This window comes from Rufibacter sp. XAAS-G3-1 (assembly GCF_013623775.1).
Lineage (GTDB): Bacteria > Bacteroidota > Bacteroidia > Cytophagales > Hymenobacteraceae > Nibribacter.
Map to the genome: position 1 here is coordinate 403,701 of NZ_JABFAM010000006.1, position 57,671 is coordinate 461,371.

46 protein-coding genes, 3 tRNA genes and 1 riboswitch (1 of these 50 only partly in view) are annotated in these 57,671 nt (G+C 49.6%); of the genes, 28 read left to right on the forward strand and 21 right to left on the reverse strand.

Going from position 1 to position 57,671, the window contains the following annotated elements:
• From HHO50_RS08325 to HHO50_RS08340, 4 genes are all read right to left on the reverse strand, one after another.
• Window positions 1-3 (reverse strand) — tRNA-Arg (locus HHO50_RS08325) (it extends 71 nt beyond the left edge of the window).
• A gap of 61 nt (window positions 4-64) precedes the next feature.
• Window positions 65-138, reverse strand: a tRNA-Pro gene (locus HHO50_RS08330).
• Between the two features lie 111 nt (window positions 139-249).
• Window positions 250-337: transfer RNA gene (locus tag HHO50_RS08335), tRNA-Ser, on the reverse strand.
• Between the two features lie 16 nt (window positions 338-353).
• A complete protein-coding gene (locus HHO50_RS08340; RefSeq protein ID WP_181305538.1) occupies window positions 354-566 on the reverse strand; it encodes a hypothetical protein in 213 nt (70 codons plus the stop codon).
• A 53-nt stretch (window positions 567-619) separates the two neighbouring features.
• On the opposite strand from HHO50_RS08340, the gene HHO50_RS08345 reads away from it, so the two are divergent.
• The 12 genes from HHO50_RS08345 to lysA all read left to right on the forward strand — a co-directional run bounded on the left by HHO50_RS08345 (window position 620) and on the right by lysA (window position 18,231).
• Window positions 620-1,588, forward strand: a complete 969-nt coding sequence (locus HHO50_RS08345; protein ID WP_181305539.1) for a VWA domain-containing protein — start codon at window positions 620-622, stop codon at window positions 1,586-1,588.
• The gene (locus tag HHO50_RS08350; RefSeq protein ID WP_181305540.1) at window positions 1,585-2,496 is read left to right on the forward strand and encodes a lipopolysaccharide assembly protein LapB; all 912 of its coding nucleotides are present in this window, start codon (window positions 1,585-1,587) and stop codon (window positions 2,494-2,496) included. The genes HHO50_RS08345 and HHO50_RS08350 overlap by 4 nt, the downstream gene beginning before the upstream one ends.
• Window positions 2,497-3,081: 585 nt before the next feature.
• The gene (locus HHO50_RS08355; protein WP_219921483.1) at window positions 3,082-4,284 is read left to right on the forward strand and encodes an acetyl-CoA C-acyltransferase; all 1,203 of its coding nucleotides are present in this window, start codon (window positions 3,082-3,084) and stop codon (window positions 4,282-4,284) included.
• Between the two features lie 71 nt (window positions 4,285-4,355).
• The gene (locus tag HHO50_RS08360) at window positions 4,356-5,672 is read left to right on the forward strand and encodes a toxin-antitoxin system YwqK family antitoxin (protein WP_181305541.1); all 1,317 of its coding nucleotides are present in this window, start codon (window positions 4,356-4,358) and stop codon (window positions 5,670-5,672) included.
• Between the two features lie 257 nt (window positions 5,673-5,929).
• Window positions 5,930-6,967, forward strand: a complete 1,038-nt coding sequence (gene bioB / locus HHO50_RS08365) for a biotin synthase BioB (RefSeq protein ID WP_181305542.1) — start codon at window positions 5,930-5,932, stop codon at window positions 6,965-6,967.
• Between the two features lie 9 nt (window positions 6,968-6,976).
• Entirely contained in the window at window positions 6,977-8,140 is a 1,164-nt protein-coding gene (locus tag HHO50_RS08370; RefSeq protein WP_181305543.1) for an 8-amino-7-oxononanoate synthase, read from the forward strand.
• Window positions 8,089-8,742: a dethiobiotin synthase gene (bioD, locus tag HHO50_RS08375; RefSeq protein WP_181305544.1), complete on the forward strand. Its 654-nt coding sequence runs from the start codon at window positions 8,089-8,091 to the stop codon at window positions 8,740-8,742. The genes HHO50_RS08370 and bioD overlap by 52 nt, the downstream gene beginning before the upstream one ends.
• The gene (bioA, locus tag HHO50_RS08380; protein WP_181305545.1) at window positions 8,732-10,018 is read left to right on the forward strand and encodes an adenosylmethionine--8-amino-7-oxononanoate transaminase; all 1,287 of its coding nucleotides are present in this window, start codon (window positions 8,732-8,734) and stop codon (window positions 10,016-10,018) included. The genes bioD and bioA overlap by 11 nt, the downstream gene beginning before the upstream one ends.
• Before the next feature lie 31 nt (window positions 10,019-10,049).
• Window positions 10,050-11,252: a beta-ketoacyl synthase N-terminal-like domain-containing protein gene (locus HHO50_RS08385; protein ID WP_181305546.1), complete on the forward strand. Its 1,203-nt coding sequence runs from the start codon at window positions 10,050-10,052 to the stop codon at window positions 11,250-11,252.
• A gap of 850 nt (window positions 11,253-12,102) precedes the next feature.
• Entirely contained in the window at window positions 12,103-15,630 is a 3,528-nt protein-coding gene (locus HHO50_RS08390; RefSeq protein ID WP_181305547.1) for a discoidin domain-containing protein, read from the forward strand.
• Window positions 15,631-15,758: 128 nt separating this feature from the next.
• Complete coding sequence (locus tag HHO50_RS08395; RefSeq protein ID WP_181305548.1) at window positions 15,759-17,093, forward strand: aspartate kinase; 1,335 nt, start codon at window positions 15,759-15,761, stop codon at window positions 17,091-17,093.
• Window positions 17,086-18,231 carry a diaminopimelate decarboxylase gene (gene lysA / locus HHO50_RS08400; RefSeq protein ID WP_181305549.1) on the forward strand — a complete coding sequence of 382 codons (1,146 nt, stop codon included), beginning with the start codon at window positions 17,086-17,088 and terminating at the stop codon, window positions 18,229-18,231. The genes HHO50_RS08395 and lysA overlap by 8 nt, the downstream gene beginning before the upstream one ends.
• A gap of 268 nt (window positions 18,232-18,499) precedes the next feature.
• Here lysA and HHO50_RS08405 read toward each other — a convergent pair whose 3' ends face one another.
• Genes HHO50_RS08405 through HHO50_RS08415 form a run of 3 tightly spaced genes read right to left on the reverse strand, consistent with a single transcriptional unit; the run spans window position 18,500 to window position 22,126 of the window.
• Window positions 18,500-19,747 carry a homoserine dehydrogenase gene (locus tag HHO50_RS08405; RefSeq protein ID WP_181305550.1) on the reverse strand — a complete coding sequence of 416 codons (1,248 nt, stop codon included), beginning with the start codon at window positions 19,745-19,747 and terminating at the stop codon, window positions 18,500-18,502.
• Window positions 19,726-20,781 carry a homoserine O-acetyltransferase gene (gene metX, locus HHO50_RS08410; protein ID WP_181305551.1) on the reverse strand — a complete coding sequence of 352 codons (1,056 nt, stop codon included), beginning with the start codon at window positions 20,779-20,781 and terminating at the stop codon, window positions 19,726-19,728. Before metX ends, HHO50_RS08405 begins: the two co-directional genes overlap by 22 nt.
• Before the next feature lie 13 nt (window positions 20,782-20,794).
• On the reverse strand, window positions 20,795-22,126 hold the full coding sequence (locus HHO50_RS08415; RefSeq protein ID WP_181305552.1) for an O-acetylhomoserine aminocarboxypropyltransferase/cysteine synthase family protein: 1,332 nt from the start codon (window positions 22,124-22,126) through the stop codon (window positions 20,795-20,797).
• Between the two features lie 281 nt (window positions 22,127-22,407).
• A riboswitch (SAM riboswitch) is annotated at window positions 22,408-22,522 on the reverse strand.
• Between the two features lie 391 nt (window positions 22,523-22,913).
• Here HHO50_RS08415 and HHO50_RS08420 point away from each other — a divergent pair.
• From HHO50_RS08420 to trpS, 6 genes are all read left to right on the forward strand, one after another.
• A complete protein-coding gene (locus HHO50_RS08420) occupies window positions 22,914-23,849 on the forward strand; it encodes a phosphoribosylaminoimidazolesuccinocarboxamide synthase (RefSeq protein ID WP_181305553.1) in 936 nt (311 codons plus the stop codon).
• Between the two features lie 68 nt (window positions 23,850-23,917).
• The gene (locus tag HHO50_RS08425; RefSeq protein WP_062545662.1) at window positions 23,918-24,295 is read left to right on the forward strand and encodes an STAS domain-containing protein; all 378 of its coding nucleotides are present in this window, start codon (window positions 23,918-23,920) and stop codon (window positions 24,293-24,295) included.
• 19 nt (window positions 24,296-24,314) lie between these two features.
• Window positions 24,315-25,232: a ribonuclease Z gene (locus HHO50_RS08430; protein WP_181305554.1), complete on the forward strand. Its 918-nt coding sequence runs from the start codon at window positions 24,315-24,317 to the stop codon at window positions 25,230-25,232.
• Window positions 25,233-25,875: 643 nt separating this feature from the next.
• Window positions 25,876-26,667 carry a queuosine precursor transporter gene (locus HHO50_RS08435; protein ID WP_181305555.1) on the forward strand — a complete coding sequence of 264 codons (792 nt, stop codon included), beginning with the start codon at window positions 25,876-25,878 and terminating at the stop codon, window positions 26,665-26,667.
• 29 nt (window positions 26,668-26,696) lie between these two features.
• Window positions 26,697-27,350 carry an alpha/beta fold hydrolase gene (locus HHO50_RS08440; protein WP_181305556.1) on the forward strand — a complete coding sequence of 218 codons (654 nt, stop codon included), beginning with the start codon at window positions 26,697-26,699 and terminating at the stop codon, window positions 27,348-27,350.
• 97 nt (window positions 27,351-27,447) lie between these two features.
• Entirely contained in the window at window positions 27,448-28,422 is a 975-nt protein-coding gene (gene trpS / locus HHO50_RS08445) for a tryptophan--tRNA ligase (RefSeq protein ID WP_181305557.1), read from the forward strand.
• 207 nt (window positions 28,423-28,629) lie between these two features.
• Here the strand turns inward: trpS and HHO50_RS08450 are convergent, their stop codons facing one another.
• Window positions 28,630-29,025 (reverse strand): hypothetical protein, encoded by a 396-nt coding sequence (locus tag HHO50_RS08450; RefSeq protein WP_181305558.1) that lies wholly within the window; start codon window positions 29,023-29,025, stop codon window positions 28,630-28,632.
• Window positions 29,026-29,180: 155 nt separating this feature from the next.
• Between HHO50_RS08450 and hppD the strand changes: the two genes are divergently transcribed.
• From hppD to HHO50_RS08470, 4 genes are all read left to right on the forward strand, one after another.
• Window positions 29,181-30,281, forward strand: coding sequence for a 4-hydroxyphenylpyruvate dioxygenase (hppD, locus tag HHO50_RS08455; protein ID WP_181305559.1), 1,101 nt, complete (start codon window positions 29,181-29,183; stop codon window positions 30,279-30,281).
• Between the two features lie 72 nt (window positions 30,282-30,353).
• Entirely contained in the window at window positions 30,354-32,102 is a 1,749-nt protein-coding gene (locus tag HHO50_RS08460) for a phospho-sugar mutase (protein ID WP_181305560.1), read from the forward strand.
• Between the two features lie 680 nt (window positions 32,103-32,782).
• On the forward strand, window positions 32,783-35,401 hold the full coding sequence (locus HHO50_RS08465; protein WP_181305561.1) for a gliding motility-associated C-terminal domain-containing protein: 2,619 nt from the start codon (window positions 32,783-32,785) through the stop codon (window positions 35,399-35,401).
• Window positions 35,402-35,405: 4 nt separating this feature from the next.
• The gene (locus tag HHO50_RS08470; RefSeq protein WP_181305562.1) at window positions 35,406-36,413 is read left to right on the forward strand and encodes a type IX secretion system membrane protein PorP/SprF; all 1,008 of its coding nucleotides are present in this window, start codon (window positions 35,406-35,408) and stop codon (window positions 36,411-36,413) included.
• Between the two features lie 464 nt (window positions 36,414-36,877).
• Here the strand turns inward: HHO50_RS08470 and HHO50_RS08475 are convergent, their stop codons facing one another.
• From HHO50_RS08475 to HHO50_RS08490, 4 genes are all read right to left on the reverse strand, one after another.
• Window positions 36,878-37,498 carry a recombinase family protein gene (locus HHO50_RS08475; RefSeq protein ID WP_181305563.1) on the reverse strand — a complete coding sequence of 207 codons (621 nt, stop codon included), beginning with the start codon at window positions 37,496-37,498 and terminating at the stop codon, window positions 36,878-36,880.
• 705 nt (window positions 37,499-38,203) lie between these two features.
• On the reverse strand, window positions 38,204-39,169 hold the full coding sequence (locus tag HHO50_RS08480; protein ID WP_181305564.1) for a replication initiation factor domain-containing protein: 966 nt from the start codon (window positions 39,167-39,169) through the stop codon (window positions 38,204-38,206).
• 616 nt (window positions 39,170-39,785) lie between these two features.
• Entirely contained in the window at window positions 39,786-41,249 is a 1,464-nt protein-coding gene (locus HHO50_RS08485; protein WP_181305565.1) for a hypothetical protein, read from the reverse strand.
• 176 nt (window positions 41,250-41,425) lie between these two features.
• On the reverse strand, window positions 41,426-42,559 hold the full coding sequence (locus HHO50_RS08490) for a glycoside hydrolase family 43 protein (RefSeq protein WP_181305566.1): 1,134 nt from the start codon (window positions 42,557-42,559) through the stop codon (window positions 41,426-41,428).
• A 481-nt stretch (window positions 42,560-43,040) separates the two neighbouring features.
• Here HHO50_RS08490 and HHO50_RS08495 point away from each other — a divergent pair, with 481 nt between their 5' ends.
• Entirely contained in the window at window positions 43,041-44,981 is a 1,941-nt protein-coding gene (locus HHO50_RS08495; protein ID WP_181305567.1) for a glycoside hydrolase family 2 protein, read from the forward strand.
• Between the two features lie 171 nt (window positions 44,982-45,152).
• Entirely contained in the window at window positions 45,153-45,911 is a 759-nt protein-coding gene (locus tag HHO50_RS08500; RefSeq protein WP_181305568.1) for an MBL fold metallo-hydrolase, read from the forward strand.
• A gap of 171 nt (window positions 45,912-46,082) precedes the next feature.
• Here the strand turns inward: HHO50_RS08500 and HHO50_RS08505 are convergent, their stop codons facing one another.
• The gene (locus HHO50_RS08505; protein WP_181305569.1) at window positions 46,083-46,463 is read right to left on the reverse strand and encodes a hypothetical protein; all 381 of its coding nucleotides are present in this window, start codon (window positions 46,461-46,463) and stop codon (window positions 46,083-46,085) included.
• Between the two features lie 154 nt (window positions 46,464-46,617).
• Entirely contained in the window at window positions 46,618-46,926 is a 309-nt protein-coding gene (locus HHO50_RS08510; RefSeq protein ID WP_181305612.1) for a hypothetical protein, read from the reverse strand.
• Between the two features lie 176 nt (window positions 46,927-47,102).
• Between HHO50_RS08510 and HHO50_RS08515 the strand changes: the two genes are divergently transcribed.
• The 3 genes from HHO50_RS08515 to HHO50_RS08525 all read left to right on the forward strand — a co-directional run bounded on the left by HHO50_RS08515 (window position 47,103) and on the right by HHO50_RS08525 (window position 51,294).
• Entirely contained in the window at window positions 47,103-48,299 is a 1,197-nt protein-coding gene (locus HHO50_RS08515) for a transglutaminase domain-containing protein (RefSeq protein WP_181305570.1), read from the forward strand.
• 230 nt (window positions 48,300-48,529) lie between these two features.
• Entirely contained in the window at window positions 48,530-48,718 is a 189-nt protein-coding gene (locus tag HHO50_RS08520; protein WP_181305571.1) for a hypothetical protein, read from the forward strand.
• A gap of 107 nt (window positions 48,719-48,825) precedes the next feature.
• On the forward strand, window positions 48,826-51,294 hold the full coding sequence (locus HHO50_RS08525; protein WP_181305572.1) for a prolyl oligopeptidase family serine peptidase: 2,469 nt from the start codon (window positions 48,826-48,828) through the stop codon (window positions 51,292-51,294).
• 195 nt (window positions 51,295-51,489) lie between these two features.
• On the opposite strand, the gene HHO50_RS08530 is transcribed toward HHO50_RS08525, so the two are convergent.
• The 4 genes from HHO50_RS08530 to HHO50_RS08545 all read right to left on the reverse strand — a co-directional run bounded on the left by HHO50_RS08530 (window position 51,490) and on the right by HHO50_RS08545 (window position 54,730).
• A complete protein-coding gene (locus HHO50_RS08530; protein WP_181305573.1) occupies window positions 51,490-51,894 on the reverse strand; it encodes a type II toxin-antitoxin system VapC family toxin in 405 nt (134 codons plus the stop codon).
• Between the two features lie 20 nt (window positions 51,895-51,914).
• Window positions 51,915-52,241, reverse strand: coding sequence for a hypothetical protein (locus HHO50_RS08535; RefSeq protein ID WP_181305574.1), 327 nt, complete (start codon window positions 52,239-52,241; stop codon window positions 51,915-51,917).
• An 823-nt stretch (window positions 52,242-53,064) separates the two neighbouring features.
• Window positions 53,065-54,108 (reverse strand): ferredoxin--NADP reductase, encoded by a 1,044-nt coding sequence (locus tag HHO50_RS08540; protein ID WP_181305575.1) that lies wholly within the window; start codon window positions 54,106-54,108, stop codon window positions 53,065-53,067.
• A 349-nt stretch (window positions 54,109-54,457) separates the two neighbouring features.
• Complete coding sequence (locus HHO50_RS08545; RefSeq protein ID WP_181305576.1) at window positions 54,458-54,730, reverse strand: hypothetical protein; 273 nt, start codon at window positions 54,728-54,730, stop codon at window positions 54,458-54,460.
• A gap of 840 nt (window positions 54,731-55,570) precedes the next feature.
• Here HHO50_RS08545 and msrA point away from each other — a divergent pair.
• A complete protein-coding gene (gene msrA / locus HHO50_RS08550) occupies window positions 55,571-56,257 on the forward strand; it encodes a peptide-methionine (S)-S-oxide reductase MsrA (protein ID WP_181305577.1) in 687 nt (228 codons plus the stop codon).
• A gap of 85 nt (window positions 56,258-56,342) precedes the next feature.
• Here the strand turns inward: msrA and HHO50_RS08555 are convergent, their stop codons facing one another.
• Genes HHO50_RS08555 through HHO50_RS08565 form a run of 3 tightly spaced genes read right to left on the reverse strand, consistent with a single transcriptional unit; the run spans window position 56,343 to window position 57,512 of the window.
• Window positions 56,343-56,666, reverse strand: a complete 324-nt coding sequence (locus tag HHO50_RS08555; RefSeq protein ID WP_181305578.1) for a peptide-methionine (R)-S-oxide reductase — start codon at window positions 56,664-56,666, stop codon at window positions 56,343-56,345.
• A complete protein-coding gene (locus HHO50_RS08560) occupies window positions 56,659-57,114 on the reverse strand; it encodes an AAA family ATPase (RefSeq protein WP_181305579.1) in 456 nt (151 codons plus the stop codon). The genes HHO50_RS08555 and HHO50_RS08560 overlap by 8 nt, the downstream gene beginning before the upstream one ends.
• 14 nt (window positions 57,115-57,128) lie before the next feature.
• Entirely contained in the window at window positions 57,129-57,512 is a 384-nt protein-coding gene (locus HHO50_RS08565; RefSeq protein ID WP_181305580.1) for a methionine-R-sulfoxide reductase, read from the reverse strand.
• Between the last annotated feature and the right edge of the window lie 159 nt (window positions 57,513-57,671).

Consider the following 57,671-nt stretch of genomic DNA (forward strand, 5'->3'; position numbering starts at 1 on the left):
ACCATCGAAACAAAAATGAGTAATGGAGAATGTCTGTACATCCAACATTACTCATCTTTTTTCGTCGGGGTGGCAGGATTCGAACCTACGACCTCCACATCCCAAATGTGGCGCGATACCGGGCTACGCTACACCCCGAGTCTTGCAATTACAAAGTGGCCAACTTCACAAACTTCCGTTCTCCGTAATCGCGGTGCAAAGATATGAATTGAAATCTTCTTTCAAAATTTAATTTTCAAGAATATTTCGCGGAGAGAGGGGGATTCGAACCCCCGGTACCCTTTAGAGGTACGGCAGTTTAGCAAACTGCTGGTTTCAGCCACTCACCCATCTCTCCGGGCTAGCTCTTTCGGTTAAAGAGTGTGCAAATATAGCCGCATTAAAATGAGATTACCAAAGCTCCCGCTAAAAATATTTACCGGCCTTCTCCCTTCCGGCATCATCGGCTTAGCTGCCAGCAGCTTAGAAATAGGCTGTCTTTGAAATTTATTTTCTGCCAAAGCGTTTACCAGAACAGCCAAACGCCTTTCCAGCCGTTTTCGGCAGGTTGTAGAAGGCAGTCGCATTTGTTTCTTTCTTTATAACTTGCCGCCGCACTCAAAAGCGCTCTCTATACCCCATGACCTGGTACCTGCCGTTTACCTCTGTAGAGTTTTTCTTTTTCCTCCTGTTTGGGGTGCTCTACGGCGGCTATCTGTACCGGATTAAGCGGTTGGCCCAGCAATTCAAACAAAAGGCGAATGCCATCTGGATCAAAGCCATTATCCGGAGCATTTACATGGTGCTCCTGATTGTGGCTTTGCTGGGGCCCTCTTTTGGGGCCATGACCAAAGAGATAAGAACCAACGGCAAAGATGTGTTCTTGGCGGTAGACCTTTCCCAGTCCATGAAAGCGCAGGACGTGCCGCCTTCGCGGTTAGAAAAGGTGAAGCTGGAACTGCAGGAATTTATCCAGAACTCCAACGCCGACCGGGTGGGGCTCATCGGTTTTTCGTCTGAAGCGTTCGTGCTGAGCCCCCTCACCTATGACCAAAGTGCCCTGGAACTCTTCGTGCAGTCGCTCAGTACCGCGCTGGCTCCGCCGGAAGCGGCCCAGATACAACCCGTTTTGGAACTGGTTCAGCAAAAATTCAGGGAAAGTGAAACCAGCCGGGAAACGGAACGCTCCAAAATAGTGGTCATCTTCTCAGATGGCGAGACCTTCGGGGAGAATGTGCAGGCGGCGGTCAGGTCTCTGGTAAACCAGGGCATACGCGTGTACTGCGTGGGCATTGGCACGTACGCGGGCGGCAAAATTCCAGAGGGGCGCAGCTTTAAGAAAAACAGCCGGGGCGAAACGGTGCTCACCAGGTTAGAGGCCGATGTTCTGAAAGAGGTAGCCCAGCGTACCAAAGGCGCTTACTTTGAGATAAACCAGAACATAAGTGAAACGCCCAGACTGCTAAGCGCCGTCAACTCGGTCAAAAGTGAGCTGCGCCAGACCAAAGTGGTGGAGGTAGCCGCCAACAAATACCTGTATCCGTTACTGGCGGCCCTACTGCTGATTGCGCTGGACGTATTATGGACTATACAGGTACTGAAGATATGAGATATTGGTGGCTCCTCCTCTTGCTCGCCTCCTCGCCGCTGGATGGTCTCCAGCGCATCGCGCTCCGGAACCAGTATGCCCAGCAGGCCCAGGCAGCCTACAAACAAAAGGAGTATCAACAGGCAGCGGCCTTGTACGAAAAGGTGCGCGGAACCGAACGCGGAGGCTCCCATTCTTCGGTGGTGTTGAATTTGGCGCACTCGTATTTCCATCTGCATGAGTACACCAAGGCCTCCCCGTTGTACCGTTCGCTGTTGAAAACCACAGACAATGAACTTCTTTCCACGGTTACCAGCCAGTTAGCCATCATTGAAGCCGAGGAAGGAAATTACCCCAAAGCCCTCACCTACTGCAAACAGGCCCTCAAAGCCGATGAGACCAACCAAGCAGCCCGCTACAATTATGAGTTGCTCCAGAAGTACATCCTGCTGCACCCAGAGCAACGGCAAACTCCACCCCCTCCGCCAAAACGGACTCCCCAGAATGGAACCGGCAGCGCCCAACAGCCCAATGCCGCCGGTAGTTCCAGCGCGGGAGGTTCTGCCGGAGTTGCGGCTACTGGCGCAGGGACTTCGGCCAACGGCGGCGGAGAATCAGGTACCCAGCTCGGTCAGGGTAACGCAAACCAACTACAGAACTTCGGCAATACCCCGGGTTTGAACCGGGGCTTGAGCGACCGGGGCACCCAAGACAGCAACGGGAACGGAGGCAATCAAAGAAACAGAGAAACGGGCCAGGCCGATGATGCTTTGCTCCAAACCCGTTTCGAGCGGTTGAAGAAACTGCAACTCAGCCCCGAGAAGGCTCGCCAGTTGCTGGACGCCATGCGCCAGGAGGAAGCCCAATACCTGCAACAGGTACCGCGCAGTAAAACAAAGCAAGCCGATAAAAACGCGCCTGACTGGTAGTAGATTTGCTGTTGTTTTGAGGCTGTTTTCCTGAAAACAGCCTCAAAACAACAGCAAAGAGTTCTTCACATTCTGTGTTGAAGTTTGACTACCGCACCTGTTTTCAGCCCGTTTTTCATAAAACAGGCTGAAAACCACACCACACCTTGACGCGTTTATTCCCCATGGAAGAGAGTTTTCCAGCGTAAACGCATGTTCCTGCGTTTATATGAATTACTCAGAACTCATTCAACCTAACAAGCGTTTGGTTATTTACGACAGAAAAAGTAACTTCAACCCGACAATCTAAAAAACACTACTGATAGGCAGATATTAGAAATCTGTGTCAGTCTTTATTTTGACCAAAAAGCTGTTTAGGGTTTTATGCCTGTTTTTATAAAAGTAGCCTAAAAAAGAGGTATGGGCGGATGCTTGCGGCAGCGTATAAGTAAACCTCTTGTTTTTGGCTTGTTTCATATAAATAGCCAAAAGCTCTGGTGCAAACGGAAGCTTGCACCAGAGTTCTTGCCCTAACTGCCTATTAATGAAGAACTCTAAACAGGTTCCAATTTTGATTTTTTATCATACCATAAGCATTGATACGCAATGGAAAGCACAAGCAGCAATAGAATAAAAGAAGTGTACGTAATCTCGGCCGTGAGAACTCCCATCGGGAGTTTTGGCGGGGCTTTGGCAAGTTTAACCGCGCCGCAGTTGGGCGCTATTGCCATCAAAGGTGCTTTGGAAAAAGCCGGGGTTGACAAAAGTCTGGTACAAGAAGTGATCATGGGCAACGTATTGTCGGCGAACGTGGGGCAGGCTCCCGCGCGGCAGGCAGCCATTGGCGCCGGATTAGGATACGAAGTGGAATGCACCACCATCAACAAAGTGTGCGCCTCGGGCTCCAAAGCCATCATGTTCGCCTCCCAGGCCATCATGCTGGGCCACAAAGACATCATTGTGGCGGGCGGCATGGAAAGCATGTCTAACGTGCCGTACTATCTGGACAAAGCCCGTTTCGGGGCGAAGATGGGCCACGGACAGATGATTGACGGCTTGGTGAAAGACGGCCTTTGGGATGTCTACAATGACTACCACATGGGCAGCGCCGCCGAAAACACCGCCCGTGAGCTAGGTATCACCCGCGAGATGCAGGATGAATACGCCATCAGCTCGTACCGCAAATCGGCGGAGGCCGCCAAAGCCGGTTTCCTGAAAGACGAGATTGTGCCCGTGGAGATTCCGCAGCGCGGCAAAGACTCCATCTTCATCACCGATGACGAGGAATACAGCAAAGTGAACTTCGAGAAAATTCCCGGTTTACGGCCTGTTTTTGAAAAAGAAGGCACCGTGACGGCCGCCAACGCTTCTACTTTGAACGACGGGGCTGCCGCCCTGTTGCTCATGAGCAGAGAGAAAGCCGAGGAACTGGGCCTCAAACCCATCGCCAAAATCCTGGGCTTCGCCGATGCCGAGCAGGAGCCGAAATGGTTTACCACCACGCCGGCTTTAGCCATTCCGAAGGCGTTGAAAGTATCTGGCGTGTCGCCGTCTGAGGTTGATTTCTACGAGATAAACGAAGCGTTCTCGGTGGTTTCGCTGGCCAACAACCAAAAATTGGGCTTGGAAGGCGGCAACGTGAACGTGTACGGCGGCGCCGTGTCGTTGGGCCACCCGCTGGGGGCCTCCGGGGCCCGTATTGTCACCACGCTCATCAACGTACTGCACAAGAAAAACGGCAAAATCGGTGTAACCGGCATCTGCAACGGCGGCGGCGGGGCCTCGGCCATTGTGCTGGAGCGCATGTAATCCTTTTTGAACTATACTAATTCTAAAAAGCCTTACGTTAGAAGTAAGGCTTTTTTTATTGTTTTGCATCCATGAAAAGGATTCTGTTTCTAGTTGCGTTTCTGTTGTTGAACCTAGGGCTTCGGTTGGAGGCACAGGCCCAAATGCGCGTAGTCACCTATCATGACTCCCTGCAATCGGCGGTCAAAGAAGTGTACTTTATCAAAGCCAACCCAGACACCGTCATGCACGGCTATTACCGCAAGTACTATCCTACCGGCCAACTGGAAGCGATGGTAAAAGTAGTCGAGGGCAAACGCGACAGTCTCTACACCGAGTTCTTTGCGGATGGCAAACCCAAACTGACCGTCCCTTATAAAGACGGTAAAAAGAATGGCCCTTTCTCTGCCAACTACCCCAACGGCCACAAACTACAGGAAGGCCAATACGCGAACGACCTGCAAAACGGCCCTTTCAGAAGCTACCATGAAAACGGCCAACTGAAACAAGAAGCCACCTTTGTAGACGGTTTCCCCGAAGGCTCCGTGAAAGAATATTTCCCCAACGGCAAGCTGAAGTCAGAAATCACCTACACGCGCAAAGCACAGAGCGGCGTAGCCCGCACCTTTCACCCCAACGGCGAAAAGGAATCTGAGGCCAATTACCGCAACGGCATGCTTGCAGGCGGCTACCACACCTTCTATGACAACGGCCAACTGGAAACCGAAACCATCAGCGACGACCCCAGCAAACCAGCACAGCTTAAAACCTATTACCGCTCAGGCAAACTCATGACCGAAGGCAGCGTAGTGGCGGGCAAGCCCGATGGCCCTTCGGTCTCCTACTATGAAAACGGACAGCGCCGCGGCACCCTCACCTACAGCAAAGGCGTCCGCGTAGGGTTGGCCCAGGCCTTTGACGAGAACGGAAAACTTCAGCAGGAAATCCGTTACAGCAACAACGAGCGTGACCGCAAAATCACCCGCTTCTATCCGTCCGGGGCCATCGCCGCCCAGGAGGAATTCAAGGATAACAAACCCGTAGGCACCTGGCAGGAATTCTACGAGAACAAGCAACTGAAAACCACTGAACCTTACAAAAACGGCAGAATCACCGGCGAGCGCCTCACTTACCACGACAACGGCCAGGTTGCATCCAAAGCCACGTACCTGAACGGGAAGGTTGTGAGTACGCTTATCACCTATTTCCCCTCGGGCAAAGTAAAATCAGAGACCCTATACAAAGACGGCCTCCGCTACGGCACCTTCAAACAGCTCTACGAGAACGGCAAAACCGAAATGGCCGGCACCTATAGAAACAACCGCGAGACCGGCACCTGGACGTACTTTGACGAGAACGGCAAACAGCTGAAAAAAGTAGAATACCGCAACGGACAGGTGGTGAAGTAGTTGTTAGTTGTTAGTTGTTAGTGGTTAGTTGTTGATTTGTAGGGGCAATCCCTTGTGGTTGCCCTTGGCTAGACGCACCGTTTAGGGCAACCACAAGGGATTGCCCCTACACCCTGCAATTCAACCTCACCCTTTTCCATCTGATTTTCAGAAAACAAGCCAAAAACAGCCGAACAACCGTTAGGAACACGCACAAAAAATTTCGCCTATTCCGTTTTACGCCGTACTTTAGGCGTCTAAACTAGACTACTCAGACTATGACGGACGCTCTGAACACCGCCCCTCTCCGCACGGATTGGAACATGGATGAAATTCGCGCCATCTACTATACACCGGTGTTGGAACTCATTGTAGCAGCCTCACAGGTACACCAACAATTTCAGGCAACCGGCGAAGTGCAGGTTTGCACCTTGCTTTCAGTGAAAACCGGGGGCTGCCCCGAAGATTGCGCGTACTGCCCACAGGCGGCCCGTTACCACACCGGCGTTCAGGCGCACAAGCTTCTGAGCAACGAGGTAGTGCTGGACGCGGCCCGCCAAGCCAAAGAAGGCGGTTCTACCCGTTTCTGCATGGGCGCTGCCTGGCGAGAGGTGCGCGACAACCGTGACTTTGACCGCGTACTGGAAATGGTGGAAGGCGTAAATGAGATGGGTCTGGAAGTTTGCTGCACCCTAGGAATGGTCAACGAGTACCAGGCCGAACGTCTGAAACAGGCCGGTCTCTACGCCTACAACCACAACCTGGACACTTCAGAGGAAAACTACAGCAACATCATCACCACCCGTACCTACGGCGACCGTCTGGGCACCCTTGAGAACGTGCGCAAAGCCGGTATCTCGGTGTGTAGCGGTGGTATCATTGGTTTGGGCGAAACCGACGAAGACCGTATTGCCATGCTGCACGTGCTCAGCAACCTGCCGCAGCACCCAGAAAGCGTGCCGGTGAATGCGCTGGTACCGGTAGAAGGAACCCCTTTAGCCGAGCAACCACGCGTGAGCGTTTGGGAAATGGTGCGCATGATTGCCACGGCCCGTATTCTCATGCCCAAGACCATGGTTCGTTTATCGGCGGGAAGACAGGAAATGCCGGTGAGCGAGCAGGCGCTTTGCTTTTTGGCGGGAGCTAACTCCATCTTCTCCGGTGATAAACTCTTGACTACGCCTAACCCCGGCTTTGCCGATGATAAAGCCATGTTTGAGTTGCTGGGGTTGAATCCGCGTAAATCTTTCAAGGCCGAGACTTCCTGCGGCGGAACGGTGAGTGTTCCCGCGGAAGCTGCACTTGCAGCCGAATAAGCCGCAGCCATGAAGGTGCCGGAACGTCTGTTGCGCCAATTAGAGGCCAGGAGCCAGAAGGGCATTCTGCGGAGTTTAACTTCCCCGGCTCCCGGCCTGGTAGATTTCAGTTCGAATGACTACCTGGGCTTGGCGGCCTCTGAGGTTCTGGCCCAACGCATCACGGAAGAGATTGGTCACACGCCTGCCCACGGAGCTACCGGCTCGAGGCTATTGAGCGGCAACACGCATTATGCGCAGGAACTGGAAGAAGAACTCGCTCTTTTCCATGGTGCCGAGGCGGCCCTGCTGTTTAATTCCGGGTACGCGGCCAATTGCGGTTTCTTTTCGGCGGTTCCGCAGCGCGGCGATACCCTCTTTTATGACGAGGCCAGCCACGCCTCCATGAAAGAGGGAATCCGGCTCAGTTTCGCGCAGAGTTTTCCGTTTCGCCATAACGATGTGGAAGATTTGCAGAGGAAAGTGAAGCGGGCCCAGGGCGATGTGTACGTGGCCGTAGAGTCGCTCTACTCCATGGACGGTGACTTTGCGCCTCTCCTGGAATTGGTCACGTTGTGCCAGGAACAGGGCTTGTTTCTGGTGGTGGACGAGGCGCATTCCAACGGAATGTACGGCCAAAATGGTGAAGGCTTGGTTTCGGCCCTGAAACTGGAAGAACAGGTGTTTGCCCGGGTCATGACCTTTGGGAAAGCAATGGGTTGCCACGGGGCGGCGGTCATTGGCCCCAGGCAACTGCAACAATTCCTATTGAATTTCAGCCGGCCTTTTATCTACACCACTGCCCTGCCGCTGGCTTCATTGGTGGCAATCAGGCAAGCGTACAGGTTACTGCCAGAACTCTCAACAGAACGGAGCCGGGTGCAGGAACTGTCAAATTATTACCAGTCGCTCACTCCAGACCTAAGCGTTTGGGCCCCGTTTTCCGGAAAACAGGCTCAAAACGGAAGTCCCATTCAGGCGTGGCAACTACCTAACCCGGTGGCTTTGCGGAATTTGGCCCAACGTATCCAAGCCTCGGGTTTTGACGTGCGGCCGGTCTTCAGCCCCACGGTTCGGGCGGGCAAAGAACGCCTGAGGCTGGTGCTGCACGCCTACAACACCCCCACGCAAGTACTAGAACTATGCAACCTCCTTCACCAGCACACCCCCAAAGATATTTCATTACGGGCATAGGCACCGATGTGGGTAAAACCATTGCGGCCGCCATCTTTACCGAAGCCCTGCGAGCCGATTACTGGAAACCGGTGCAAGCCGGGAATCTGGAAGATTCGGATACGCACACCGTCCGCAGTCTAATCTCCAATACTCAAACTGTTTTCCACCCAGAGGCTTACCGCCTGCAGATGCCTGCTTCTCCGCACACGGCCGCCGCGGCTGAGGGAATCCGGCTGTCTCTGGAGAAGATAGGTTTGCCATCCACCCAAAACAACCTGATTGTGGAGGGAGCCGGTGGCCTGATGGTGCCCTTGAACGAACGTGATTTGGTGCTGGACTTGATTCAGAAACTGCCTTTGGAAGTAGTACTGGTTTCCCGAAATTACCTAGGCAGCATCAATCATACGCTCATGGCGGTAGAGGTTCTGAAAAGCCGGAACATTCCAGTAGCAGGCATCCTCTTCAACGGAGAGCCAAATGCTTCGTCAGAGGAATTTATTTTAAACTACTCCCAACTCCCGGCTTTCCCGCGCATTCGGCACGAAGAAAATATTGATCAGAATACGGTTTCGCGTTATGCGCAGGGCCTTAGAGACTACTTTGAAAACCATGGACAATAGCCTTTCTAACCGCGACCAGTTGGTGAACTGGCACCCGTACACCCAAATGCAGACCGCTCCGCCTCCCATCGGGATTGCGCGCGGCCAAGGGGCGGTTCTTTACGCCGAGGATGGCAAAGAATACATTGACGCCGTTTCTTCGTGGTGGGTGAATATTCACGGGCACGCGCACCCGCACATCGCGGCGCGGGTGAGTGAGCAGTTGAGCACGCTGGAGCACGTCATTTTCGCGGGCTTTACCCATGCCCCGGCGGTGGAACTCTCTGAACGCCTTCTCCGGCTTCTGCCGCAAAACCAATCTAGGGTCTTTTACTCTGATAATGGCTCTACGGCCGTAGAGGTAGCCCTCAAGATGGCGCTCCAATACTGGTTCAACCAAGGAAAGGATAAAACCAAGATCATCGCTTTGGAAGGAAGTTACCACGGCGATACCTTCGGGGCCATGTCAGTGAGTGAGCGGTCTGTGTTTACCCGCCCGTTTCAGCAGTACCTGTTCGACGTGGAGTTTCTGCCCGTTCCGGTGCCCGGAAATGAGGAAGCAAGCTATGAGCACTTAGAAACGCTGCTTACCCGCCAAGACATCGCCGCCTTTGTGTTTGAGCCTTTGGTACTGGGAACGGCCGGAATGGTGATGTACTCCCCCGCCGTGTTAGATAAACTGATGGAACTCTGCCGCAAAAACGGGGTACTCATCATCGCCGATGAAGTCATGACGGGGTTTGGCAGAACCGGCAAACGCTTCGCCTGTGATTACTTAACCCAGCAACCCGATCTGATGTGCTTTTCCAAAGGGCTTACCGGCGGCACCATGGCTTTGGGCGTGACTACTTGTTCGCAGGAAATCTTTGCTTCGTTCCTGAGCGAAGACAAAACCAGGGCTTTCTTCCACGGCCATTCCTATACGGCCAATCCGGTCGCCTGCGCCGCTTCCCTGGCCAGCTTGGACTTGGTCGAAAATGACCTGTTTTTAGAAAATCTGGACAGAATCAGTGGCTCCCATGCGGTCTTTGCCCAAAGCCTTTCAGGAAAACCAGGCATCAAGGCTTGCCGCCAAACGGGTACTATATTGGCTATTGAGTTTGAGGTAGGGCAAACCACGTATTTCCATTCCTTACGGGATCAATTGTATACGTTAGCGCTGGAAAACGGCGTGCTGCTTCGGCCTCTGGGGAATATTGTGTATGTGCTGCCGCCTTACTGCATTACTCAAACCCAACTGGAAAAAGTATACCAGGTGATGGAACAAATGCGCCAGTTGGTAGCGGGGTCGTTTTAGCCTTGTTTTTAGAAAATTAGCCCAGAAACAGATGGACAGAGAGCAGGAATGGATTGTGGTACGAGGCGTAGGATCTGTCTCTGGGCTGGGCGGATCGCCGGAGGAGGTTCGGGCCTCTTACGCCAGCGGCAGAACCGCATTCTCCACCCTGCCAAGTCTTGGTTCTGATACCCCCGTATCCCCCCTCTCTCCCTCTGCCGAAGCTCTCTTACAAGCTTTGCTCCTGCAAAACCCAACTTATGCTTCTCTGGATAGGTCTGTGCAATTGGCGATTCTGGCCTCCCGGCAAGCTGTCGCCCAAGCTGGCTGGAAAATGGGGGAAGGAGATTCCGTAGGGATTAATATTGGTTCTTCCAGAGGAGCTACCGGTCTGTATGAACAGTTTCATGCTGATTTTCTGCAAAACCCCGAAAAACGGCTTTCGCCCGGCGTCTCCCCCAGCACTACCCTGGGAAACGTAGCCAGTTGGGTAGCGAACGACCTGCAAGCCGATGGCCCGCTCATCAGTCACTCCGTCACCTGTAGTACTGCTTTGCAGGCTTTTGCGAACGGGGTAGCCTGGCTTAAAGCAGGCATGGCAAAGCGCTTTCTGGTGGGCGGAGCAGAGGCGCCGCTCACGCCCTTTACCCTCGCTCAGATGAAAGCCATAGGCATTTACTCCAGGTTTGCGGCCCATGATCACCCATGCCGCCCCCTCAACCTGGAGCGCAATACCTTTGTGCTAGGCGAAGGAGCCGCCGTGTTTGCCCTGGAAAGAATGACCCAAGCCCAAATTGAGAACTTACATCTGGCGAATGCAATAGCGGTAGAAGCAGTAGGAATGGGCTATGAACGCAGTCCATCCAAAACGGGTATCTCAGCAGATGGGCAGCATTTCCAACGGGCCATGCGAGAAGCGTTGGCCCAAGCATCGCTTATGCCCAGAGACATTGATGCTATTGTCTTGCATGCTCCTGGTACCAAAGCCGGTGACGCCGCCGAAGTTCAGGCTATTGAAAGCATATTTGGGGCTGCATCGCCGGCCTACTTTTCAAACAAAAACCTTATTGGCCATTCCTTGGGAGCCTCCGGGGCTTTGTCTACCGAAATGGCTTTGTATGTGCTTTGCCAAACAAACATACCTTCTATATTTTCAAGTACGCTAGCTAGGGCGCCCCGGAGAATCCTCATTAACGCAGCGGGCTTTGGTGGTAATGCCGTTAGTGTGCTGTTGACCAAGCTTCCTACCCAATAGCCAGTTCATATCTGCACAAACTTCGCTTTTTGCCCACCCCAAAGAGATTTTGTGGCCGTTTAGGGAAGAAGAGTACCTTCACTTCCCCATTAACTGTTTAAAAGTGCCCACCCCTGTGTTGTAGCCCCAGAAATAACATACCCGTACGGTCTTCCTTGATTCACTTCCTGAACTCTCTTCATTTTGACACTTTTTGTACCCATTTTCTTCTACTAAAGAATATTGCTACACAAACCTACCATAATAGACAAATTATAATATATACTTATAAAATCACATGTTGATCTATTTAAATTGTAATAATTTCATAAATTGTATTTATTATAGTAAGCTTGTAACGTAAAATAAAGCCTATCCAGAGATATTCTCAAAAATATCATTCATCCTTTGTATGGAGGGGTTAATCGCCACTTACTTCCTCTTCATCGATAAAGTCTTTCTACTATCTGATTTATTTAAAAATTGCACACAAATCATAAAGGCTTATAACCAAGCTAAAGCATTATCTCACTTTCTTACTTTAACTAAAGGAAACAATTATATACTCTCTATTCCTCCCTAGGAATGGAACACAATCAGAGCCAGGGTTCTTGGCTGCATAAATTTCAAGTACATGCAACAGTTTATTAACAGCGGTGCGACGGGAATAAAAGTGGAGCCCTCCAATTTTACTCTTATAGTGACATCACACAACAACAACATCACACTTACAAAATTACGGAGAGAGCTGCGCCTCATACGCTCAGGAAGGGATAGGACAATATTGGAAAATTTAAATACCATAACCCTAGCCTATGGTAGCTTTCTACAAAAAATGGTAAAAAGCAGGAGTAAAACCTGCCTTGTCATCATGTTAGTTGTTTCCGCAATATGGGGGGTTGAGGAAGCTCAGGCGCAGAATTTAGCGTTGAATAAACCAGCAGTAGCATCTTCAATTGAAAATACTACTTATCCGGCTGCCAGAGCCTTTGATGCCAATACGGGTACTCGGTGGGCGAGTGAATATAATGTTGACCCTCAGTGGATTTATGTTGATTTGGGGGCCGTTTATAACATTACCCAAATAAAACTCCTTTGGGAAGCAGCCAGCGGCAGAGACTACCAACTACAGGTTTCCAATGATGCCTCTAACTGGACAACCATCCGAACAGTTACGGGAAATAATACTTCTTCTCCTACCACTTTAACTTATGATGGATTAACTGGCAGCGGAAGATATGTACGAATGATTGGTACGGCCCGAAACTTAACATATGGATATTCTTTGTGGGAGTTTGAAGTCTACGGCACCCCTAATACGGCACCAACCATAACCTCCAATGGTGGTGGAACCACCGCTTCCATATCTATCCCGGAAAACACTACTGCCGTAACTACCGTGACTTCTTCAGATGTAGATGCCGGTTCCACCAGAAGCTACAGCATTTCAGGTGGGGCAGATGCTGCTAAGTTCAGCATTGATGCTACGTCTGGTGCCTTACGGTTTGTAACTGCCCCTAATTTTGAGAGCCCTACTGATTCTGATAAGAACAACACCTATCTGGTAACGGTAAGAGCAACAGACAATGGCGGCTCAACCGATGACCAAGCTATCACTGTATCTGTCACCAATGTGAATGAGGCTCCGGTAGCCAGTAACATCACTTTCTCTCCTTCAATACCCAATACCGCTGTCAAAAAGAGCATCAATAACTTAGTTGCTTCTGATCCGGATGCGGGTAACACCATTAGGTTCAAAATAAACTCCTTGCCTACTTCCGGCACCTTATACATCAACAACACAGCGATTACGAGCGGAAACTTGGCAACCACGTATGGGGCCACCAATAACCAATTAAGTGCGCTCACCTTTTCACCTGCTGCCGGGTCTACTGGCAATGTGACCTTTACTTACACCGCTATTGATAACAATACGGCTAGTTCTGCCCCTGCCACGTATACCATCCCGGTCACCGCAGATAATCCGGCCACCTATACCTATCTGCAGCAGGGCTATTCTAAATACGCCCTTAAGAATAGTCTATCCATAGCTACGGCCACAGATCCCAATGGAGCCATAACCAACGCGGCAGTAACTGGAACTGCCTTGCCAAATTTCTTAACCCTAAATCCCACTACTGGCAATATCACAGTAAATACTAATGAAATTACCGCGGGGACTTTCAGCAATTCTATCACGCTCACAGATGACAAAGGAGGGATCTCCACTGTTCCGCTTACGCTCACTGTCACCAATGACTTTTACCAGGCGAATGCCAATGCCTTTAAAACTGGCGAGAATTGTTACCAACTCACAGCAGATGTAACCAACCAAAGAGGACAAGTCTGGGCTACTACCCCTATTTCTTTAAGCAAATCATTTGAAATCAGCTTCAACGCCTTTTTAGGAAACAAAGATGCTGGTGCCGATGGAATTGCTTTCGGGTTTCAGCGTTCCTCCAATCCTATGTTCGCGGTGGGCGCTCCCGGTGAGGGAATTGGCTTTGGCCACGGCAACAGTACCACAAACCCCAGAACAGGAGGGATTACCCCTTCCGTAGCAATTGAATTTGACACATACCAGAATACACCCACTTCTGAGATTGCAGCAGACCATATCGCCATCTTCAAAAATGGGGATGAGCGATTACCCGTTAAAACACCCGTGCAAATGAGCAGTACGTCTGCCAACACAGAAGACAATAAATCCCACAAGGTACAGGTGATCTGGCAAGCAGGCACTAACACGCTGTTCGTGTATTTTGACGGGGTGCTGCGGGAGCGGTATTCTGAGGATTTTGTCTCCACTGTTTTCGGGAATGACCCACTTGTCTATTTCGGATACACGGCCAGTACGGGTGGTTCTACCAATCAGCAGAGCATCTGTGAAATCAACTTCAACCCCTTAGATAATGACGGCGATGGGGTTGCCGATGTAAGTGATGTGGACGATGACAATGACGGTATTTCTGATATATTGGAATCTAACGGCGTAAATCCGTCAGCAGATGCAGATGATGATGGTTTGCCAAACTACAAAGACCCAGACTTTGGTGCATTAAACAGCAAAGGAGTGGTCGCCAGTTTGGACAAAGACGCAGACGGCCTTATCAACGCCTTCGACCTGGACTCAGACCATGATGGTATCTCAGATGCCATGGAGCAGATAAGTGGAACGATGCCCGCCAGCTACAATGCCTTGTCCGGACGTTTTGGTACTATCACCACCAATGGCTCTCCCAGCTACACTTTCTCTACCCTGGTAGACATGGATGCAGACGGCATCCCAAACTGCCAGGACATTGATGCCGATGGCGACGGTCTGCTGGACTATCTGGAAGCCCAAGCCAAAGACGCTGTTTTGACCATGTCTGGGGAAGACACCAATAAAGACGGTATTGATGATGCCTTCAAGTCATCTACTTCTATTTCTCTTATCCCGGTCAATTCAGACACTGACAGAATGCCGGACTACCTTGACCTTGATAGCGATGATGACATGATGCAGGACTTCATTGAGGCCTTTGACGTAAACAAAGACGGAAAATCAAGTGATGACCTGGCAAAATTAGGAGCTGACTTTACCACAAAAGCCCAAGGCACTACTGCTGCCGGATACTATCCAGCCACTATTTCCAGCGGAAGCAAAGTTCAGGAATGGTTGAAATACGCTTCTGATACCCGTTTCAACTATCTCAGCAAAAACAACTCGTTCTACAAAGACACAGATGCTGACGGCTTGGTGGATTTGCTGGATACCAATGATTATGGAAGTGGACTTTCTGCCTCTAACATAAACTATGCTTTCAGAGCAAGTTCTACGGTGGTAACCCTTCCGGTCAAACTAATCTCCTTCATCGCAAAACCCAACGGCACCTCCGTTCAACTAAACTGGGCCACGGCCTCTGAGAAAGACAATGACTACTTCCAGGTAGAACGCAGCCAAAACGGCATGACCTTCACCGCCATAGGCAGAGTAAAGGGCAACGGGAACAGCAGCATTGTGCAGAACTATGCTTTTTTGGATTCCTCTGCCCCTACCGGTACCAGCTACTACCGCCTGAAACAGGTAGACTTTGACAAAAAATCTGAGTACAGCAAAACCATCACCGCCAAAATAATTAATGTTGATGGTAGGCTGGCGCAGGTAGCAGTGGCACCTAACCCTTTCAGCCAGGAGCTTTCCTTTTCGGTAACTTGTAGCCAGGCACACACCCTGCAGGTAGAGCTCTATGACCTGAACGGCAAACTGGTAATGCAAGAAACGATACCTGTACCAGCCGGAACCACGGTTCTGCAAAGAGAACTTCGTACGGTAGCGGTAGCGGTGGGGGTCTACTTGCTGCGGGTGAAAGGTGAGGCCATCAATGAAATGGTCAGGGTAGTGAAAACAAACTAAGCCCCACAGTCAAAATCCAGGTCTAAGCCTCTAAACCTAATTAATGTAAAAATTAGCGGGTTTAGAGGCTTTTCTTTTAAGGTATCTACGCATTGTTTGCGTAAATTCGCAGGTTTTATTTAAGATCTATGAAAATCATGAAATTTGGGGGTACCTCCGTAGGCTCTGCCGAACGGATGGGTGCCGTCTCTCAACTGCTTCCCACGCAGGAACCCGTGATTGTCGTGCTTTCTGCCATGTCAGGAACCACCAACCACCTGGTGCAGATTGGGCAGCAACTGGCGCAGGGCGACATGGCCCAGGCCGAATCTCTCACAAACCAGCTGGAGCAACACTATAAACAGGTGCTTGCCGATCTATATAAACAGGATACATCTAAGGACAAGGGCAAACAGGTAGTACAAACGGTATTCTCTGACATACGGGCGTGCTTTGACCATGCCTTCTCCCCGGCATTAGAGAAAATCATTCTGGCGCAGGGCGAGTTGCTGTCCACCCAGCTTTTCCAGATTTTTCAGGAAGAGAACGGCATTCCGTCGGTCTTGCTTCCGGCTCTGGAGTTTATGAAAATTACCGCAGAGGAAGAGCCAGACCAAGCCTTTATCCGGGAGAACATCAGAAAGCAATTAGACCAACACCCAGATACTCAGTTGTTCATCACGCAGGGGTACATCTGCCGCAACGCCCACAACGAGATTGATAACCTGAAGCGCGGAGGCAGCGACTACACCGCCTCCATCATCGGCGCAGCCGTGAAGGCGTCTGAGATCCAGATCTGGACAGATATCAACGGCATGCACAACAATGATCCACGCATTGTGAAGAACACCTACCCTATTGCGGAATTGTCCTTTGACGAAGCGGCGGAGTTGGCGTACTTCGGGGCGAAGATTCTGCACCCGTCCAGCATTCTGCCGGCGCAGCAGCACAACATTCCGGTGCGTCTGTTGAACACCATGCAACCAGAGGCGCATGGCACTACCATTTCCTCTAAGAAAACGGGCAATAAGATCAAAGCGGTAGCCGCCAAAGACGGCATCATCGCCATCAAAATCAAGTCCAGCCGCATGTTGCTGGCCTATGGTTTCCTGCGCAGCGTGTTTGAGGTCTTTGAGCGGTTCAAAACGCCTATTGACATGATTACCACGTCTGAGGTGGCCGTTTCGCTCACCATTGACAACCAGACGTACCTGCCCGAAATCACCGAGGCGCTGCAGCGTTTCGGCACCGTGGAGATTGACACCGATTTAACCATTGTCTGCGTGGTAGGCGACTTCATGGAAGACAAACCGGGTGCGGCTTTGCGCGTGGTGCAGTCCCTGGGCCATATACCGTTGCGCATGATCTCTTACGGTGGAAGCAAGAACAACATCAGTTTCCTGGTGAATACCGTGTACAAAGAAAACGCACTGGTTTCCATAAACGAGGGTGTTTTTCAGGAAAGAGAGGGAAACCATGCGTAAAGAACAACTGCAGGCGTTCGCCCAGCAGCCAACCCCTTTCTATGCGTATGACCTTGCATTGTTGCGCCAAACCTTAGCCGTGGCCCAGGCCGAAGCCGGGAAATACGGGTACCACATCCATTACGCCCTAAAGGCGAATGCCAACGCCCCTATCCTGGCCGAAATCCTGGAAAAAGGCTTCGGGGCCGATTGCGTGAGCGGAAACGAGGTGCGCCGGGCGCTGGAAGCGGGTTTCCCGCCAGAGCAGATCGTGTTTGCGGGCGTAGGCAAGTCTGACGCTGAAATCAACTTCGCCCTGGACACGGACATCTTCTGCTTCAACTCAGAATCGGGGCAGGAGTTGGAGGTAATTCAGGAACTGGCGGCGGCCAAGGGGAAAACGGCGCAGGTCGCCTTGCGCATCAACCCCAACGTAGACGCGTACACCCACAAGCACATCACCACCGGGCTGGAGGAAAACAAATTTGGGATTAACCTGTGGGAACTGGAGGAACTGGTGCCCAGGTTTGCGGAGTGGCCGAACCTGAAACTGATAGGCCTGCACTTCCACATCGGTTCCCAAATAACCGACTTACGGGCGTTTGAAAACCTGTGCGGGCGCGTAAACGAAATCCAGCGCTGGTTTGAGGAACGCGGCCGCACCTTCCCGCACCTGAACGTGGGCGGCGGCTTGGGCGTAGATTACCACACCCCGGAAGAAAACCCCATCGCTGATTTTGCCGCGTATTTCTCCATCTTCAATAGATTGCTGGAGAAACGCAACGGCCAGATAGTGCATTTTGAGTTAGGCAGGGCTTTGGTGGCCCCCAGCGGAAATCTCATTTCCAGGGTACTTTACCTAAAACACGGCCAAAAGACCAACTTCGTGATATTGGACGCAGGCATGACCGAACTCATGCGCCCCGCCCTGTACCAGGCGTACCACAAGATAGAGAACCTGACCAGCGACTTGCCGACCCAAAGCTATGACGTGGTAGGCCCCATCTGCGAATCAACGGACTGTTTCGCCAAAGGCATCCAACTCCCCGAAACCAAACGCGGCGATGTAGTGGCCATCAGAACCGCCGGGGCCTACGGCGAAGTCATGGTCTCTGAATACAACCTGCGCGACCGGGTGAAAGCCGTTTATCTTTCCTAAGTTTCCTTCTGAAATTAGCAAAAGTTTGAACCTTCGTTTTGGGGCTGTTTTCTATAAAACAGCCCCAAAACGAAGGTTCTTTTTTTTTCACTCGAATTCAGGCAAGATCTGTGTTTTCGTTTTGAGGCTACTTTCCATAAAACGGGCTTAAAACGAAAACACCCGGCTAGAGCCAGGTGCCTTGGTCATTGAACGAACTAAATAAACAAGCTAACTTTTTCGGTTTACACCGATGGAATTTTTATAAAATCACGGGACACAGACTGCCTTAAGACAATTCGGCTTTTTCTTTCTCCTTTTTGGCATAGGCACCCGCAAAATCTGAGGACAGGGCCATGATGTACGCGCCTGCGCTTCTGATCTGCTCCTGTGCTTTAATGAGGTTGCCCAGGGAAACAGTCCCGATGACGCTGAACGTGTCATTCTCCCGCTGCACGTTTTGCAGGTTGGCGAGGCCCAAGGTGACTACCAAATCTGGTTCACTGCTGCGCAGGTACACCTCGAATTCAAAGTCCAGGGCGAGGGCCGGGGCATTGGTGGTTCTGTGCAGCTTTTTATAGCCGTAAGAATAACCTTGGCTGATGGAGACAATGTCTGATAACACGGCGGCTCCGGTAGGGTGTCCGCCGGCGCCGCGGCCTTTGAACAGTTGGGGCCCCGAGTAAGTGCCCTGTACCACCACCCCGTTAAATTCCTGCTCCACCACAAACAAATCATCTGAGGCGTTTACCAGGCTTGGCAACACCACCGGCACCAACTCTCCATCTGCGGTAAGATGCGAAGAGGCGACCATTTTGATGACCGCATCATTCTGTTTGGCGTATGCCACGTCCTGGTCACCCAGATAATCAATCCCGAAGAAAGCGACATCCTCTGGGGCAATGGTTTTGCCAAACGCGTGGGCGGTTAAGATGCACAGCTTGTGGCGGGCATCGGCCCCGGCTACGTCCAGCCAAGGGTCTAATTCGGCGAAGCCTTTGTCCTGGGCTTCCTTTAGGGCTTCGGCGTAGCCTTTCTGCAGTTTGAAAATCTGGCTCAGGATGTAATTGGAAGAACCGTTCAGGATGCCATGTACCCGCTCCAGCGGCTCGTTGGAGAAATATTCTTCTACGGTTCTGATGATGGGAATTCCGCCGGCGACGGCTGCCTCATATAATAAGACCCCGCCGAACTCTTGCTGCAGGGCCAGGAGTTCGGGCAAGTGGTAGGCAACCAGCTTTTTGTTCGCGGTGACCACCTTTTTACCTTTGCGCAGGGCTTCGGCCACAATGGTGTAGGCTTCGGCGGCATCACTAATGGCTTCCACCAGAATATCCAAGCTTTCGTCCTGCAGCACTTCCTGCGGGTCATAGGTGAAGCTTTCTGCCGGCAGCGGACGCAGTTTGTTTGGGGTTTTCACGCAGATGCGCTCTACTTTGTAGGGGAGCGACTCTTCGCGGGAGAGGATGTCATACAAGCCCTGGCCTACGCAGCCAAACCCAAATAAACCTATTTTTAGAAGACGGTGGGAATCCATGTTTTTCGCGGTTGTTTTTTCTTTAAAAAAGTATCTAGTATGTGACGCAACTGGTCAGTCTCTAATAAAAAACCATCATGCCCGGCTTCAGAATGAATAACCTGGAAAGAGGCGTGAGGGATGTGCCTGGAAACAAAGCGTTGCTCGTTGAGGGGGAACAACTGGTCTGTGTCTATCCCAATCACCAAGGTTTCTGCCTGTACCTGCCGCAGGGCTTCTTCCAGGGTGCCCCGGTTACGTCCTACGTGGTGGCTGTCCATCATCTTGGTGAAGTGCCAGTACGAGAAAGCGTTGAAGCGTTTCGCTAGTTTTTCGCCCTGGTACCGCTGGTAGGTGGCCGCCCGGTAAATGTCCTTCAATTTAGAAGAGCTTTCCTTTTGCGATTGGTTATAGGTGTTGTAATTGCGGTAAGACAACAAGGCGATAGAACGGGCGGTTTTCATGCCTTCCAGTCCGGCGGTATCGGTTGCTAACTGCCAGGTTACATCCTGCTCAATGGCCATGCGCTGGCTTTCATTTAACGCAATGGCCCACGGGGTTTGCCGCGCGTTGGCAGCCACCTGCACCAGACGTTTGGCAACTGTGGGGTTTTCAACCGCCCACTCCAGCGCCTGCTGCCCGCCAATGGAACCGCCAATCAGCACCTCCATCTGTTCAATCTCTAAGTGGGCACGCAAGGCGTCAAACGCCCGCACGACATCCAGGTTGGTGACGGTAGGGAACGCGTGGTAATAAGGTCTGCCAGTGTCTGGGTTCAAACTTAGTGGGCCCGTGGAGCCGTAGCAGCTACCCAGGGAATTCGCGCAGACAATAAAATGCTGGGCTGGGTCAAAAGTCTTCCCTTCGCCGAATAAATCGCCCCACCAGTCCTTCACAAAAGCATTGCCGGTAAAGGCGTGGCAAACCCAGACCACGTTGCTGCGGTCTTCATTCAGGGTGCCCCAGGTGGTGTAGAAGAGTTGGAAGCCGGGCAACGTTCGCCCGGACTCCAATATGAATTCATTTGTATAGTCAAAAACGCGTCCTTTCAACATGGCTGTTACTTCCTTATAAAGAGGCCTCCAACTTCGGTGCCCGTACTTTCACTTTGGCAAATGCCTGTTCAAAATCGGCTTTGATGTCCTCTAAATGCTCAATCCCCGCTGAAACCCGCAGCAGTGTAGGATTCACGCCCGCCGATAGTTGCTCTTCTTCGTTCAGCTGCTGGTGCGTGGTGGAAGCCGGGTGGATAATCAGGGTTTTGGCATCGCCCACGTTGGCCAGATGGCTCACCAGTTCCAGGCTGTTCACAAACACTTCGGCCTCTTCTTTGCCCCCTTTCAGGTTGAAGCTCAACACGCCCCCAAAACCACGTTTCAGGTATTTTTTGGCGAGTTCGTGGTAAGGGCTGGAAGCCAGACCCGGATAATTCACACTCTCTACCAACGGATGCTGTTCCAGCCACTCGGCCAGCGCTTGGGCGTTCTGCACCGTGCGGTCTACCCGCAGCGAAAGCGTTTCTAACCCTTGAATTAATTGGAATGAGTTAAAAGGACTCAAGGCCGGGCCGAAATCCCGCAGACCTTCCACCCGCGCCCTGATGGCGAAGGCAATATTCCCGAACGGTCCACCGGCCCCAAATACTTCCCAGAAGTTAAGGCCATGATAGCCTTCAGACGGCTCACTGAACTGCGGGAATTTGCCGTTGCCCCAGTTGAAGTTACCGCCGTCTACAATCACGCCGCCTACGCTGGTGCCGTGTCCGCCAATCCATTTGGTGGCGGAAGCTACTACCACGTTGGCTCCATGCTCTAACGGGCGGAACAAATAGCCACCGGCCCCGAAGGTGTTATCCACTACCAGCGGCAAATTGTGCCCAGCGGCCACGGCCGCAATAGATTCAAAATCAGGAATATTGAAACGGGGATTCCCAATGGTCTCTAAATAAAGCGCTTTGGTGTTTTCGTCAATCAAAGAAGCGTAGGTAGCGGGCTCATCATTCTTAGCGAAACGAACCTCAATGCCCAGACGCTTGAACGCTACTTTGAACTGGTTGTAAGAACCGCCATACAAGTTGCTAGAGGCAATAAAATTGTCACCGGCCTGCAAGATGTTGTTTAAGGCGATGAACTGCGCCGCCTGTCCAGAACCTACGGCCACAGCTGCCACTCCCCCTTCCAAGGCGGCGATGCGTTTCTCGAACACATCGGTAGTGGGGTTCATGATGCGGGTATAGATATTGCCGAATTGCTTTAAAGCAAACAGGTTGGCGCCATGCTCGGCATTCTCAAAAACGTAGGAAGTGGTTTGGTAGATAGGCACCGCCCGTGAACGAGTGGTGGGGTCTATTTCTTGGCCAGCGTGTAGCTGAAGGGTTTCAAAACGATAGGCATTAGACATGGTAATAGCCGGTTACAATTAGAAAATTGAACAAAAACAAGAGCCAGAAAACGGACAGATAACAGGTTTCCTCCTGCCGCTGTGCGTCAGGCCCCTAAAAGCAAAAAATTAAACTTTGAGCGTGGGGTTTAGCGACAACAGCAACAAATGTCTGCGATAGACATACTGCACATTCGCATAAGGAAAGGGAAACTAATGGATGTGTAACCATTTGCCGTCCTGGTCAGGCGCGGCGCTGCATTGTCAGAAGTGGCGTTGAATTGCTTTTCCATCTTCGTATCAATTTATATTCCCCAGGTGGCAATATGTCCCCTGAGATCAGGAATTAGCACCTTACACGGTTGGTAGGTTGCTAGAGCTTCATTGAGCCTGTCTCTCCGCTCTTCTTTATAAATCAACTACCGGAATAATTGACTTGATGCTGCAAATCTATTAACGAAATCCTTAGCACCAAATAAATATCGAAATATTTTGTAAAAAGTTTTAAAATCCCAACAAATGTTAGTAAATGGAGGAGGCTCAAAAATCATGTTCTGAAATCAAAAAATCAGCTTAAAATTCATGCACTGGGTTGAAAATCAACCTGCCCCTACCGCTCTCCAGAGAGGGCTTTCTGAAAGTGAAGCTGGGAAAAACTTGGTGCATTTTTTTGCAGTATTTAGTAATCCCCTCCACAAAAAGTTAAAGGTGGGTATCCTTTATTCAGTTCAAGTAAAGCGCAACTTGAGTTAAATATTCTTGCCCCGTCTCTATCCTTTTCTAACTTTGCCACTGTTAGTCAATTGCTATGCAAGCCTTAAAAGAAACCAATTTCCATTTTCCAGAGCAGACCGGCTTTTACCGGGGCAAGGTTCGGGACGTATATTATTTCAAAGACAAATTAGCCTTGGTGGCCACTGACCGCATCTCGGCGTTTGACGTGGTCTTGCCGCGGGCTATTCCCTACAAGGGCCAGGTTCTGAACCAGATTGCGGCCTCCTTCCTGGAGGCTACCGCTACCGTGGTGCCTAACTGGGTACTTCGCCAACCGGCCCCCAATGTGACCATTGGCCGACAGTGCGAAACGTATAAAGTGGAGATGGTGATTAGAGGCTATTTGGCGGGCCACGCCTGGCGCGAGTACAGTGCCGGTAAGCGGATGCTGTGCGGCGTTTCCCTCCCCGAAGGTTTACGGGAAAATGATCCGTTTCCAGAGCCCATCATCACCCCTACCACCAAAGCCTCTGAAGGCCATGACGAAGACATCTCCCGGGAAGAAATCCTGGCCCAGGGCATTGTTCCGGAAGAAGAATATCTACAGCTGGAGGCGTACACCAGAGCCTTGTTCCAACGCGGCACAGAACTGGCCGCCGAGCGCGGCCTACTGTTGGTGGACACGAAATATGAGTTTGGGAAAGCAGATGGCATCATTTATGTAATAGATGAAATACACACGCCTGATTCCTCAAGGTTCTTTTATTCAGAAGGTTACGCAGAAAGGCAAAACGCTGGAGAGCCCCAACGGCAACTTTCAAAGGAGTTTGTTCGTCAATGGCTCATTGAGAACGGCTTTCAAGGAAAAGAGGGGCAGCAGATACCAGAAATGACAGACGCAAAAATAACCGAGATTTCGCAGCGGTACATAGAATTGTACGAGCAGTTGTTAGGCAGAAAGTTTGTTCCGCAAGATTATGCAAGCCAACCACATACGCTGCAGGAAAGTATTGCGGCCAACATTTTTTAGATTACTTTGTTACAGATATTCCACCAAAAATTGGTAGATTCGCACTCCAAACCTTTTTGCTGTTACTTATGAAGTACACAATCGATAAAAAAGAAAATTACACGATCATCACCATAGATGAAAAAAAACTGGACACGACAATCGCTCCTGATTTGAAGTCTGAGTTTGTGAAGTTGAATGCAGAAGGTATCACCAACCTGATCCTGGATCTTACCAACGTAAAATATACCGATTCTTCCGGCCTTTCCTCTATCCTGATCGCCAATCGTCTTTGCAACTCATCTGGAGGGGTTTTGATTTTGACCGGCTTGCAAGAGCACGTGACCAAGCTGATCACCATCTCTAAACTGGAGTCTGTGCTCAACATTCTGCCTACAGTGGAAGAAGGCATTGACCGCGTTTTCCTGCACGAGATTGAGAGCGATCTCACCAAAAAAGAAGAATAGTTTCTAATCGGGCCGCAGTTTGGATTTTGAGCTGAAAATACTTGGGAGTTCCTCTGCCACCCCGTCTTTTGAACGAAACCATACCGCCCAACTACTCACGGTTGGCAACCAGATCAATCTGATTGATTGCGGCGAAGGTACACAAATGCAGCTGATGCGGTACAAAGTAAAGCATCAGCGCATTTGTAACATCTTCATCTCGCACCTGCACGGTGACCATTACTTCGGTTTGGCCGGGCTGCTGTCCACCATGCACCTACAGCAGCGCACCGGTCCCCTAAACCTCTTCGGCCCCAAAGGTTTAGCTGAAATCCTTACCCTTCAATTTAAATACGGCGGCACCCAACTCCCCTACCACATCAATTTTGTGGAGGTAGACACCACCGTTTGCAAAAAGATCTTTGAGGACAAGCACCTCACGGTGCATACGCTGCCCATGCAGCACCGCGTGCCTTGCTGTGGCTATCTGTTCAAAGAAAAACCCAAACCCCGCCACTTACTCAAAGGCAAACTCCCCGAGTTCCTGACTCCTCCCCAGTTAGTCCGCCTGAAATGGGGCGAAGACATCCGCAATGAACACGGCGAAGTGCTGGTGCGCAACCAGGACGTAACCACCGATCCTAAACGCAGCCGCAGCTACGCCTACTGTTCAGACACCAAATACAAGGAAGACATTCTACCCTATGTCACCGGAGTAGATCTACTGTACCATGAGGCTACTTTTCTGAGCGATCTGGAGCATAGGGCCACCCACACCTTCCATAGTACTGCAGCCCAAGCCGCCACCTTTGCTCAAAAAGCGCAGGTAAAACGCTTGCTCATCGGTCATTTTTCGGCCCGCTATAAAGATCTCTCGCCCTTGCTGGCCGAGGCCCAGGCGATTTTCCCGAATACGGCTTTGGCGGCGGAGGGGAAAACGATTAGTGTGTTGGAGTAGACATTCACTTGTTTTTTGATGTGGGCGGATGATGCTTTGAAAGTGAATGCCTTTTGTTGATGCCTTGGCTTGGCGGCTTTTCTCGTTGGTTCATGTACTTTCTTGTTTCATCTTTCTGGTAAGCGCTCACGGCCGCGAGGCCGCGCCTTCCGCCCTCGCGCGGTGAGTTCCGCTTCCTTCGGCTGAAGCCTCGGATGCCGGGCTCCGCCCGACACCGCAGATCTCAAGGCGCTCACCCGAAAGGCTGGAAATGGGAATGCGCGGGCTGGACAGTGGAAATGCGTTTGGAGGCGGAAGAAGTGTTATGCGTTTCTCCACTTGTATCTTTTTAGGGTGATTTTCAGAAAGTAGCCCATAAACAAAAATACTGGCGCAAGTCTGCGACTTGTGTCTACTAGGCCGGGTAGTCTCCTGACTACCTTCGCTACAAAGCAGCGAAAGGCACATTGCTGAAATTTCATTCAACCTCAAACCTGGATTTTACCTTTCAGAAACCTCAAAAATTATTCTACTAATTTAGAAGGCATTCTTCATTTCTAGCTTGTTTTTCAGGAAACAGACTAAAAACGACGGGGTTTGGCTTTATTGAATATTTGGCGCTTTCTCCCATCTTTACAGTTCCATCTTTTACTTCGCGCGCGCAATGCAGCAATCTTCTTCTCCTTCTAGCATGGGCTTCAAGAAACGGCAGCTCTTTATGGTGCTCTGCGGCATTTTCCTGACCAATGCGCTGCTAGCCGAACTGATTGGGGTGAAGATTTTCTCGGGCGAGGGCCTTTTGGGCGTGAGTGGCGCGCAGATTCCGGTGCTGGGCACCAAGCTGGATTTCAACCTGACGGCGGGCGTCATTATCTGGCCGGTGGTCTTCATCACCACCGATATCATTAATGAGTATTTTGGAAAAGAAGGCGTTAAACGAATCAGCTTTTTAACCGCGGCCCTCATTGCGTACGCTTTTCTGGTGATTGTGGTGGCCACGAACTTGCCTCCCGCCCAGTTCTGGCAGGACGTGAACAGTCAGGGGCCGAACGGCTCCACCTTTGACATCAATTTTGCCTTTCACAAAGTATTCGGGCAAGGGCTGGGAATTATAGTGGGGTCTTTGGTGGCTTTCCTGCTGGGACAATTACTGGATGCCCACGTGTTCCATTGGCTGAAGCATCTGACAGGGAGCCGTAAAATCTGGCTCAGGGCCACGGGTTCTACGTTGGTGTCACAGTTAGTAGATACCGTGGTAGTGCTGTTTATCGCGTTTTACCTTTTTGGCGATTGGGATTTGAAAACCGTGCTTTCTGTTTCGGTTATTAATTATCTCTATAAATTCACCGTGGCGGTGGTACTTACGCCCCTTCTCTACCTAGCCCATTCGGTGATTGACCGTTACCTAGCCGGAGACAGAAATGTACCCATGGAGACGTTTATCGCGAAAGAATGAGTTTATGCTGTTTTACGTAAGTTTCTGACATGCCCCAACCTCCGCTGTATCTCCTGAGTGGCCTCTGCGCCGATGAACGCTTGTTTCAGTTCCTGCAGTTAGCGCACCCAAACCCCAATGTCATCCAGTGGATTATCCCCGAGCCTCAGGACAATCTGGCTACTTACGCCACCAAACTCATCCGGCAGATAGAGCCTAATCAGGAGCCGCCCATTCTGATAGGACTGAGTTTCGGGGGCATGGTCATCCAGGAAATCGCGAAGCAGATTCCGGTCACGCGGCTGATTCTACTTTCCAGCCTGGCTAATACCCGTGAGTTGCCCTTGCATTACAGAGCTGCCGGATTCCTGCAATTGCAAAAATGGCTTCCTTTGGGTTGGTTCAAACACTGGATGGCGCCCGCCAACTGGATTTTTGGTGCGCACACGACACAGGAAAAGCGCATTTTGCAGGATATCATTCAAGATACAGATATTCCCTTTTTGCGCTGGTCTTTGCACCAAATCCTGCATTGGCAGCATCAGGCTTCCACGGAAGGCGTGGTGGTCATTCACGGCGACGCCGATAAAATTTTGCCCGTTCCGCAGCACCCCAATTTGCAGGTGATAAAAGGGGGAGAGCACCTTATAGTCTTGAGCCGGGCAATAGAAGTGAGCGCCTTGATTAACCAACACCTGCATTAAAGCGTTTTTGGGCTATTTCCTGAAAAACAGCCCAAAAACAGAAAGGCTTTCGCGTTTGCCGGGCAATCGCTTACTTTGCACAAACTTTACCTAGAACATGGCACGAATTCTCACCGGCATCCAAAGCAGTGGCCGTCCGCACCTGGGCAACCTGTTGGGCGCCATTCTCCCCGCAATAGAGCTTTCCAAAAAATCGGAGAACGATTCGCTTTATTTCATCGCAGATTTGCATTCGCTTACGTCTATTAGGGATGCGCAGGAACGCCGACACAACACGTATGCGGTAGCCGCGGCCTGGCTCGCCTTCGGGTTTGACACTGATAGAAACATTTTCTACCGCCAGTCTGACGTGCCTGAGGTAACCGAGTTGACGTGGTATCTGAGCTGTTTCGCGCCGTATCCCATGCTGGCGAACGCCCATTCGTTTAAAGATAAATCGGCGCGCCGCGGTTTGGCTGACGTGAATGCCGGTCTGTTCACCTACCCTATCTTGATGGCCGCCGACATTCTGCTCTACGATGCGCAGTTGGTGCCCGTGGGGAAAGACCAAATCCAGCACCTGGAGATTACCCGTGATGTAGCCAGTTCTTTCAACCACATTTACGGCGAAACGTTTGTGATTCCGGAGGTGAAGGTGGACGAAACGGTGATGACGGTGCCCGGCATTGACGGCGAGAAGATGAGCAAATCGTACGGCAACACCATTGACATCTTCCTGCCTGATAAGGAGCTTCTCAAGCGTATCAAGAGCATTGTATCAGACAGCAAAGGCCTGGACGAACCCAAAGATCCGGCCACGGATAATACCTTCAAGTTGTATTCATTGCTGGCCTCGGAAGAACAGATTGACACCATGCGCCAAAACTATTTAGCGGGCGGCTACGGCTACGGCCACGCCAAACAGGCGCTCTATGACCTTATTCTCAACAAGTATGAAGAGCCGCGCGAGCGTTTCCACTACTACATGAACAACCTGCATGAGATTGACGCGAAACTAGCCGAAGGTGCCGCCAAAGCCCGCGCCCTTGGAGGCCCGGTTCTGAAGCGCGTTCGGGAGAAATTAGGCTTCTAGATTTTTGTACGTTTTAGACCTGAATTTTTAAAACCAGGGCCAAAACAAACGCGCCGAAGAAGTGTTTCTTCGGCGCGTTTGCCGTTTAGGAAACCTCCAAGTAGCGTTTTTACCCTGTTTCCCGTAAAACTGCCCAAAAGCAGAAAGGCTCCTGCGCGGTTTAACCCGGCGCAGGAGCCTTTCTGCTTTTGGGCATGTGCTTGCGTTCTACACTTCGGTGCTCCAAACTTCTTCGCGCACGTTTTTGCCTACGCTTAAGATAAGGCGGGTAGGGCTGGGTACCAGTACCAGACGCGCTTCTTTGTTGGGGTACGCATCGGCTTCTACCCAAACGCCTTGCTTGCCGTTCAGTTCCTCGGCGTTGAGGGTTTCGGGCAGGTAAGCGGTAGGGAGAAGGACATCGGTATCTGGGCAGACTTTCATGTGCACATCGCCTAAGACTTCCTCCAGGTATTCCCCGAAGTTGTCGTTGAACTCGTCTTCCAAATCATGCAGCTCTTCTTCCACGTCATCGTAGCGGTTATCGTTATAGGAGAGTTTGCTAAGCTCCTGCTTTTTCTGGATGATGGTTACCAGCGCAGTATTCAGTTCCTGGATATTCATGCGTTCTTATTTTTTACAAATTTTATAACATCTGAGACTATATGCAAGCGGCCACGCCAAATACCCGCTCTAAATACCTATTTTCTTTCCTGCTCAATTATTCTATTTTTACAGAAATGTCCTTGTAAACAGACCTATCTTAAAAATTCTCTCCTATGGCCGAACCCATCGATTTTCTTCCCCTCAACGGTACAGATTACATTGAATTCTACGTGGGCAACGCCAAACAGAGCGCCTACTTCTATCAAAGTGCGTTCGGGTATGAGTTGGTGGCGTATGCCGGGCCCGAGACCGGTGTACGGGACAGGGCCTCTTATGTGTTGCAGCAGGGCAAAATTAGGCTCATGCTCACCACCTCGCTCCTGCCCGACTCGCCCATCTCTGAGCACGTGCGCCTACACGGCGACGGCGTGAAAGTGATGGCCCTGTGGGTAGACGATGCGTTCATGTCCTATGAAGAAACGGTAAGCCGGGGCGCAAAATCGGCGGGCGAGCCGCAGACCCTGACCGATGAGTTTGGCGAAGTGCGGGTGGCTTCTATCTACACCTATGGCGAAACCATCCATACGTTTGTGGAGCGCAAGAACTACACCGGGGCTTTCATGCCGGGCTACGTAGCGCGCAAAAGCACCTTTCCCGTGGTGCCGGTGGGCCTGAAACACGTAGACCATTGCGTGGGCAACGTGGGTTGGGGCGAAATGAACACCTGGGTTGACTTTTATGCCAAGGTGATGGGCTTCCAACTGCTGCTCACCTTTGACGACGAAGACATCTCCACCGAATACTCGGCGCTCATGTCAAAGGTGATGAGCAACGGCAACGGCTATGTGAAATTCCCCATCAATGAACCCGCCGAAGGCAAGAAGAAATCGCAGATTGAAGAGTACTTAGACTATTACCACAGCCCGGGCGTGCAGCACATCGCCATTGCCACCGATGATATTGTGGCCACCGTAGGTGAGCTGCGCCGGAGAGGCGTGGAATTCCTGAGCGTACCGGCCTCGTACTACATTGATTTAGCCGAGCGTGTGGGGGCCATTGAGGAAGACATGAAGCCCATCCAAGATCTCAACATTCTGGTAGACCGTGACAATGAAGGCTATCTGCTGCAAATCTTCACCAAACCAGCGCAAGACCGACCTACGGTTTTCTATGAAATCATTCAACGCAAAGGCGCCAAATCCTTCGGGAAGGGGAACTTCAAGGCGCTTTTTGAATCAATTGAGCGTGAACAAGCCCTGCGGGGTAACTTATAACCTTATATAGCCGTTTTGAGACTGTTTTCCCTAAATCAGCCTCAAAACGCATTCGTCCTTTTCTATAAAACTATGCAAAACAATTTATCACTGGAGCCAGCCGTATTAAACAAAGTAAATACCTGGTTAGAGGGTGCTTATGACCAAGACACCAAAACCGAACTGCAACGCTTGATTGACAGCCAGGATGCAGATACGTTGACCGATTCGTTCTACAAAGACCTGGAGTTTGGCACCGGCGGCTTGCGCGGCATCATGGGCGTGGGCAGCAACCGCATGAACCGCTACACCGTGGGCATGGCTACCCAGGGCCTGAGCAATTACCTGCTTAAATCCTTCCCCGGCCAGTCCATCAGTGTGGCTATTGCGCATGACAGCCGTAACAACAGCCCCTACTTTGCCAACGTGGTAGCTGATGTGTTCAGTGCCAACGGCATTAAAGTGTACTTCTTTAGTGAGCTTCGGCCTACGCCCGAGTTGTCCTTCGCTATTCGTCATTTAGGTTGCCAGAGCGGCGTGGTCTTGACGGCTTCGCACAACCCCAAAGAATACAACGGCTACAAAGCCTACTGGAACGACGGTGGCCAGGTAACGGCTCCGCACGACAAAAACATCATTGCTGAGGTAAACAAAATCACCTCTTTGGATCAGGTGAAGTTTGAGCGCAACGAAGCCAACGTGGAATTCATTCTGGACGAGGTAGACCAGGCCTATCTGGATAAAGTGGCTACCTTAAGCGTAGACCCGGCCATGATTCAGCGCCAGAAGGATCTGAGCATCGTGTTCACGCCTATCCACGGAACCGGTATCACATTAGTACCACGCGCGCTGGAGCGTTTCGGGTTTACGAACGTGCACGTATTGGAGGCTCAGGCTACGCCCGACGGAAACTTCCCTACCGTGGTGTATCCCAACCCCGAGGAAAAAGACGCCATGAACCTGGCCATGCAGAAAGCCGAAGAGCTGAACGCCGAGCTGGTATTGGCCACCGACCCAGACGCGGACCGCGTGGGCATTGCCGTACGTGACCTGAAAGGCCAGTTCGTGCTGCTCAACGGAAACCAGACCGCCGCCCTGCTTACCTATTACATTCTACAGGCCTGGCAAAAAGCGGGCAAACTCACCGGCAAAGAATACGTGGTGAACACCATTGTAACCACCGACCTCATCAACCGCGTGGCCGAAGGTTTCGGCGTGGATTGCTATGAGACCTTGACCGGCTTCAAGTACATTGCCACCATCATGCGCGAGAAAGAAGGCCAGGCTCAGTACATCTGCGGCGGCGAGGAAAGCTACGGTTTCTTAGTGGGTGATTTCGTGCGCGACAAAGACGCGGTTTCTGCCTGCGCCATGATTGCCGAAATGGCGGCCGCTGCCAAAGACCAGGGCAAGAGCCTCTTCGAGCTCATGATTCAGATGTACCAGGAGTACGGCTATTACAAAGAAGACCTCATCTCTTTGACCAAAAAAGGCCACCGCGGGGCGCAGGAAATCCAGGAGATGATGCAGGAACTGCGCGAGAATCCACCCCAAACCATTGCGGGCTCGGCCGTGACCGAGCTGATTGACTACAAAACCGGCTTCCGCCGGAACCTGCGTACTGGCGAAGAAAGCGCCACCGGCCTGGAAAGCGCCAACGTACTCCAGTTCCTCACCGAAGACGGCACCAAAGTATCGGCCAGACCATCGGGCACCGAGCCGAAGATCAAGTTCTACTTCAGCGTACGCGAGCCTTTGGCTTCTGCCGCTGATTTCGAGAAAACAGGCCAGAAACTGAACGACAAGATTCAGGCGATCATCTCAGACCTACACCTGAAATAAGCGCAATGAATTTTAAAACAGAAAGCCCTTCCTGCCTGTTACAGGAAGGGCTTTCTGTTTTAAGGCTCCTTTGGTGAAAACAGGCCTTAAACTGGTTAAATGTCAGAAGCGATATCTTTCTGGCAAGTTTAATGGGTTGGCATGAATTGAACTTAACCATGAACTTACAGACTTGAACAAGCAAGAGCCTAAAATAGCGTCCTGAATAAAGTCTATTTTTATCCTAATTTTTGAAAACTATAGCCTATTAATAGAGTATTCTTGGTTGGAAGGATTTCAAAAGTTTTGCCGTAACCGTTCTGCATAGCTGCGTGGCTACGTCTTAAAAGATTTAGGCAGTGCCTAATTGTGCATCTGATTTTAATCCCGTATTTTTAACCAAGGCTATCTTACCTATGGCTGAGAAAAGGCATGAACCACAGGTCTTTGCCTTTCTGTTCACTTTCTTCACGAATTCAAGAATGTGATATAATAAATTTTACTTTTTTTCGATATTTAGAAAGAGGTTCCCACACTTAAGAAGCAAGACTATTTGATATAACTATTACTACCCTCCTACATCTGGATCATCTACCCCAATACCCCCTGTTTCTGGATAGGCAGACTGAATAGTTCTGTACCGTTTTCTTCTTCTGAATGTTAACCTGATTTAGTATTGTTTACTTTTTTCAGACAACCGAATGCATTCATTCAAAAGCTATCTGCTGATATTTGCGGTCTATCTCTATAGCTCCTCTTTGCTTTATGGGCAGACTCCTTGCGGGGCTGCTATTACCCCCATTGGCACAGATCCGGTCTGTTATGGGACTCCTTTATCTGCAACACCTACAGGCCCTGGATTTAAGTACCAATGGCAAAGAAATGGGGTGAATATCATAGGTGCTACTAAACCCACCCAACCAGTGGAAGCTGACGGGGATTATTCGGTTATTGTATCTGGGACAACTTGTAGGTTAGACACCTCAGACGTGGTGGCGGTGAAACTCATTGAACAGGAAGCCAAGTTCAACGCCAACGAAAAAGAGAGAGATACCCCGCAGTCGCCTCCTCCCCTGTGCGGAGTTCCAGTTACCTATACCTTGGAAAATGAATCAACGGGCAATAACTTGACTTACCAATGGGAGATATTGGACGGAAACAAACAATCGGTACCCGTAACCACTGCCGAATTTGTGGCTCCATCCAATAACACCGTTGAAAACCCCGTCATCCGTTTTTACCAGAAAGGCCAGTACACCATCCGGCTGAAGATTATTGGGGAATGCAACCCCGGGGGAGAAGACGGCCCGTTGGACACCCTAGATATCAGAAATCCTAACGTGGAGCGCGACGGCAGATACGTGCATGAGGAACAAGTGGTAGTGGTGTACCCGCAAATACAGCCGCAACCTTTAGAGTTTTGCCTTGATCCTACCGCTGGCCCCACCGTAACCCTTAATGGACGACAGCTCATTGGTGAGCCAGACGGCAATTTAGGGACTATTGATCCTGCATCCTTTGTCTGGACAGTGCCCAATGGAGTCACCATTAGTGGGAATGCTACTTCAGACAACCCAACTTTCCAGTTCCCAAATGTGGCTGGCGCCTACACCTTGACGGTAGATTTCGCGAATGAATGCGAAAAGGCAAGTGGACTAAGGGGTGAACCCACTGAGATCACCGTCACGTTTAATCCTTTGCCTGACAAACCCACTATTGCCAGACCAGAGGTATTTGTGTGCGAAGGCGAAACTTATACCATCAATCCTAGCCCAAACCCGAACAACCAAAACAGACTGTACAACTTCTATACTGCTCCTACCGGAGGTTCACCGCTGAACACGGGAGGTCCACAACCTATGTTCTCCGTTGGCCCTTTGACTGGCAGAAGGGTAATCTATATCTCTGCCTTTGAGAATGGCTGCGAAAGTGCTGATCGTACTATGTTCACTATCAATATTATCCAGCAGGAACTTAAAAACGAAATTTCCACAGACCAAAGCATCTGCGCTGAAACCAAACCCAACACCTTAACGGGTTCCAACGCGACAGTGGGTACTGCCACCCCCATCTACCTATGGGAAAGCCAGACAGCTTCCGGCACTTTCACCGCCGCTGCGGGTACCAACGACCAACAGAACTACTCTCCGCCAGTGCTCCAGGAGACCACCATCTATAGAAGAACGGTGACGTTTGAGGGTTGCAGCTTGCCTAACTTCAGCAATGAGGTGACCGTTGAAGTACTGCCAGTTATTGAGCCTAGTGAAAACATCATTGAAGTAGACAAAGAGGTAGTCTGCAAAGGCGATGTTCCTACCTTAACCGGTAACCTTCTTAGCGGTGACATTGAGTACGTGTGGGAAAGCAGCACCACCAGCGCCACCACGGGCTTTATTCCGGCGGTGGGCTCAGATAACACCAACGGAGCGCTGTTTACCCCTGGCTTTATCACCCAAACCACCTGGTACCGCAGAACGGCCAAGTACCGGAACACCAATTGCGATCCGGTACCTTCCGCAGAGGCGATACAAGTGACCATTGATGAATTACCGGCAACTCCTGTGGTGGTAGCCGCAGCGGTATCTACCTGTCAGGGTGGTTCCGCCACGTTGGAAGTAGTGCCAGACGCAACTGGTAACGGTACCCTCACATACAATTGGTACATAGGGGAAGCTGACGGAACACAAACGCTTATTGGTTCTGGAACCCCCTTCGTTACGCCGGCATTAACACAAAACACCACATTTTATGTGGAGGCTGAGAATGAAAACGAGTGTGTAAGCCTCCGCCGTACCTCTGTCATGGTGACCGTGCTTCCTATTACCGCCAATGCCGGACGTGATACCACCATCATAGAAGGGCAATCTACTACGCTAAGAGGAACTGGGGCACCGGGCGCAACCTATTCCTGGTCTCCGGTCACTGGGCTTAGCAACCCTAATGTGGCCAATCCGGTAGCTACCCCTACTGAAACGACTATTTATACGCTAACCGTCACCAACGGTGACCTGGAGTGTGTGGCCACAGATGAGGTGACCGTAACGGTGATCCCGCGCATTAAGATTGTGAACACCTTCAGCCCTAACAATGACGGCGTAAACGAAGTCTGGGAGATTGAAAACATCCAGAACTACCCAGAAGCCACCGTTGAGATCTTCAACCGCTACGGTGCCCAGGTATTCAAATCCAATATTGGATATACGCAGCCTTGGAACGGAACGCACAATGGCAATCCGCTGCCGCTGGCTACCTATTATTACATCATCCATTTAAATAAAAATGAGAAGCCTTTCACCGGCAGTATCACCATTATCAAATAAGCAGATGAAGAAAAATATAGGCGCTTTTCTGGTTCTGCTGCTTCTCACTGCCCCCGCCTGGGGACAACAGCGGCCGCAGTACAGCCAATACATGATCAACAGCTATTTGCTGAACCCGGCCATTACCGGCATTGAAGATTACACCGAAGTCAAGATTGGAACCCGCCAGCAGTGGGTGGGTCTGGAAGGGGCCCCCAAAACCTACCATGTAAGTGCCCACACGCCCCTGAACAAACAGGTAGCCAGCATTAGAAACGCAGGCAAAGGCATTACCAGCACCCGCACCGTGAATAAAAACCGATTCTCGCGGGCGTATCCGCACCACGGGGTAGGTATTCAGGCCATCAGTGACCGGACGGGCCCGCTGCGGAGAACCAATGTGAACCTGACCTATGCGTACCACTTGCCTATTACCCGAACCATTACGGTGTCTATGGGAGCCAGCGCCGGTATCTTGCGCAACAGCATCAACCCCGGTGAAGCCACGTTCACTAGCCCAGATCCGGCTATTTCCAGTGACTACGTGAACCGTAATTACTTTGACCTGGGCCTGGGCACCTGGATCTACTCCAACAGTTTCTTCGTGGGGCTCTCGGGCGCGCAGCTCATCAAAAGCAACAGAGACCTGAACCCCAGTGAAGAAAATGAAGGGCCAAACAATGTGCTGCAAAAACATTATATCGCCACGGCAGGCTACAAATTTGATGTGGGCCAGGAAGTTACCTTGATTCCTTCCGTATTAGCCAAATTCACCTCTCCCAGCCCCACTACCCTGGACTTCAACCTAAGAGCCATCTATGCGGATCGGGTTTGGGCGGGCGTCTCTTACCGGAACGAGGATGCTTTTGCCTTGATGACCGGCGTAAACATCAGCCACATCATGGATGTAAGCTACTCCTATGACTACAACACCTCCCCGCTGAATATCTCCAACTCCGGTACCCACGAAGTGGTGCTAGGCCTGAAACTCTTCAACAGAGGCAAAGTGATCTGCCCTAGATGGATGCATTAATCTGTCATTGGTGATGAAAACGGAAGCGGCCCCTTTCATAGAGATGGGCCGCTTCCGTTTTCAGGCCGTTTTTCAGAAAAGGAGGCAAAACGGTATTTTCTACGATAATAGCATAGAGGCAACCCCTTGCGGTTGCCCTTTTCCCCTCCCATGCTATATTCCAGACAATGTACGGACAGGCCGCACCCTGTCCAATCTCTTTCGGAAACGGGTCTTGCAACGGCAGAAAACTTTATACCAGAGAAAATGGCAAAGGGCAACCACAAGGGGTTTCTCCATCATAGAAATGCCCACCTCTTACCAAGAGTTACGATAGTTTAAAACTACCAGATTACATGTGATTGACTTTCAATATTTTATTGTATTATTAAAGTGTATTAGACTAACATTTTCGAGATTTGTTAGTCTAATACACTATTCAGTTAGTCAGCATTTTAAAGTATGATACCGGAAAAATAATATTCCTACATCTCCTTTTTCACTCTCTGTACTGTGGATACACTCACATCGCAAAGTTTGGCGGTTTCTCTGATAGAATAGCCTTCTTGTAGCTTCTTAACGACTTGCTTGTATTCTTTGAGCATTTCGGTCTTGCCTTTCTTGCTGCCTTCTGGTCTGCCTAGTACTACTCCTTTACGCTTTGCTTCTGCTATACCAGAGTTGATGCGTTCTACTGTGGTTTCACGTTCCATCCTACCAATATCTGTTAGCATTGTCACCATAAACATACCCATGCTATTTACAGAGCCGTTGGCGTTCAATGTTTCTATCTGGTAGTTCAATACCACCACAGATACTTTAAGTTCGTGTAACTCTTCTATAGTGGCAAGAACCTGTGGAGTATTCCTTCCAAGTCTGGATATTTCATGCACCAACACTTTATCGATTTGCTTTGCTCTGGCAAGTTCCAATATGCGTTGGATGCCTTGACGCTCTGAGTTCTTCTTTGCCCCGGAAATCTTTTCGGTCACCACTTCTATGATGTCAAGACCTTTGCCGTTGGCATAGCTAGTTAATTCCGATAGTTGGCGGTCTGTACTTTGACCGTTGCTGGATACTCTCAGCAGTAGGGCTGCTTTCTTCATAAGCCAAAGATAGTAAATTGTGTTCAATTAAACTATAGTTTTCAGGAACACGGCAAACCAATAAAAAAAGATGCGTCTGTACTCAGTATGGGTAGTTTTTTTCGGGAGGGATTATTTGAACACAGCTATTGGTTTTGAATACATTCCAAGGATGCTGTTTACCCCCCCACCCTTTCCTTTCTGAATTCGTGTATGTTTGATGGAGCCATGGTATGGATAAGGGGCACCAGAAACATTAGACCCCCGCCCCCAATGGTTTTTCGTTCTCATGGAAGAATAATATATTCTATAAGTAGTTACCTAAGTAGGGAAAGCAAAACAACGGGTTGGGTTAGTATATGATAAGGTATTTAGACATTCTAAGCAGTTATAGGCTACTTCTATTGGAGATTGGTCTGTTCCTCACCACATGGGGAAACAACTTGTTATCCGCTTTGAAATGATTGTTTTCGGTATCAATCCTTTATGATGTCTGATTATTTCTTCAATAAAAAAAGACCAGAGATTTATTCCCTAGTCTTTCCTTTGATTTATATATTATGTAATACGCTTAGACATAGTATATAGTAAATTTTTATATTTGGTTTTATGATTTCTTGTTAAATATTTAAAGTCAATTTTAATATTCTCGCTGCCTGTCTACTCTAGCGAGCAGTCAGCAGAATACTTCGTAACATTGCTTCATCTTATTAATTTATATATTATTTAGAATATAGAATTTGATTTTTTGATTTCCTTCTTTAAATCTTTCTCTTTAAGGAATCCAAGGTCTTTAATCTCCTTTTCATAGAAATCTAATAGATTGTACTGAATAGCAATATGCTTCACATTTAGAATAGATTGCTTGTCATACTCAATGATAGCAGTCTTAATCATTTTCCTTATTATGGATTTTTTAGATTTCTCAATTTGTTGTTGGTTTAAAGTAGATGTGGTTTTATGACTATCGTTATTACTAGCTGCCAAACCATTTCTTGCTTGAAACACACTTTTTACAGACAAGTCAAAGAAATGTATTGCCTTGCATCTGTTCGGTCTTGTAGATGTTCTCTCTCTGAAATCAAAGAAATTGGTAAGGTTGGAAGAAATTAAATATTTTATAAATTCTTCATCAAACAACGAATCTAAATCTATTGAGTACTTCTTACTTTGTAAATAGCTGTTCTTTAAGCGTAGTTCAAATCTATACACATCATTCTCCTTATCATGTGTTAGATGTTCATCATGTAGAACAGTTATAGATTGCTTGTGTCCCTTTGCTTGTAGTTCTTTGGTTTTATTGTAGATAGTAACTCTCTTTCCAGTATGATTACTTCCTAAATAGAAAGTTGGTTTGAAATTACCGGGAATTATATAACCCTCAACATCAATAGAACCGAAGAAATCTATAGTCTTTACTCTGGTGTTGAAAAGATAATCCTGCTTGTTGTTGAACATCTCAATAAAAATATCACGGATATTGTCTCTAGTATCAATGAACAAATCAATGCAACTGAAATTATTAATCTTTAGATGAAAGGTATTCAAGAATAATTTGATTTTACTCTGACAGTCTTTCTTTCTAAATAATTCATTATTAATTTTCAGACCTATCTTGTCTTCAAACATCCCACGACCATCCAACTGAGTTGAACCGATTAGAATATTATTGTATCTTACTTCATAGGTCAAGTTGTAGTTGGTAGTTGACTTATTCTTGTTAGTTAAGGTAAATCCATCGTATTCATATACGTTGCTGTAGTTCGTGTTGGTAATCTGGTATAGATTGAAATAGCTGGTGTTATAACTATCTTGTTCTTTTAGTGTTATTTCTAGCTTGTCTAAGCCACTCACATAATTTGTTATCACTTAGTATTAATTATTTTTTAGTTCCGTTTGGATGAACCCGGATATGGCTTTGTGTTCAAATAGAAACTTGCCGTTGTAGGACAAGATTTCAACTTCGTTATCTTTGAGGAATCTCTTCAATTTGAAATGCACTGTGCTTTTGTGCTTACCAACCATGTTTTTGATGAAATCAAAATCCACGTAGATAGTGTCATTTAGAATGTATCTTATCATTTGTCTTGTTATTTTTTATTATATATAAATTATAAGACGCTTTGTTTTAAAACACATAGAAGAAAATGAGATATATTTTTTATTCTCACATTGAATCTTATTCTCACATATAAAATCTATAACTTTTTGCCATGAAAAAAGCCCACCAGCTTTGGGGCTGTGGGCTTTTCACTAGGAGGCTATTTAAGGCTATTTTTAAGCCCGTGGCGGAACGCTCTATATTGTGTTATACATTCTCTTCTATTGCTTCTAGCTTTGCTTGTACGGCTTTTATTTTGGCTTTGTCTGCTTGCTTATCTTTAACATTCCTCAGTAAATCTTCTGGTGTATTCTTTACATATTTTCTCAGTACCACACTCGAAACAGACCCTAGCATCAGAAGAATTTCAGGCTCAGTATATCTTTGTTGCCATAGGCGTGTACAAAATCCCCTACGATTACTGTGACTTGACAATAATTCATGCTTGTAATGAAAAGTTATGAATTTTTCTTTCAGTCGCTCTCTCTTAATTTGAATAGGCTCTGTATTGATTTGATGTAATTCAAAAACTTCTTTGCAAATCTTCTTTATTGTCTTATTGTAATTTTCAACCGAAACTAAATTAAGGTTGTATTTATATTTTTTTAAAATTTCTTCGATTTTTGGGTCTAATGCTAATGGGATATTGAAATCTCCATCGGTTTTTTGTGTCTTACCTTGCAACATTTCATTATCAATCCACCAATACGACCGTTTGATGTCTGAATAACGAAGACCCGTATAGTTACCAAACAAACATAAATCTATATATTTTACATAAGATGGATTGCAAGTATCTTTAAACTCCCAAAGCAAATCCAACTCTTTTTCAGTTAGGTATATTATTTCTTTCTTTTCTTTGACTACTTCATACTTTTTATAGCCTTTGTTTATTTTCAAATCCTTTTCATCTTCCAGCCACTTTAAAAAACTCTTCAACTTGTTTACATGACTACCAAAGAAATTATTGTAATATTGTTTACCATCCTTAGCAAACATTAAGTAATGGGCGTACGAATTATATAATTCATAATTAAACACATCATAAGTAAGAATTGTATTGGTAGCATCAACAAATTCCAAGAATGTTTTTATCCAATGTGTCAAATCTCTCTTAAAACTATCACTTCTACTGAAAAACTTGTTTGGATATTCCTCTAAGTATTTTCTTATTTGAGAATCTTCATGGCTTTCGTTCCTATAACCTTTCCGGTTTAGTTCTCTTTCAAGTTCTTCTATTTTTTTGAGTTCATTTATATGAAACTGTTTCCGTTCCGGGATTTCCAAGCTTTCGAGATAGTCCAGTAAGTTGGTAATCTTTGTTTTTCTGTTTTCAACATTCAGGATTTTAGCATCTTCCTTTTTCTGTTCTTCAATTTCAGATAGACGCTTTTCGTATAGTGGTTTAACCTGTGCGAAATCTGGATTGGGTAGCGTGTCAGCAACATCTTCTAGGAGTTGTTGGGTCTGCCTTATCTTCAAATTGATGGAAGATGCTTCACCATACTTCGTTTTAACCATGCCTGTGACACTATCAAACTTGTGTCGTTCTATCTTGACGTTTAAGGATAACGAATGAGGAATACGCTTGTAGGTATAGCGAACGTGCAACATGCACAGACCCTTAGAATCCGGTGCTTTCAGGTATGCTTTGGTTGTATATGATGCCATCAGAATAGTGCAGTTTGTAAAATACTATAACAAAGATAGTTATTTCTATAATATTAGATTAACATTCAACTAACACTATTTTAAAAACCTTGTTTAAGCGCACCAGAGAGGCATAAATAAAAAAGCCCACCTCTTACCAAGAGGTGGGCATTTCTATGATGGAGAAACCTAATAGATTATGACTTTACCGCCGTAATGGTTTGGATGGTGCCGTCTGGGTTGTGGGTCAACTCAGTCACTTTGATGTTACGCAGGTACGTTTTGCCGGACAACTGGGTGTCATGGTAGAAAATGTACCACTTCCCTTTGAACTCTACAATAGAGTGGTGGTTCGTCCAGCCTTCTACCGGATTCAGAATCACTCCTTTGTAGGTGAAAGGGCCGGTTGGCGAATCTCCCACGGCGTAGGCAATGTTGTGGGTGTCGCCGGTGGAGTAAGAGAAGTAATACTTGCCGTTAAACTTGTGGATCCAGGCTGCTTCAAAGAAACGCTTGTTGTGGTCAGTAGCGGGTATGAGTTTGCCGTTCTCGTCCAGGAGTTGCACGTCTTTCACGGGGCCATCAAACCCTAACATATCGGCGCGCATCTTGGCCATTTTAGGCAGCAGGGCATTGCCTTTGGCTGGCTCAGGGGCGGCGGTAGAATCATATTTGCCGGTAGCCCAACGCTGTAATTGACCGCCCCAGATACCACCGAAGTACATGTAAGAAGTACCATCGGTATCTGTGTAGACGGTGGGGTCAATGCTATAAGAACCGGCAATGGGTTTGGCCTCTGGTTTGAAAGGGCCCGTAGGGGAAGTAGAAGTGGCCACCCCTATCCGGAAGATGTCTTGTTTGTCCTTCGCCGGGAAGTAGAGGTAATACTTTCCGTTCTTGAATGCGGCATCTGGAGCCCATACCTGGCGTCCGGCCCAGGGAATATCCTTGATGTCCAGCGCTACCCCATGATCGGTTACTTTCCCGTCCACGTCATCCATGGAGAAAACATGGTAGTCCCGCATGTCAAAATGGTCACCGTTATCATTCTCCGGGGTACCGGCATCAATGTCATGCGAAGGGTAAATGTAGATTTTACCGTTGAAAACATGGGCCGATGGATCTGCGGTATAAATGTCCGTGACCAAAGGCTGAGAAAGGTACTTAGAAGCAGCGGTGTCTGGGGCGGTTGCGGCAGAAACCGAGACGTCACTTTGCGCATCTGAGGAGGGCGTTTCTGTTGCCTGCGTCTGCTTTTGGCAGGCGCTGGTAAAGGCAGAGGCAGCTACGAAGACCAAAGGCAGGTACTTGGCAGATCTAAACTTTATCATCTTTTCAATTGTGGTTTTGGGTTAGTCTGGTGAATATAAGCAAATCTCCCGTGCCCATTGCAACCGATTTCAGTAAAATTTGACAAGATGTACTTAAGCAGCAAAGAGCACGCTGCGTTTTTGCCATAATTTTGCAGAAACAGCTTAAAAACGGAATATATCTCCTCTTCCTTTGATTTATATCCTACATAGTGCGTCTTACCACCATTGATGCAATCCCCTTGCCCTAGAGGAGCAGACTGAAAAGTAGCACTATAATCTACCATCCAGCTTTAGCTGCCTTTAAAAGCCTGTCTGCGCAGGACAATTCACAACCAACGGATGGTGCTTGTTTTTAACGTGTTTTGGTAAAAACGGCCCAGAAAGGGAAAGCTACTGAATAGCACTTATCCCAACTCCTTTCATTTTAAGGCAACCCTTCCAGAAAAAATCTTCGTTTAAGAGGGAGATAATAAGACACCCCCATAAATAACGTATAAGTATGGTTCTGAAACACCCCAACCTCAACGTAACAGAGAGCTTTGAAGAGTCAGTTGTTTCTCAAAAAATTGAGGAGTCCAGGGAGGCTGAATTTGTGGATGCCCACGTGGACTCCCCATCTAAAGAAAACCCTTTGCCCCGGGTGGTTCTCCGGCCCAATACGTATTCTTTGTTAGACGGTGAATGGAAGTTCTCCCTTGACCAGGAAGACCGCGGCCTACGGGAAAGCTGGTATCTGGGCCATAAATACACGCACACCGCCAACTGGCCTGGTTCTGTAGAAGAGCACATGGCCAAAACCAAAGGAGAACTGGAAACGCCCGCCTGGCAAGATAAATTGATTGCCTGGTATGAGCGGGAATTCACCCGGCCAGAGAAACTGGAAAGCGGCGGAAAAAGGATCTACCAGATCACCTTTGGGGCGTGTGGGTATGAAACCAGGGTTTGGCTCAACGGCCGGCTCTTAACCGATGTGGAAGGCGGCGAGGTGCATTACGGGGAATACAACTCCTTTTCCTTTGAGATAAACGAAGACCATCTGCTGCCCGTGAACTACCTGACGGTGCGCATCTCGCACAGCATGGACGCCGAGGTGCCCCGGGGCAAGCAGGAATCGCACGTGTACAAACGGGGCGGCATCTGGTACCAGACGTACACCGGGGCGGTACGAAGCGTGTGGCTGGAAACCGTGGAGCGCAACCGCCTGCGCTCCAGGGTGGGGGTACAGGGGCTCATTGAAGACTCGCTGGTACGCTTCAACTTCACCACCAGAATCCAAGACCCGGGCAACTACACGCTCCGGCTCAACATCTTTGAAAGAAACGCCCCAGATGACACCGCCCCGCTGGCCACCTCAGACTATGAACTAAGGCTGGAAGCCGGGCAGAAACAGCAGTACGTGGTGATTGAAGTGCCCGATGCCCAGCTCTGGAGCCCTGAAGACCCGCATTTGTATAAGTTTGAAGCCCAACTGATAGACTCCACCGGTTACGCCTCTGAGATTGCCGGGCACTTCGGGCTGCGTAAAATTGAGGCCCGCGGCAGGCATATCTACCTCAACAACCAGGAAATTTACATTGACGGTATCCTGTACCAGCCGGGCACGGCTACGTACGAAGAGATGAAACGCCACCTGTACGCCATGAAAGAACTGGGCTGTAACCTGGTGCGCGTGCACATTGCCGGAATTGACCCCCGCATTTACAACCTGGCCGACGAGATGGGAATGTTGCTGTGGGTGGAAGTACCCAGCCCCCACTCCTCTACCAAGCGCAGCCGCGAAAACCACCGGATTGAACTGCTCCGCATGCTGGCCCTTATTGAAACCAACCCGTCGGTGATCATCTGGAGTTTGTACAACGAGGACTGGGGCGCGCAGGACATCGCCACCAACCCAGAAACCCGGCAATACATCATGGATACTTTTCACTTCATGAAAATCAAATACCCGCAGTTTCTGGTGGTGGACAATGACGGCTGGCAGCACATTTCCTTTGAAGGGAAAATCAAGTCAGATTTGCTGACGGCCCACATTTACACGCCCAAACTAGCCAAGTGGAAAAAAGTGCTCAACAAACTCACGGCCGGCGAACTGGACGAGGTAGCGGTGTTACCGCTGGTCATTGGCGACCAGTACTTTTACCGGGGCCAAACCCCGTTGATTGTGAGTGAGTGGGGCGGTTTCGGGTTCTCAGATTACGGCGGGCCCGCAGGTTCAGAAGAACGCACCTCCCGGATTCTGGCCTTCAAGAAGGAACTCCGCAAACGGCGCATTGCCGGTGATGTCTACACCCAGGCCACCAACATTGAAGAAGAGAAAAACGGGTTGATCGACTTCCATACCGGTGAACTGTTGGTACCGGCTGGTTTGCTCAGCAGCCGTGAATTTGAGAAGAAGGCAACCAAGAAGGTGAAAAGCAGCAAGAAAAAGAGCAAGGAATAACCGGCCTAGCCCTTTGCTTGTTATGGTCACTCCCGTTTCAGGGGCGTTTTTCTCAAAACACCTCTAAAACAGGAGTGACCTTCTATACATCGGCCTCTGTCAAAGACAGCTGCCGAAACATTCTTGCTTTCATTTTGTCATCCATCCATCTGCCAACCTAAAAACAACACGATGAAAAAACTTTTGCTCCTGCTCTTTTGCCTGTGCACGTTCCAGGCGTGGTGCCAGAACCTGGCGCAGCCAGACCGCCTCAAAACCAAGCAAGGCGACTTAGTGATTCAGCCGGTCACGCATGGGGCGGTGGTCTTGCAATGGAATAACAAAACGGTTTGGGTTGATCCCTACGGAGGGGCGGCCCTGTTCAACGGCCTGCCCAAACCCGACCTTATTCTCATCACTGATATTCACGGCGACCACCTGGATCTGAAAACCCTGCAGGCGCTGTCCATTTCCAACACGCCCGTTGTAGCCCCCCAGGCCGTAGTGAATCAACTGCCCGAACCCCTGAAATCTAACGCCATCACACTGCAGAACGGCGGCCAGACCAAACAACTGGAAATAGATATTCAGGCCGTTCCCATGTACAACCTCCCCGAAACCGCCGATTCCCGTCACCCCAAAGGTCGTGGCAACGGGTATGTCCTTACCATGGGCAAGAAGAGAATCTACCTTTCCGGCGATACGGAAGACATACCTGAAATGCGGTCGCTCAAGAAGATTGACGTGGCGTTTGTTTGCATGAACCTGCCTTTCACCATGGACATTGATCAGGCCGCGTCGGCCGTACTGGGTTTCAAACCTAAGATCGTATACCCCTATCATTACCGGGGCCAAAACGGCTTAAGTGATGTGAATGGGTTCAAAACCAAAGTGGAGGCGGGCAATAAGAAGATAGAGGTACGCCTGCGGCAGTGGTATCCCCAGAGCTAAACCCTTCTAAGGGCTGGTGGTCATCACCAAAAGGTGTTTACATTTCTTATTTTAGGCTCTTTTTAGTAAAACGCGCCTAAAACAAAAGCTGGTCTCCCCTATAGAAAGGAGAAACCAGCTTTTGTTTTTAGAGCTTGTTTAAATTTTGGATTCGTAAGCTAGGATAAAAACCTACAAGCGGTTGTAATCTGCTTCTTCAGAATTGGTGGAATTACTATCCAGGGGTTGGTCGTTCATGCGTACGCCGTTGGCGCTTCCATCCATGGCGTCATAGCTGCCTTCAAACTCAAACCCGGGGCCTTGGGTATCAGACTCTTTGCTTTCAGGGTCATTGGCGCCGTAGCCGGTTAGTTCGTTTCCACCAATGTGCAGGTTCTCCAGCTTGTCTTTCTGATCGTTCCGCTGCAGGTCTCCGTTGGGCCCAACGTTACGCTTGGCCGAAGGGTCTGGGCTGTTGCCCATGGTATTCCGGTCGTTGTAATCATCGTGGATGTTCTTGGCGTTTGCTTCGTCTTTGTCTTTATCGTCGTTGAAAATATCTAGGATAGCCATGGTCTTTAAAGTTAGGTTCTGCTTCTGTTTACGGACACCAGTACAGGTGGTTTAGCTGGGCGACATCTCTGGTCAAATGGATGATATAAATAAAGAAAGAGAACCTGCTTTGGGCAAGTTCTCTCTCTTTTATTGAACAGACGTGAAACGGGCATTAGTGCTTTTTGCCTTTTTTACCTTTCCCGTTGCTGTTCCCGTGGTTATTCTTTTTCTGCTGACCAGGCGCATAGGCCCGCGCCGACTGGTCTCCGTTTACTTTCTTGGCTTGCCCCGGAGGCAACCCCCGCGGGGAAGTGGATCTGTCTCCCGGAAAATAAATACCCGGGAAAGAAGTTTTCTGGCTTTTAGAGGCTTTGGGGCCGGAAGGGTAGCGCGAACTGCCAGTGTCTCTGGAACTGGAGCAGCCCACGGCACTCACCAAGAAAACCACCAATACTAGAAAAGGTACAAGCTGTTTTTTCATAAGAATTTCTGAATTACCTACTGTTGGCCAACAAGCTGCAACTATAAAGCCAAAAGATGCCGGAAAAGGCGTTTTCTGCCTGCTTTTAAGAAAGAACCCCCGAAACGATATCCCTCCAACCGGTGTTCTGTCGTTACAAAACATACCATCCCTTTCTTTTCCAGGAAGTTACTTGAATGACCAAACTGACATTTATTCTAGGTATATTTTTCACCTTTTTTCAGGCAAACGCCCAGGAAACGGGAACTTCCTTTGTCCCGAGTACCGTGGCGGCACCGGTAATTCCCACGGCCCAAACCAAGACTACCAACGGAATTGCCCGTTTTGTCAACAGCCACTACCCAACGCCCCACGAAAAAATAAAAGCCATCTATTACTGGCTAGCCAATCACATTGCCTATGACGTGGTGACCCTAGCCAACATGCCCCTCTACTACGAGAAGCAGGCGCTTATTGCCCAGACCCTGACTACCCGAAAAGCCGTGTGCCAGGGCTACGCCGAAGTCTTCCAGGAACTGTGCGCCAAAACGGGTATTCCCTCCTATCTGGTCACGGGCTTTGTCATTCCCAAGGGCACGAACACGCCCATCTCCCACGCCTGGGTAGCCGCCCAAGTGAGCGGACAATGGTTTCTTTTTGATCCCACCTGGGGATCTGGAGTAGTGGAGAACGGGAAATTTACACCCCGGGTAAATGACCGCTACTTCATGGTTCCGCCAGCCAGAATGCTCCAGACGCACCTTCCGTTTGACCCACTGTGGCAATTCCAGGCACAGCCGATGTCGTACCATGCGTTTATTTCCTCAAGGAATAGCGGTACTTCTCCAAAGTCCATTTCGGCCAAGCCAAAACCCGCCTTTGCTTTCCTGGATACCCTTGCCACGTACGCAGCCTCCTCTGAAAAAGCGCAGCTGACGGCCACCATTAGGCGGATGGCCGCTAACCAGGTAATTCCGCCGGTGGTGTTGGAGCACCTGAACCATCTTAAGAAAAACCTGACCTTAATCCGGCAGAACGAAACCGTGGATCTTTATAATGCGGCGGTCAATTCCTTCAACGCAGGCATAGACCAGATGAACCAATTTATCCGGTACAAGAACAACCGGTTTTTACCCGCCAAAACAGACCTCGCGCTACAGCAGATGCTCTCCGGAATTACCCACAAGCTACAGGACACAAAGAAGTTGCTCCAGCAGATTAAACCCATAGATAATGCTAACCTGTTTCTTTCTTTGCAGAACATGAAAGCAACCCTTGAGCAAGCGTTGGTGCAGGCCGCCAAACAGGAGCAGTTCCTAGAAAAGTACCTGAAAACGCCGGTGAACCAGCGGAACGCGTTGTTCTACAAACAGGCATTGGCCGAGCGTCAGTAAAAAATTCCTTTTAAAAAATTCCTTTAAAGGATTGTTTTATAGTTACTTATTATAGTTACTTAATAACTGATGGTACGCAGTCCCCCTCCGTAGAAGAGGAGCTAGGCTCCTGCGTTTTGGGGCTGTTTTTCAGAAAACAAGCCCAAAACGAAGAAACTATGAGGTCTTAAAGACTCAAAGGTGTAGAACCTTTGCTGTGCGTAGAGTTAGCGTCAGCGCTCTACGCACGTATGGACAGCCAATCTCCTGATTGGCGAGCTATCGGCGCAGAGCCGCTCGCAGGTTTAAAGATGCTGCGGGGTCTTCTGGAGCGGGCGGCATCGCGCAAGCAGATTGTTAGAAAAAACTGGCGCGAGTCTCCGGACTCGCCGGAAACCACCAGCACGTTTGCGTTACGTCAGTTATTAATGCCCGCGTAGTATAATGCCCGCGTAGTGGTTTTTGGCCTGATTTCACAAAAACAAGCTAAAAAGATAGCCAGAAGTTTAGTACATTAGCTTCTACATCCTTTCACCCAAACGCAAACATGAAACACCTTGTCATTTCTCCCCGCTCCCGATTGGCCGCCTGGTTGCTGGCCTTCTCATTGGCTGGGCCTGCCGCCCTGGCGCAGGGAACCAAAGACCTCAACGTCCCCTACCAGCGTCCCGCTGAGTCTATTGCCAAACTGATTGAAGCCCCGGCTACTCCGTCTGTTGCCTTTGACTCCAAAGGTGAGTGGATGCTGCTCATGGAGCGGGCCGGTTATCCGTCCATTGAGGAAGTGGCCGCGCCCGAGGCCCGCATTGGAGGCTTGCGCATTAATCCGGCGGTGAACGGTGCCAGCCGGGGTTCCTCTTTCAACAACCTGAAATTTAAGAAAGTGGCCGGCGGACAGGAATTCACCATCCAGGGTTTGCCCGCCAACCCCAAAATCACCGATGTGACCTGGTCACCCGATGAAAAACAGGTGGCTTTCCTGAACACGGTTTCCAACGGAATTGAACTGTGGGTAGTCAGCGTTACTGACAGAACCGCCCGTAAACTTACCACCGCCACCGTGAACGATGCCTGGGGCAACGCCTTCAGTTGGGCACCAGACAGCAAAACCTTGCTGGTGAAAGTGGTCAATTCGGCCCGGGGTGAAGCCCCTAAAAGCAACGCCACGCCGGTAGGGCCTATTATCCAGGAAAACCTGGGCCGCACCGCCCCTTCCCGCACGTACCAGGACTTACTTAAAAACCGCCAGGACGAAGCCCTTTTTGACTATTACCTCATGGGCCAACTGGTACAGGTCTCTCTGGACGGAAAGCAAACCAACGTAGGCACGCAAGGCATCATCCGCTCTTTCAGTATTTCACCAGACGGGCAGTTTGTGTTGGTAAGCACCACGCACCGGCCTTACTCTTATCTGGTGCCTTCCAGGCAGTTCCCTTACACGGTACAGGTGTGGGATCGCCAGGGGAAAGTGGTGAAGCAAATAGCCGATATTCCGCTGGGCGAAAATATTCCGGTTGGGTTCAACGCCGTGGCCGCCGGGCCCAGAAACGTGTCTTGGCGGGCAGACCAACCCGCCACGCTGTACTGGGTAGAAGCCCAGGACGGCGGCGATGACAAGAAAGACGTTGCGGTACGCGACATTGTCTACACCCAAGCTGCTCCGTTCACCCAGAAACCCGTCGCGTTAGTAAGCACCAAGCTCCGCTTCAGCGACATTACCTGGGGAAACAATGACCTGGCGCTGGTGACCGAACGTTGGTGGAGAACCCGCCAGGAGCGCCATCTGCGCGTGAAACCCAGCCAGCCTGGGGCCGAGCCGGTGGTGCTGGTAGAGCGCTCGTACGAAGATCTGTACTCAGACCCTGGTTCGCCGGTCATGACCAAAAACCAGTATGGCCGCAGCGTGCTCATGACCGATAGATCTGGGCAGAACCTGTACATGATTAGTGGCGGGGGCTCGCCGCAAGGCAATCGGCCGTACCTCAGCAAATTCAACCTGGCTACCAAAAAAGCCGATATTCTTTGGCGCTCAGCGGCTCCGTACTATGAGTTTCCTGTAGATGTGATCAACCCAGAGAAAGGAGTTTTCATTACGCGCCGCGAGTCTGAGAACGAGCCGCCTAACTATTATCTGCGCCAGATTGGGTCTAAGAAGCTAACAGCCATTACCAAATTCCCGCACCCTACGCCAGAACTTATTGGCGTTGACAAGCAGCTCCTTACCTACAAACGCAATGATGGCGTGACCTTGACCGCCACGCTGTACACGCCCAAAGGCTACAAAAAAGAGCAAGGACGTTTACCAATGCTCATGTGGGCGTACCCAAGAGAGTTCAAAGACGCGGCCAGTGCCGGACAGGTAAAAACCTCGCCGTATGAGTTTACGCGCATCAACTACGGCTCTCCTTTGTTCTGGGTAACCAGAGGCTACGCCGTCCTGGATCGCACCGATTTCCCGATTGTGGGCGAAGGTGACGCAGAACCGAACGACACCTACGTAGAGCAGTTAGTAGCCAGCGCCAAAGCCGCCATTGACGAAGTAACCAAAATGGGCATCGCAGATCCTAACCGGGTTGCGGTGGGCGGCCATTCCTACGGGGCGTTTATGACCGCTAACCTGTTGGCGCACTCAGACCTGTTTGCCGCCGGTATTGCCCGCAGCGGAGCCTACAACCGTACTTTAACACCGTTCGGGTTCCAGGCCGAGGAACGCACGTTCTGGCAAGCCCCTGAGGTATACGCCAAGATGTCGCCGTTCAACTACGCAAATAAAATCAAAACCCCTATTCTCCTGATCCACGGCGAAGCCGATAATAACTCGGGCACCTTCCCCATCCAGAGCGAGCGTTTCTACAATGCATTGAAAGGCCACGGGGCTACCACCCGCCTGGTTTTCTTGCCCGCTGAAAGCCATGGCTACGGGGCTAAAGAGTCTGTGATGCACATGCTCTGGGAGATGGATCAGTGGTTGGAAAAATACGTTAAAAACAAGCCGCAGCCGCAAACCAAGCGGTAGGGAGAAACACAACTAAGAAAGAGGCCTATGCTAAAACATAGGCCTCTTTTTTTAGCTGTGATCCCAATCTCAAATGATTTGTGTGTGTGTTAGACCCGCATCTGCTACGAAGCAGACTTCGGTCTCGTATAAACAACGTGCAAGGCCGTCGGCCGTAGCATGACGTTTATGCAATGTTGGGCAAAGTACTTATTTTCAAAGTTCTTGAGGAGTGATGGTTTTGATTTCTTTGACAGTTTTCAATCTGATGTCATTTGTCAAGAAATAGTTGGCCCCATATTCCAATGCTGTCCCGACCTGAATTGAATCCGGTGTTTTCAATCCGTACTTAGCCCTCAATTCAGCTGCACGGTATGCAATGGCAGAGGTCATGTCAATTATTTCTATTCCTGATGCGGGAGAGAGAATTTGCCTGTATTTGTCTACTAAATCCTGTCGGTTCAGCTTTAAAGGCTGTACCAGTACTTCAAGAATCGTCAAGGTAGAGGTGAGGATAAAAAAGTCGCCTTTGTCAAAAGCGGTAAAGAATTTCTTTAAATTAGGTTGATAGGCTGTACTGCCTTCTATAAAATAGATAAGAGGCGCGGTATCAAGAAACAAAGTCTGGGACTTAATCTTACTCAATCCCATTGTCTCTCGTTTTCAATATATTTATCTATATCCGTCTCTGTCCATATCTCAGAGCCAAGACCGCTAATGGATGACAGGCTGACCCGCTTTTTATCCACACTTTCTTTTTTTATAAGAGATACTACTTTCTCAAGTATATTGATTCTATCAGAGTGGTTCAGCTGCTTTATCTGGCTTAATATGCTGCCAATGCTTACGGTTCTTGTGTTCATGGTGCTTTCTTTAAACTCTAGCACTAATATACGAATTTTTCCTTTTTTGTATTTTGCCCAACTTGTAGGGAAAAGTAATTCAGTGCCATAGCGGCTAAAGCGCAAAAGCCAGGTGATAGTGGTTCGTATTATGTAGAGGTTATCAGAGAATAAGCCCTCAAGAGGAAGCAGCTTGAGATAAGTACCTAAAACCTTCTCCTTTCAGCAGCCTGAACTGGTAGCTCTTTTGCTTTGTGGTTACCACCTCCCACCCCCTCCTGCATTAGAAGGGAAGCTTCTGTTCTGCCTTTCAGATCAATGTTGCGGTGCAGTAGAAACGGAGTTGGCGCAGACCCTCGCAGGTCTAAAGACGCTGCGAGGTCGTTGGAGGTGGCGGTGTTGCGTGGGAGACAGAACCCACCCTACTTCTCCCAGGAGGGGAATGCGCCTTTACAGGAGAAGAGGGGTAATACAGCTAGACCCTAATCACTACCCTTGCTGTTCGGGAGTAGATCTCCGGAAGCAACCTGCCGGGGAGTGGGTATACTAACCACCAACTACTACTCTTCCATTACTTTCCCCAGTTCCAGTCTTCCCCGAGCGCGCCTCGCTTTTGGCCATAGATAAACACCAACTAAGAGAGGCAGACCTCACAGGCCGAAAGGGCAGTGCGAGAGGGGAAGACGGGGCCTCGCGGCCGTGAGCGCATACCGCCAAAGATGAAACAATACAGCACTTGCACCCACGGAACAAACGGACAAGCCAAGGGAACAGCAAACCGCGTGCCCCTGCTAATACCCACGCAAAAACAGCCAAGGGAACACCGTAAGGCGGGCACCTGCCAATCTCCCCAAAGAAGCCAGTTCCAGACAGAGGCCAACGCGCAGAAATGCGCCAATAAAGAGATTAATTTTGAAAAAATAGCCCTAAAACCAACAACCCTTCTTCTCTATTTAATATCCAGCACCACATCTCCCTCCACTGCGTACCCCACACACGTCAAGGTTAACCCTCGGGCCACCTCCCTATCCGTGAGCACTTCATTGTAAGACATCCAGACCTTCCCTTGCAGGCAAGTGGCGGCGCAGTTTCCGCACCGGCCTGCTTCACAACTGTAGGGAAAGGAGAGGCCTGCTTTTTTGGCGGCTTGCAGAATAGTTTCTGGGTACTGGGCCTGAAAGCGGTATGTTTCTCCCCCATAGTACGCGATTACCCTGTGCGACTCTACATCTGGCGGGATCGCTTTGACTTGTACCTTGGCGGTGCTAAAGGTTTCCTGCCTTATGTTCTCTGCGGGCACGCCCATTTCCCGGAGCCCGTACAGGCAGAGCCTCCGGTAATTATCGGGGCCGCATATATAACATAATATCTCACCCAGAGACACAGCAACATTCTCCTTTACTATACGCTTCAAAAGATCTTTGTGCAACCGAGCCTGGTCTAACCGGGGAAATATGCTGAAAAGAAATTTAATGGTAAGCCGATCTGCAAACTGTTCTGACAATTGCTGTAATTCAGCGTAGAAAATGGTGCTGCTGGGATCATGGTTGCTGTACACCAGCACTACTGAAATGGAGGGGTGTTGGTGCAGAATAGTTTTCAGCAGCGCATAGATGGGGGTAATGCCACTGCCCGCCGCCCAGAAAAACACCTGCCGGTACACACGCATAGAGGCTGGCAAGGTAAAGAACCCGGCCGCGCCAATGGTCAGTAACTGATCCCCTACCCGTGCGTGGTCAATCAACCGGCGGGAAAAGAAGCCGTTCTCAATCCGTTTAACCCCAATGGTCAAGGGCTCGCCCAGCGCGGGCGATGACGTAATGGAATACGACCGTCTCACTTCTTCTCGGGCATGTGGTTCCACTAACGTGAGGTATTGTCCGGGTTTGTACTGGATGGTTTTGGCGTCTTCGTTCGCAAAGACAAAGGTTTTTACCCCGGGTATTTCTTCGTTGATGTGGGTAATGGTGATAGGCAGATAGGCTACTTGCATGCAGGCTTCTTTTAGTTTCCTGCCCCTTTTACGAAAACCTGCTGTTTTAGTCCTGAGTGTTGAATTCTGAGACAGGTTATTTGAAGAACTGTTTGGCAAAGATCAGCAGCTCATAAATGAAAGGACAGAAATCACTATCCTTCTCTTCTTCTTGTTATCTTGGTAGCGAACGGCAAGGGCGTTTATTGACCGCTTTTCCAGTTCGCCCACAAGATCTTTCCAAGATGACAAAATGAATATTCCAATCTGTCCCACTACTTATTTTGTCCTGCTGCTTAGTTTTGGCAGATTTCTTTCCAATGAATTTACTTTTTAGTAAAGTTTGACCATGCGCTTGAAGAAGGTACGCTTAGAATAAAGGAACACGGCTTTGGTCTAGCGGCTGTTTACACAGGCGTTCAACTCTGGAAAGCCCGGCCTTGGTAAGGAAAAGAATCGGCCGGCCATGAAGCACAGATACTTTGATGAATTCACTTTCCAGAAGTGCTCTTAGATGCAACCACAGTTCGCCCACGCTCATCTTGAGTGATTCGCTTAGGATTTCAGTATCAATGGGGAAACTAGTAGGCCGTTCCATCAAAGGAACAGAGGCATAGATGGTGCTTAAAATGATATCTTCCAAAGCTAGCTGGATTAATTCTAGGTCTTATACGCAATACCTCACCGCTGCAACTACCCTTTTTGCCCATTTATTTGAAAAAAGAGCGTATTATCAGCATTTTCTTAGCTAAACACAGAATTTTAAAAGTAGGATTATATGAACTGTCTTTTTTCAACGTTTTCTGTTTGATTCAGAAAAAACAAGCTAAAAACAGAAGAAAGCGGGGCTCTAACACTGGTTAGAACTTTGATTTACAAGGCATAAACATTGGGTGGAACCGGCCATTTTGAGGCTGTTTTTTCAAAAACAGCCTCAAAACGGCGGCACCTGCTAGGAAAGCAGTCCAGGAAAAAAGATGGCGCACGCTTTCGCCTGCGCCACAGGAAATCAACTGAAAAGCTCCCCCGGTAAAACTCCAGATACTCCTTGGGGCATCCCTACCTTTAGAGTTCTAAAAGTGCTGACATCAGCCTCTCAGCGATCTCCGTCACCGTCAGATTTGGCGTCATCATTGTTGCTTCTCTTTTTGCGGCGGGGCTGGCTTTTGGCGGTAACCTTCCCTAACTTATACGTAGCGCTACCCCTTACCTGTCAATATTACTTCTAAGGACTACCAAAACAAGAAAGTCTGTGATGGATTTACAAAAGGAGAGTTCCAACGAAAGATCAGGTTGGCCAGTTGATCTGCAAAGGCCGGTAAGTTCACGAGGTGGAGACAAGAATTCTGAGCGCTGCGTGCAATTTACCAAGAGTGAAAGTCAACAGGCTTGCCGGCACCTCCTACATCCGGTTATCCAGCAGACCTGGCCTGCAACTAAGCAAATTTTGCTTCCTTCGGTACCGCTTTATCGTATAACCCACATGAACCAACTTGAGGCAACGAAACTACCAGCTATTGATCAGCGCACCTATGACAATCTTCAGACGGCCACGTTTGCGTTGGGCTGCTTCTGGGGGGCAGAGGCATTCTTTGGGGCCATGGCAGGGGTAGTCAGAACCAGGGTGGGTTACGCCGGAGGAACAACCCCGCTGCCCACGTACCGCAGCATCGCCGATCATATTGAAACCGTTCAAGTGGAATTCGATCCTGACCAGGTAACCTACCCGCACCTGCTGGAACGGTTTTTCGCGCATCATTCCCCCACCAAAGAACCCCGGAAACGGCAATACACGTCTGCCATCTTTTACCATTCACCCCAGCAGGAGCAGTGGGCAAAAGATGCCATCAAAGCCACGGAAGCCCGTTTAGAACAAACCGTAACAACCGAGCTTATTCCCTACCCCACCTTTTACCTGGCCCAGGAACGGCATCAGAAATGGAAATTGCGGCGAGAGCCTGCGGTCTTCCATGAACTGCAGAAAATCTACCCAGATGAAGTAGAACTCAATTATTCAACGGCAGTGGCCCGGGTGAACGGCTATGTAGGCGGTTTTGGCGAGAAGGAGCTATTGATGGAGGAGTTGGGCAGCCTGGGACTTTCCTATCCTGTGCAGCAGCTCTTGTTAGCACACTTCCTGGCGCAGCCAATGACCGGATGCTCTCACTAAGTATTGCTAACCGTTTAGCGGCTATTTCCCCAAAAACAGGCCGAAAACAACCGTAGTACAAGCTTGGTGAAGCAGTGTTCAATCCTTATGCCGGAGGTGCCTGTAAACTGATGGATGCTGCATTGATGCAATACCGCAGGTTGCTGGGGGTGCGGTCATCTTGAAACAAATGGCCCAGGTGCAAGCCGCACTGGTGGCAGAGCAGTTGGATGCGTTCGCGGCCATAGGTATCCAGCAGGTGTTGCTGTACGTTCTCCTTCAAATGCCCCCAGAAACTAGGGAAACCAGTCCTGGAATCAAATTTTTGGTGGGAGGAGAACAAGGGGGTGCCGCAGCGGCGGCAGACGTACACGCCTGCCGCTTGCGGCGGCTCGTTTTTAGCCCAGTCTATGTTTCGGTTTTCAAACATGGCCTTCCTCCCTGCTCCACTCCTCCACTAAAAAACCATCGCCCTGAATGCGTATGCAGAACAGTTGGTCGAACCCTTCGGCATAGGAAGGCGGCTCCAGCTTTTTGCGTACGTCATACAAGGCGATCTCTTTGACTTTGTCTCTCCCTTCGCGGGCACGGTTGCGGGCCAGGGCATGAGGCAGGGAGGTCTGGAAGAAATACCCCACCACCCGGTAGCGCCGTTCTTTCAATTGACCCATGTAAAGCTGGCGGTCTTCTTTTCTGGGATTGGTGTTGTCTATGACCAGTTTGGCGCTGGTTTTCAGGCAAAGCTGCAGAAACTGACGCTCCCGGTTCCGGGTCTTGAGCAAATCCAGGCTGATGCGCACGTGCGAATGAAAGAAATGCGTCTTGTAAAACGTAGATTTCCCCGATGCCTGCATCCCGATGAAAAGTATGGCCTCCACCCCTGCCCCGTTGGTTATTTGTCTTGGGCGGGCACAAACTCCATGGATATGGAATTGACGCAGTGGCGGGTGTTCTTGGCGGTAAACCGTTCCCCCAGGAACACATGTCCCAAGTGGCCTCCGCAGTTAGAGCAGACAATCTCGGTGCGTCTGCCATCGGCGTCTGGCACGCGGGTCACGGCACCTTCTATCTCATCGTCAAAGCTGGGCCATCCGCAGTGCGATTCAAACTTGTCTTCTGAGCGGTACAGCGGCGCGTTGCAGCGGCGGCAAATGTACGTACCGGGTTCTTTGACGGTGTACAGTTTACCGGTGAAAGGACGCTCCGTGCCTTTGTGCAAGATCACGTACTCTTCCTCTGGGGTGAGGTCATTATATTTCTTTTCCTGGTTTTCCATGGTTCTGTTGAGGGTTGCTTCTGCTACTCATACTGAGTTTTGCTTCGTCTCGTTGCTGTTTAACAACCGCCGCAAAGGTACAGAGAAGTATCCAGGGCCGTTTAGGGGTTACTTTGGGGAAACCAGGCTTAAAACAGAAACGCAGGGGAAAGCATTACT

Coding starts and splice junctions, on each gene's coding strand:
- HHO50_RS08340 (WP_181305538.1), bottom strand. CDS start 566: ATGCGACTGCCTTCTACAACCTGCCGAAAACGGCTGGAAAGGCGTTTG.
- HHO50_RS08345 (WP_181305539.1), top strand. CDS start 620: ATGACCTGGTACCTGCCGTTTACCTCTGTAGAGTTTTTCTTTTTCCTC.
- HHO50_RS08350 (WP_181305540.1), top strand. CDS start 1,585: ATGAGATATTGGTGGCTCCTCCTCTTGCTCGCCTCCTCGCCGCTGGAT.
- HHO50_RS08355 (WP_219921483.1), top strand. CDS start 3,082: ATGGAAAGCACAAGCAGCAATAGAATAAAAGAAGTGTACGTAATCTCG.
- HHO50_RS08360 (WP_181305541.1), top strand. CDS start 4,356: ATGAAAAGGATTCTGTTTCTAGTTGCGTTTCTGTTGTTGAACCTAGGG.
- bioB (WP_181305542.1), top strand. CDS start 5,930: ATGACGGACGCTCTGAACACCGCCCCTCTCCGCACGGATTGGAACATG.
- HHO50_RS08370 (WP_181305543.1), top strand. CDS start 6,977: ATGAAGGTGCCGGAACGTCTGTTGCGCCAATTAGAGGCCAGGAGCCAG.
- bioD (WP_181305544.1), top strand. CDS start 8,089: ATGCAACCTCCTTCACCAGCACACCCCCAAAGATATTTCATTACGGGC.
- bioA (WP_181305545.1), top strand. CDS start 8,732: ATGGACAATAGCCTTTCTAACCGCGACCAGTTGGTGAACTGGCACCCG.
- HHO50_RS08385 (WP_181305546.1), top strand. CDS start 10,050: ATGGACAGAGAGCAGGAATGGATTGTGGTACGAGGCGTAGGATCTGTC.
- HHO50_RS08390 (WP_181305547.1), top strand. CDS start 12,103: ATGTTAGTTGTTTCCGCAATATGGGGGGTTGAGGAAGCTCAGGCGCAG.
- HHO50_RS08395 (WP_181305548.1), top strand. CDS start 15,759: ATGAAAATCATGAAATTTGGGGGTACCTCCGTAGGCTCTGCCGAACGG.
- lysA (WP_181305549.1), top strand. CDS start 17,086: ATGCGTAAAGAACAACTGCAGGCGTTCGCCCAGCAGCCAACCCCTTTC.
- HHO50_RS08405 (WP_181305550.1), bottom strand. CDS start 19,747: ATGGATTCCCACCGTCTTCTAAAAATAGGTTTATTTGGGTTTGGCTGC.
- metX (WP_181305551.1), bottom strand. CDS start 20,781: ATGTTGAAAGGACGCGTTTTTGACTATACAAATGAATTCATATTGGAG.
- HHO50_RS08415 (WP_181305552.1), bottom strand. CDS start 22,126: ATGTCTAATGCCTATCGTTTTGAAACCCTTCAGCTACACGCTGGCCAA.
- HHO50_RS08420 (WP_181305553.1), top strand. CDS start 22,914: ATGCAAGCCTTAAAAGAAACCAATTTCCATTTTCCAGAGCAGACCGGC.
- HHO50_RS08425 (WP_062545662.1), top strand. CDS start 23,918: ATGAAGTACACAATCGATAAAAAAGAAAATTACACGATCATCACCATA.
- HHO50_RS08435 (WP_181305555.1), top strand. CDS start 25,876: ATGCAGCAATCTTCTTCTCCTTCTAGCATGGGCTTCAAGAAACGGCAG.
- HHO50_RS08440 (WP_181305556.1), top strand. CDS start 26,697: ATGCCCCAACCTCCGCTGTATCTCCTGAGTGGCCTCTGCGCCGATGAA.
- trpS (WP_181305557.1), top strand. CDS start 27,448: ATGGCACGAATTCTCACCGGCATCCAAAGCAGTGGCCGTCCGCACCTG.
- HHO50_RS08450 (WP_181305558.1), bottom strand. CDS start 29,025: ATGAATATCCAGGAACTGAATACTGCGCTGGTAACCATCATCCAGAAA.
- hppD (WP_181305559.1), top strand. CDS start 29,181: ATGGCCGAACCCATCGATTTTCTTCCCCTCAACGGTACAGATTACATT.
- HHO50_RS08460 (WP_181305560.1), top strand. CDS start 30,354: ATGCAAAACAATTTATCACTGGAGCCAGCCGTATTAAACAAAGTAAAT.
- HHO50_RS08465 (WP_181305561.1), top strand. CDS start 32,783: ATGCATTCATTCAAAAGCTATCTGCTGATATTTGCGGTCTATCTCTAT.
- HHO50_RS08470 (WP_181305562.1), top strand. CDS start 35,406: ATGAAGAAAAATATAGGCGCTTTTCTGGTTCTGCTGCTTCTCACTGCC.
- HHO50_RS08475 (WP_181305563.1), bottom strand. CDS start 37,498: ATGAAGAAAGCAGCCCTACTGCTGAGAGTATCCAGCAACGGTCAAAGT.
- HHO50_RS08485 (WP_181305565.1), bottom strand. CDS start 41,249: ATGGCATCATATACAACCAAAGCATACCTGAAAGCACCGGATTCTAAG.
- HHO50_RS08490 (WP_181305566.1), bottom strand. CDS start 42,559: ATGATAAAGTTTAGATCTGCCAAGTACCTGCCTTTGGTCTTCGTAGCT.
- HHO50_RS08495 (WP_181305567.1), top strand. CDS start 43,041: ATGGTTCTGAAACACCCCAACCTCAACGTAACAGAGAGCTTTGAAGAG.
- HHO50_RS08500 (WP_181305568.1), top strand. CDS start 45,153: ATGAAAAAACTTTTGCTCCTGCTCTTTTGCCTGTGCACGTTCCAGGCG.
- HHO50_RS08505 (WP_181305569.1), bottom strand. CDS start 46,463: ATGGCTATCCTAGATATTTTCAACGACGATAAAGACAAAGACGAAGCA.
- HHO50_RS08510 (WP_181305612.1), bottom strand. CDS start 46,926: ATGAAAAAACAGCTTGTACCTTTTCTAGTATTGGTGGTTTTCTTGGTG.
- HHO50_RS08515 (WP_181305570.1), top strand. CDS start 47,103: ATGACCAAACTGACATTTATTCTAGGTATATTTTTCACCTTTTTTCAG.
- HHO50_RS08520 (WP_181305571.1), top strand. CDS start 48,530: ATGGACAGCCAATCTCCTGATTGGCGAGCTATCGGCGCAGAGCCGCTC.
- HHO50_RS08525 (WP_181305572.1), top strand. CDS start 48,826: ATGAAACACCTTGTCATTTCTCCCCGCTCCCGATTGGCCGCCTGGTTG.
- HHO50_RS08540 (WP_181305575.1), bottom strand. CDS start 54,108: ATGCAAGTAGCCTATCTGCCTATCACCATTACCCACATCAACGAAGAA.
- msrA (WP_181305577.1), top strand. CDS start 55,571: ATGAACCAACTTGAGGCAACGAAACTACCAGCTATTGATCAGCGCACC.
- HHO50_RS08555 (WP_181305578.1), bottom strand. CDS start 56,666: ATGTTTGAAAACCGAAACATAGACTGGGCTAAAAACGAGCCGCCGCAA.
- HHO50_RS08565 (WP_181305580.1), bottom strand. CDS start 57,512: ATGGAAAACCAGGAAAAGAAATATAATGACCTCACCCCAGAGGAAGAG.